Below are 57,671 nucleotides of genomic sequence, written 5' to 3' on the forward strand. Positions count from 1 at the left end.
TAGGGTTCACTATAATAGTGGGAAATTGACAAAAATGGCATCGATAACGACAAGTTGGAATATAAACCCAGAGATGAATATTTCCTGCCTTTTTTATTTCCTTATTCATATCATCATAAAATGAGGTTAAGGGATAATTGTCGATATCACCTGGAAAAATATGACAACCAAAAGGATCTTTAATCACATATTCAAGTAAATAAGGATCTCTATAATAGAATTAATGAGATCAAAAATGAAACCAGTATTATTGATTTCAAACCGATACATTCTTATAAAACACCCGCATTCAGACTTTATTTTGAATTCAAAGATGAGATATTCAACTCACTTCGTCATCATGTAGATGAAGACATAGGCTACCCACCACCACTTCCTGCCTGTTTTAATGCTATTGATAATAAAGATTTTAATAGATTTGTTTATTATTTTTGTGAGGATAGAGAATCAGGAGAAGCACACAATTATTTTGCTAATGGTGGAGTATTCTAATGCGAGATACCTATATTGCTTCTCTTAATGATATTGATGAAAAATATCCTAGACCAAATATATGCAATATTTTAAGTAAAAAAGAAAATACAGATTTACTTGAATATGTGATTAAAGATCCTTTTGGTTGTCATATTTTTCCAGGTGATATCGACAATTATCCCTTAACCTCATTTTATGATGATATGAATAAGGAAATAAAAAAGGCAGGAAATATTCATCTCTGGGTTTATATTCCAACTTGTCGTTATCGATGCCATTTTTGTCAATTTCCCACTATTATAGTGAACCCTAAGTCAGCAAAATCTGACAGTTTATTTAAAGAAATCGTTGACCTTAATATAAAAGAAGCCACTCTTTGGCTAAAGCAAGTACCAAATCTTGCTAATGTAAACATCGGTGAATTTAATATATTTGGCGGTACTCCCTCTCTTCTGCCCGATAGCGAATTAAAAAGATTAATAAATTTTTATAAAAATAATTTTAATTTTTCATCCACTACCATGCGATTTGAAGGAGAGCCTGGTAGTCTTAATAAAGAATACTTATCGTTACTGAAAGAACTAGGTTTTTCTAAATTATCCTTTGGTACACAATCATTTCAGGATCATTTAATTAAAGCATGTGGCAGAAAACATACTGCAAAAGAATGTTTTAAAACTATTGCAGATGCTAATGCATTAGGTTTTGAATTGATTAGCGTTGACCTCATTTATGGTTTATTCGGTCAAACTGTTGATGATGTAAAAAACGATATGGAAATAATAAAAAAACTCAATATTTCGCATGTTGTTTGCACTAAATTACATATGAAAGAGTTTATGGAAACCAGAACCGGCGTATCGGGAGAGAGAGATAGTTTGTGGCAGAAAAAAATAATTACTGTCGCAGATAGATCGATACCCAGTTTAGGAAAACAGTATCAAATGCGTGATTTAATAGATCAATATCTCACCATGGAATATAACGAACACCCGACCATGTATTTTTATAAAAAAAATACTTACCCTGAAAAATGGAAAAGCCTTATTACTGATCTTAATAAACAGTATCCAGAGATAGCGATTGGCTTAGGTGGCAGCTCAAAATCTATCTCCTCTGAAATGATAAATATAACAAACTATAAACAATACAAAGAATCTATTAATAAAAGCCAACTACCTTGCCACTCTATTAGAGGTTTTTCAAACAATCAAAAAAGAATAAATGCTTTTAAAATGGCATTATCTAGCTTGATCCCAGTAGATGATAATGTTTATAAAGCAAAATTTGATGGGGAAAGTTTTTTTACAAACAAAACTATTAATAATGCACTAACAACATTACAGCATAGAAAACTTATTTCTATTGATAATAACAGGGTTTTTTTAACTAAAGAAGCGGCGATATTAGTTGAATCCATTATTAACACCCAATTTTGTTAACATTGCTTAATAAAAAAAATAAACACTATTTATTTGATGCCACATTTTTCGGCATGGCTTACAGACATGATAACGTCATTATCGCGACAGATGTATAAAACCCGTTATTAATAAGTAGCAACCGATACTCCGCGATGGCCACCCTATTATTTGCAATCAGCATCGCACTAGATGGCCAATGACATAATATCAGGCAAGTGCCATAGCCGGCTATCTGCGGCAAAAATGTAAGGAAATCATTAATGGAAAGAAAATATAACTCACCCTTACCCGTTTTCAGTCTTTATTACATTGCAATCGATACCGAGGCTGGTATCACACCCGCGCAATTCGAAACCTTCGTTCGCCAAAAAGGTGTCTATATTCCATGCTATCCTAGCTGGCGTTGGACGCTATTGCGTGGTCTCCGTGGCGAGCGGGTTGGACAATACCTGATGCTGTTTGAAATAGAAAGCACAGAACATCGTAATCGCTATCAATCTAGTAACGGCAATAAAACAGAATTAGCCAATCAATTCTGGCAGCAACAACCACCAAAAATACATGATATTCTTTCCGAATGGCAACGTTATGGTACTTTTAGTGAAATTCCAACTATTTACACTGATTATCAACTACTCGCTGAAAATAAAAAAAGTACCGTCTGTTATGGCCCACGCTATCAGGAACTACCTAACCAAGAGCCTATCGCCAGAATAATAGGGATCCACAACCTAGCACTACGACCTGGGATTAAGGCAGAAACATTTGAAACTTTTATTGCTGAAAACCATCATCGAATAGAGGATTATCCCGGCTGGAAATTTCGCCTGTTAAAAGGTGAACGCGGAAATCGCCTGGATCAATATATCGTAATGATGGAGATTGAAAGTCTTGCAGCACTTAATCTATTTTATCCCAAACCAGATATAGCCACTGATGAAGCTGATCATTTTGCGCGCGCGCATCAGGATACTAAACTTATGTATAAAGAGTGGAAGCAATTTGCATCCTTCTCCGGCTCACCTCAAATTTATACTGATTATTTGTCAGTAGCGGAAAGTTTAGGTTAAATTAATAAACCAGAAGTTCGACTGCAGTGATCAAGCTCCATAATCAAGCTATTCTGCTTATCACTGCTATGCGATATCGCTATAGTTGATGAAGAATAGTAGCTTTAAAATTACTCAATAATAAATTTATTAACACCTTTAAAGTATAAAAATCATTTAAACAGTAGTTTATTTATCGGATAAAAAATTAATGTTTTCATAAGCAATTTAAAAAATATATTTTTACTAGCAAAAGTTTTTTTCAAATACCAATAATATGAGTCGTGGAGAAAAATAATAATTATTTAAATTACCATACTTAATGAGAATCATGTAAACACTAAATTATTTTAAAATAATTTCCACATTTCATTATTAATAAAATTCACCTTACAACATTTTAAAATTATTATATTAAAAGTCACACGAAATAACATCCCTAATAAATAGCAATTAAAATAAAAAGATTAATCCATTATTATATTTGAATATAATATATTTATAAATCATTAGAATAACAAAAGCAATTGAATCATTTATTAAAGTGATAATCAAATTAAAATTGATATTATTTAAAATCTAATAGGCATCGCTCAATGAAACAATAAATATCATGTAATAAATAAAACCAGAACATAACTTTAAAATAAAACTTGATACAGAAAAACTGCTATATTATATATTTTTGGTTTAATATTAGATTCCCTGGTGTTTATTACATCATATTAATCACATATTAAATTTATAAGCCATTGTAAAGATTCTTTTTTTTCAGTCTTGTAATATAATTTTCCTCGAACTTCGATATTGAAAGGGGCAGGAGGGATAGCGAAATTAACTTTATGTTGCTTACCTAATGATATATTTTTATTGGATTTAGGAATAAACGAAATACCTTTTCCATCACCTAATATATGAAAAACATCATCAATACTTGGAACTGAAATTATATTCTTCTTATGCTTATCCATTAATATATTTTTTATTCTCTCAAAACCTTTCGATAACAACATACTTTCTGTTTGTATAATATTATTATTAAGTAGTAATTCCATTTTATCTTTATCTTTATCTTTATCTTTATCTTTATCTTTATCTTTATCTTTATCTTTATCTTTATCTTTATCTTTATCTTTATCTTTATCTTTGTAGTGATTTATAATATTTTCAGCTGCACCTAATTCTAACTTAGAACATAGTGATAGACTTTCAATATTAGCAGGTAAATTCTCCTCTTCTCTTGAACCAATAAAAATATCTGCCTGAATACGACATATAATATCTGATATTAAATGATTAGAATACTTCTTAATATCAACAAGAATTCCCGATTCAATTGAATCTATTTTTGATATTATTGAGGCCAGATCAGGAAAATAAGCATCATCTGTCGCTATATTAATAACAGACTTTTTTTTACTAGAAAAACCTAACATTAATTTTTTTGTTGTAGCACTTACATCCTGATAATGAGGGAATAATTCTTGATATAATTTTTCCCCATTAGAAGTTAATTTTGCTCCTCTTCCTGAGTGTTGAAAAAGTTGAACACCTAACTGCCCCTCTATTTCCTTCATTCCCTTACTAAGGGCAGAAGGAGATATACATAACTCATCTGCCGCTTCTTTAAATGTTCCTTTTTGGGCAATAGTTATAAATTGCTCAACTCTTTTTGAGAAAAACATATTATCTCCTATATGAAAATCTGATAAAAATAAATTTTTTACGAAAAACATATTATCTTCTCTATAAAAAATTAGATAGAAGCAAAATTTTATTAAAAAAACAACTCAAAACATATAAATAATCAGCTCAATAATTTTTATATTTTTAGAATTCTCAATGTAATAATATATAATGTAAACTTTTATTTTATCCTAATATAGCTACATATAACTTCTCCCTATCAATTGTTATTACTTCTTATAAATAATAAAATGTCACATACCTTTTTTTCATTTATTGTTTACTTATCATCAATTTGCAATCATTTATAAGAATAATAATGAAATTTTTAAAATTTAAAAATTTATCATATTTAACCACTTACAATAAACTGTATAAAAATACATATATTTTACATTTTTAAAAAATAGAAATTGTGATATTGTAAAATTAATAATTCTTAGTGCATTTAAATAAAAAAATAAATAACTAGAATATATACATTACAATTAGCAAATTATAATATAAATTTTATTTTACTATTGTACATTACAAGACTTTTAAATTTAATGAAGTTTATAACAAAAGGTTGTGAAATAAATTTCTTGTTATAACATTACCTTCTTTGATTTATGGATTAAACACCAAATACTAAGTATTATATTCATCCTCATATTATAGATTTAATTAAAGATAAAAATTCTATTGTTAATATAGAATATAATTAATTTTATATGAAAAATGAACTATTACTCATCCGGATTATATTTCTACAGATGCTCATCATATTTTAGCATTAATTTTTTTTGTTCTTTATTTTTCGATTAGAGCCATTACCCTTCTTATAACCACCTATATATTTATAAATTGCCACGGCTTTTTAGTTTTATCTTGCTCATCCAAAACCCAACAATACCTCAACATAATCAGGATAAACTTAATCATTAAAAATATTATCACTAAAACAAAATAAGAAAGAACTACCAAATATCTTCTAAAACTATTTTGGTTAATTCTTCACTATACTAATTTTTGTTTACTTAAATTTTAGCTAAGTCTCAAAAATCTTATACATATAAATAAACACAATAATATAACTATTTTATAGTCTACTCCCAACGACCGTAAGTAAAGTGAATACAAAAAATTGTCGATTACTATAAATAACTTTTCTAAATCAATATGTTAAAATTATACAACCATGCTTACTAAATATGTGGTTTATAACTATCCTGTAAAAATTCAATTGATATCATTATGTGAAAATAGATCTATGAAGAAGCACAATTCTATCAAATCTCCTATCATTCAAATGTGACCCTACACTAAAATTAATAACATTTAACTACCAAAAGAATGAAAATTGCATTTTTAGACTTTTACAACGTTATTTATATCCTAACTATTTAGTGTAGGACTTTACGGCAATTTAATAATTATAAAACAATACATCGGTAAATATGATAAAAATCACAATTTATTAATAATAATATAGTCTTTCAACTATTAATATAGGTTAAATTAAGATAATGTTTCTACAATTTGCGTTGCAATTGGCTATTAAGTAAAACAATAATCCAATACTAAGAACCCATCATAAGGAAAATGGATATGCATCTCTTTCCTCATCTATTTAAGCCATTAGACTTAGGTTACACCCAATTAAAAAACAGAGTAATTATGGGCTCTATGCATACTGGGCTAGAAGAGCATCCTCAAGCTAGTGTTAGGTTAGCAAAGTTCTATGCAGACAGGGCAAAAAATAATATTGGATTAATTATTACCGGCGGCATCGCCCCTAATCACTCTGGCAGCCTAACCAAACATGGGGCAACCCTAATTAGTAAGAAACAAATTTTTCACCATAAAAAAATTACTCATGCGGTTCATCAAGCGGGGGGAAAAATTGCCTTACAGATCCTGCACGCTGGCCGCTATAGCTACCATCCAGATCTAGTTGCACCTAGTGCATTACAAGCTAGTATTAATCCCTTTTTGCCTAAATCACTCAGTGATACTGCAATTTTGCAAACAATTGAAGACTATGCCAATTGCGCCGAACTTGCTTTGCAAGCGGGTTATGATGGTATAGAAATTATGGGTTCAGAGGGTTATCTAATTAACCAGTTTATTACCCGATATACTAATCATCGTGATGATTTATGGGGCGGTAGTTATCAAAATCGGATCCGCTTTCCAATTGAAGTCATTAAAGCTGCTCGGCAACAGGTAGGGAATAATTTCATTATTATCTACCGACTATCTATGCTTGATTTAATTCAAAAAGGCTCCAATTGGGGTGAGATTGAGCTTTTAGCAAAAGCAATCGAAAATGCAGGCGCATCGATGATTAGTACAGGTATTGGCTGGCATGAATCAAAGATCCCGACGATTGCAATGATGGTACCAAGAGCAGGCTTTACTTGGGTCACTAAAAAATTGATGGGAAAAATATCAATCCCCTTAATTTGCACTAATCGTATCAATTCACCTGAGGTAGCTGAAAAGATTTTATCTGACGGTTGTGCTGATTTAGTTTCTATGGCTCGGCCATTTCTTGCTGATGCAGAGTTTATGACAAAAGCAGCCGAATTTAGTTAACCCCCGAGCTTGCCATGAATTAGACTTTCCTTTCCAACCAGTATTAAAACCAAAAAATATTGCTGTTATCGGCGCAGGTCCTGCCGGATTATCATTTGCAATAACAGCGGCGGAGCGTGGGCACCATATTACTTTATTTGAACAAGAATGCCAGATCGGTGGCCAACTGAATCTTGCTAAACAAATACCTGGAAAAATAGAGTTCCAAGAAACTATTCGTTACTTTCAACGTCAACTGACACTAAAAAATGTTACTGTTCATTTAACTAAAAAAGCCGCTGCTGAACAATTGGTAAACTTTGATGAGATCATTATCGCTACAGGCGTACTACCGAAAAAAATTCACATTGAAGGTATCGATCACGCCAGTGTCGTGAATTATTATGATGTATTAAAACATCGTATTACCATAGGTCCCCAGGTTGCAATTATCGGGGCTGGAGGGATCGGTTTTGATATAGCACAATATCTTTGTCAAGAAACAGATAATAGTAGCCAAAGCATTGATGCTTTTACCCACCAATGGAACATTGATACCACCATATCTCAACCAGGTGGTAATTATCCTAAGGGTGAGCAGGACATTGATTCTGCTCGTAAAATTTATCTGCTGCAACGAAAATCAACCCGTGTTGGTGAACAGCTAGGAAAAACAACCGGCTGGATCCATCGCTTAAACTTACTACGCCATGGCGTTACTATGATGAATAATGTTAGCTACCAGAAAATTGATGATCAGGGATTGCATATTTATCATAACAAGCAAAAAAAGTGTTTGCCTGTTGATAACATCATCATCTGTGCTGGCCAACAATCACTTCGTACTATAGCCGATGCATTATATAAATTAGGCAAGACACCCCATATTATCGGTGGTGCCGATATTGCTGCAGAACTTGATGCTCGGCGTGCTATTGATCAAGGAATGCGTCTTGCTTATACAATATAAAGAAAAACACCAATAAGCGTGGATATAGCCGCCAAAAAAGTGGCAAAAATACAGAATAGTAAGATAGAACAAATATTGGTTTTTTGACCTTTTTGTGGTTAACAGTCGAAGACATAACCGATGTTCATACTAAAATAGGCGCAATAACTTTCATAGGACTAATAAATAAATCGTCAAATAAATTATCATTCAGAACACCATAAAATTAAAGTCTGAGCTAAAAGAATACGGCAAGTGAATCAATTAGTATTTGCATTACAAAGCTTGCATATACGATATTAGACAGTAAGCTAATATGTTTTTTTACATTGTTATTCCAAAGTATTTTTATGACGGTAAAAAGATACCATCATAGATAAAAACAGATTTATTAGATAAACAATTAACTAACTCTTTTATTAACAAATTAACTAGCAGAACTCATTTTACTAATAGAGAAAGTAGCAATATCCCTTTCTATCATTGTTAATCAATATAAAGGGATACAACATTATAATATTTAAAGATATTCATTTAGTAATTAAATGATTTTTTTGCATTTATTAACAATATGATTAATGAACATCGTTAATGTTAAAATCCCCGCAACAATACTTAGCGATACAGCGGTTGGAATATGAAAAATATCCATTAATAACATTTTTATACCAATGAAAATTAAGATAATAGATAGCCCGTACTTTAGCATAGAGAATTTTTCAGCAATACCTGATAAAACAAAATACATCGCTCGCAAACCTAAAATCGTAAATAGATTTGAAGTCAAGACAATAAAAGGATCCGTGGTTACTGCAAAAATGGCAGGAATGCTATCCACGGCGAAAATAATGTCACTAATCTCAACTAAAATTAATACCATAATCAACGGAGTAGCAAATAAAATACCTTGTTGACGAATAAAAAAACGCTCGCCATGTAAAGTATCTGTCATGCGTAAATGAGAACCGACCCATTTTACTAGTGGTTTTTTATCAATCGATTGATCATTTTCTTTAACAAAAAACATTTTTATACCGGTAAATAATAGAAAAATGCCAAAGAGATACAAAACCCAGTGAAACTGAGAGACTAGCCAACTACCTGTAAAGATCATGATAGTACGCAATACTATCGCACCCAAGACACCATAGATAAGAACTCGGCGCTGTAAATTGACTGGGATTGAAAAATAATTAAATAACATTAACCAAACAAATACATTATCAACAGCTAACGCTTTTTCCAGTAAATAACCGGTTAAAAAAGCCATTGTTTGGCGATTAGCAATCGTTAGGCTAGTTGTCTGTTTAAAATAAAACCATAAACCTAAGGCAAACAATAATGCCAAACTAATCCAAATAAAACTCCATACAACAGCCTGTCTTACTGTTATTTCTCTTCCCGGATGCTTACCCTGTAAAGAAATATCAATAAGTAACATAATCGCAATAACAACAGTAAAGATTGCCCATAATACGGGAGTACCAACAGAATGCATTTTAGCTCCTAGAAACGAAAAACGGCCGATTCCTACAGAAGGCTCAGCCGTTATAATCCATTTTAGTCTTCATAGGTTTCTATTCCACTAATTTAAATTATAAGTAAACCTTGCCCGCTGGCAAGGTCTCACTTACAACACAAAAGCTACTTTAATATCCACCTGTGATGCCCGGTTACCGGGTGCATAACACCGTAATGACGATAGACCGGCTAAAGAAGTTACTCCCCTTTGCTAGCTATTAAAATAAAAGATCTGCTAGCGAAACACAAGATATAGGTAAATGTACTTCATGAATTGTAAAAAAATAAAATATTAAATAGAGAGTCAATTTCAACGAAAAATTTGCTATTTAGTTATTTATGATTTTGTTAAAGTATTACACTAGTCTAATATATTATGCTTATATCTGAATTTAATATTTAGGCTCATACTACAACCCTTTTAACTAGGTTCACATTATCTCTAATAAGGGATAATAGGTAATAACTGCCAATTAGGTTTAAAGATCACAGTATTTAGGAAACACTTGATGGAATTAGTTAAAGAACTTTTTTTTGCACTCTGGCATCAAGATTACAATATGCTAATGAATCCTTCATTAGTATGGGCTATCTACATTATATTATTTATAATATTATTTTTGGAAAATGGAATACTACCTGCCGCTTTTTTACCCGGTGACAGTTTACTCATTCTAGTAGGCGTCCTAATAGCTAAAGACACTATCAATTATCCATTGACAGTTATTATCTTAACCGCAGGTGCCAGTTTGGGTTGCTGGGTAGGCTATCTTCAGGGTAAATGGCTAGGAAATAATAAAATTGTGCAAAGCTGGCTTTCTCATTTACCTGAACATTATCACCAACGTGCTTATGGCCTGTTTCATCGCCATGGCTTGGCAGCGCTGCTTATTGGCCGCTTTCTTGCTTTTATCAGGACCATCCTACCTACCATCGCCGGCCTATCCGGTTTACCTGATAAACGCTTCCAGTTTTTTAATTGGCTTAGTGGATTACTTTGGGTATTGATTTTAACTGCTATTGGTTATGTATTCGGTAAAAGCCCACTCTTCCAATACTACGAACGCCAAATCATGAGTATTTTGATGCTGATCCCGCTTGTTTTGCTTTTTATTGGCCTAATAGGCAGTATAGCCGTAGTACTAAAGAAAAAATTTAAGCGCCCTAATCCCTAAATCCAAGCTAACTTATGCTGTTGCCTACTTTCCTGGTAACAGCATAGCTTTCGGTCAAACCGTTTATCAAATTTTCATACCAGTATAATTATTTTTATATTTCAATATAACAAATTTTAAATTACCTTAAATGAGATATAGATTGATTTTATTGGTTCTTTTACTATTCTCAAAGAATAAGAGTGATAAAAATTAACATTATTTATTGAGAGAGGTTAACGTTATGAAAAATACCGAAAACCTGCGTACAGAATTAAAATCATTAGCGGATTCTTTGGAAGAAGTTTTGCACAATACAGAAAATAAATCCAAAGCAGAAATTGACAAAATTCGCCGTAAAGCAGAAAAAGCGTTAGATGATTCTCGCCGAAAACTGAGTGATGTAAGCGGTAAAATTATTCATCAAACTAAGGAAGTTGCTGGCCGTGCTGATGATTATGTACATGAAAATCCATGGACAGGTGTTGGTGTTGGTGCCGCTGTCGGGCTGGTATTAGGCATTTTACTGGCTAAACGTTAATATGCGAGAAAATCAACATCCAGATGGACCGGCTAAAGGCTTGCTAAGCACCTTACAACGGATAGGTTCTATTCTTATTAATATGGTTGAGACAAGGCTGCAACTTGTTGCCGTCGAACTCGAACAAGAAAAGCAGACCTTTGTCCAACTGATTTTATTAGCCGGTACCACATTACTATTGATCGCATTTGGCCTTATGAGTTTGCTGGTATTAATTTTTCTCATGGTTGATCCAGCCTATCGTATACAAGTCGTTGCGATTACAACCGCTGTTTTACTTATCCTAGCGTTATTAGGTACTTGCTGGACATTAAAAATAGCCCATAGCAAGACTCTATTAGCCGCAACCCGTGAACAATTAAAACAGGATATCATACAGTTAAAACAGAATGAAGATGAAACTGAGTAAACGTAAACAACTGGTATTAAAAAAGCAGCAATTGTTGACTAATATTCAGCAGCAGCGTAATGCGTTATCAGCTACGTCTGAACATTGGTTAACAATTACTGCATCTTATGATCGTACCTGGCAAAAAATGTTAGTTTTCAAACCACTGCTCATTGCTAGTTTCTCATTAATTGCACTCTACAATATCCGTCATCCTAAAAAACTTTATCGACTCAGTCGACGGGCTATCGGTGTTTGGGGGATAGCAAAAACTATACAAACATTTATAGCCAAAAAAGCGTAATCCATTTACGAATTGATAATAACAATTCACTCCTTTTAGACAAAAACTATTCTCGATTAATTCATTCAATTTTTTTGCATAATAGATTGAATTTTCTTAGCTAGTATTTTTAATAATGTAGGCTTTACTATAAATAAAACAGCAATTAACTGCTCTTGCCAAGCAGTCAAACTGCCCACTACAGATTAAAAACTATTACTTTAAATATGATGCTTTAAGAGAGATGAATATGAAAAACATAGAGAATATCACTATCCTAGTGGCGCGTATTCTGATGCCACTGTTATTTATTTTTGCCGGATATGGTAAGCTTGGTAACGGCTATATCGAAACTCAGCAATATATGCATGCGATGGGTGTCCCTTCATTTTTGCTACCATTGACTATTTTATTAGAGTTTGGCGGTGGGATTGCCATACTATTGGGTTTTTTAACCCGAACCATAGCTATTTTTACCGTTGCTTTTAGTCTATTAACCGCTTTTATTTTTCACTTCAACTTTGCCGAAGGCGATAACCAATTGATGTTTTTAAAAGATCTTTCTATTGCTGGCGGCTATATGCTATTAGCCATTCTCGGACCAGGCAAATTCAGTATTGATCACTGGTTAAATAAAAAATGGTAATAGTTAAAGCTTGGGCGATCATTTTACCATCGCCCATAAGTAAAATTTAACCGAATATTTTTACGATAACTGAAAAGAATAGTGATCACTATTAAACAATTGGGGGATCTGGCGTAAGCACCAAAATTTAGCTTCACCAATTTTGCCACGATGCCAGGCCATAATAATATTAGTCTCTTGACTATACTCTGATCCTACGACCCGTAATCGTCCTGCTTTAATATCTTTTTCAACCAACGTATATGGCATGGTTGCAACACCTAAGCCCGCTAATAAAGCACGACGTTTTTCATCGATTGAACTTACTGTTAATCTCTGCTGTTTATCTAACAACTGTACCGTTAAGACTGGCCGTTGTTTAGCGGTATCTGCAATGGCAATCCCACGATATTTGATCCGAGTCATGTCGGAAAGTGGCTCTGGCTCTTGATGAATAGGATGCTCTGGACTGGCAACATAAACATTATTAATCGTACAAAGTAAACGACTATTAATTTCAGGTAAAGAGCGAAAATGCAAATCAGGCGCAATAACAATATCTGCCTTACCCGTTTCTAAACACTCCCATGCACCCGCTAATACTTCAGTCAATAAAGAGAGTTGAGTTTCAGATTTTTGTGCCAATTTATCAACTAAAGGAAAAAGCGTTGAGACGGGGATCAATACTTCACAAACGATAGTAAGATAAGGTTCCCAGCCACGCGCCAATGCTTCAGCATCAACAACAAGTTTATCTGCTGCTTCTAACAATAGCCGCCCTCGTTCCAACAACATCCGACCAACATCAGTAAAACGTGTTCGATGGCCAGAGCGATCAAAAAGCACCACATCAAGCTCTTCTTCTAATTTTTGCATCGTATAACTTAATGCAGAAGGAACTTTACCCAATTCATCAGCTGCGGCTGCAAAACTTCCGCGTCGATCAATGGCATTCATTACGCGTAATGCATCTAATGTTAGTGCCCGCTCTTTACTCATAAAGGATCTCAATCAAGAAATTTGAATGTTTAACTCAGATTAACTAGCTAACAATTTTACGTCTAGTTAATTATTATTTTTGATCATAAATTATCTGAACGGTAAAATTACTATGATAATTCCTAGAATACAAAAACAGTGTGGTCATGCTGATTTTGGTTGGCTACAAGTACAATATACCTTCTCTTTTGGCCACTATTTTGATCCTGATTTTACCCATTACGGCGCTTTGCGAGTATTAAATCGAGAAACTATTGCGCCAAAAGCAGCTTGTCAGGCCAAAAGCTATCCCAATATCGATATCATTAATTTTATTTTACAGGGCGACGCTGAATTCCACGATAGCGAAGGAAATCGCATTCATCAATCTGAAAATGAGTGTTTACTTTTATCTCCGATACCTCATATAAGTTATAGCGAACACAATGTTAGTCACGAAAAACCGTTAATACAATTACAACTATGGATAAATGCCTGCGTTGAATATTTCTGCCACCCGCCACAAAAACGTAAACTCGCTAATAATGATGCGTTGACATTACTTGCTTCACCAAATGGTTCGGAAAATAGCTTAAAAATCCGCCAACAAACTTGGATTAGTCATATTTATTTAAAAACAGAACAAAGTATGACGCTTAGTCTGAAAGGGAAAAATAGTTATCTATATTCCATTACAGGAATAGTAAAATTAGCAAACAACAATCACAAGATAGCTTATATTCACTGTAGTGATGGTGCATTTTTAATGCAGGAACAAAAGGTAAAATTAACTGCCCAAACAGATTTTAGTGGCATATTGATTTATTTAAACTAAACATAAAATTGATAACTTTCAATAAAATATTTAATAAAAAGATCGACAGCCAATAAAAGTGATAGAATAAATACAGTTGTTTTAATAGATATAATTTATTTGGATGTCAGTGATAGCCTTTTTATCAAATTTATAACTAGGATATCATCTTCAATCACAGACAACTTTTCTATTTTATTAATTGAAAGGTATTACTCGTGGCTGTTTTTACAAATCAACGTATCCACCAGATTTTTACTAATATTCAGAGCGAAATTGTATCGCAAGATGAGCTTGCTAAACGTTTTGGTGTTTCAACGCGCACCATACGTTCAGACATCAACGAATTAAATGAATATTTGCAAGACTATGATGCGGGCATCGTTTATGAGCGCGGTAATGGCTATCATTTAAAAATTAATAACGAAGCGCTTTTTGCTACCATCAAAACGGAAAAAATAGCCGATGATAAAAATATTCCGCGAACAGCCAGAGATCGGGTTGATGCGTTATTATTAAAGCTATTAATGCTGCCATTACCAGTTAAGTTAGATGATATCTCTGAAAAATGGTTTATTAGTCGCGGTACCATACAACAGGACATGAGTATCGTTAGAGAATATTTGCATAAACATGACATCCAGATCGAAGGTATCCCCCATCAAGGAATAAGATTAAGTGGCAATGAATGGACGATTCGTACCTGTATTACCGAAATATTATGGCGCCGTTTCTCACAGGAAATAAATAAAGATATCGCTAAATTTAGCCTGACTTATCTTGATAATATTGATTTAACCTATATTGATAAAGTATTGCAAAATAGTCTTAGCCGTTTTGATATTCGACTGACTAACGAAGGCCACCAATATCTCATTTTCAATTGTGCTACCACTATCTTACGTATTACTCGTGGCCGTGAATTAACCACTTTTATCAATAATGAAATGGATCCTGTTATTCAAAATGCGGTCAAAGAAATTTCAAACGGGCTGATTTACTTTCTTGGTGGTGAACTATCAAACGCAGAACAAGCTTACTTATGTACGCAACTTGCAGCACAACGTATTATTGGTAACGAACAGCCCAATCAAAAAACGGGCTTACATACCAAACTACTTGCTCATATTTTGCAATATATAAACGACTCATATAATTACGATTTACGTAATGATGAGAAACTAAAACGTGATTTGACAACCCATCTCGCCACGTTATTAACTCGTTTACAATTTAATATTAATACACCAAATCCTTTACTTGACGATATCAAACAATATTATCCTTTTGCTTATGATGTCACCCTCGATGCCCTACGCAGTGCCAGTACCCTGCTCCCTTACCCAATTAGTGAAGACGAACTTGGTTATCTGGCAGTTCATATTGGGGTAAGTTTGGAATGTAATTATGGTACCAGCCATCATCGGCCAACACAGGTTTTAATCGTTACTGATTCAGGCAACTCAACAGTACGGGTGATAGAAACCAAAATTATGCGTGAATTTCCGCAACTAAAATTTAATCGTGCGCTGTCGTTACAAGAATATGAAACCTTAGAAAACATCGATGAAGATTTTGTTATCACCACCATTCGATTAGCAGAAAAAAATAAACCGGTGGTGAAAATCGCCCCCTTTCCTACTCCCTATCAACTGGAGCAAGTCGGGCGTTTAGCGATGATCAACCAAACCAAACCTTATATTATTGAACGACTCTTTGATGAACGTTATTTCATCATACTTAATGAAAAAATTAGCCAAGAAGCACTTTTTAAGAAAATCTGTAAAAAACTGCAAGCCGATGGTTATGTCACTAGCGATTTTTACCCATCACTGCTCGAACGAGAATCAATTGTCTCTACTCTACTGGGTGAAGGAATTGCCTTACCTCACTCATTAGGTTTATTAGCGAATAAAACGGTGGTGGTTACGATTATTTCACCGCAAGGGATCGAATGGAATGCAGAAACCAAGGAAGTTGCTAATGTCATTTTTCTGTTGGCGATTAGTAAAGCTGACTATGAAGAAGCTATCGCTATTTATGAGTTATTTGTAACTTTCGTCAAAGAAAAAGCCACTAAAAGATTAATTAATAGTAGGAATTTCAATGATTTTCAGGTTATTGCTAAAGATAGTTTGAGTCGTATTAATTAATAATTTCCACTTAATAGTGGAAAAGTGGAAATAATAAATAAAAGTGTGATTTTTAGTGATCATTATCATAAGACAGGTAACTTTTTTATCTTTTTGCTAGTCACTTATTTTTAGTTTACTTTAAACTGGCAAGCCTAATTTCCAGAAATCTATTATTATTCCGTAGGCTATTTCCACTTAACGATCTCACTAAATAAACAAATAATTAATCAACTTTACATTACCTAATCTGCTGATATAAAACAGAAATAATAATATGCCAACGCGTTGAATAACAACATGAATAATAAAAAATTAGCCTTTGATTTAGTTAAACTTCCAGTTTGATTAAAATTAATTCGCTATTTTTGTCTTTATTTTTCCAGATATTTGCCAGTTTAAAGTGGAAATGTTTCCTCTCCAAAACCATACTGGAAAGAACTAAAGTTATTAACAATAGCAAAAGACCAGTTTTATATTAATTTCCAAATGGGATAGCGAAAGTTTATGAGTCAATCCTCAATTGTTTTTAATGTCGCAAAAGATAACCTGGATGTAGAGACTGTCACCAATAAATTAATTTCTATTATTGATGGCTGGCTGAAAGCTGAAGGGGCCCATACAACTGATGTTCAACAACAGATGCTACGTTCTCACGTTAAAGCGATGGTAGAAAGAGCCAAAACAGGTGAGTCTTTACCTGAAGTGGATGTCTCACTATTTGAGGAAATATCCCCTGAATCAATTGCCTTGGCCGAGAAAGTTGTTAATACATTGCCCGGTTTAGCTTACGAAGAGGCTTATCTGCTGTCAGTTCATTTTGAAGTAGCACGTTCTAACTCATAAAGATAATAGGAGAATTAAATATGAAACAGATCCATGTCGTTATTGGTGACCGTTTAGGCAAAGGACAAAAAGTAGCTACCGGTGTTGAAACTGCCGGTGGTAAAGCAACCGTCATTCCCGGTGTTGCTGCTGATATGAAGTTAGGCGACGTAATGAAAGAGCATAATGCAGACTTAGGGATCTCATTTTGTGGTAGTGGCGGTGGCGGTGCCATTACTGCACAGACTAAGTATGGTTATAAAGCACGTTATGGAATGCGTTCTATTGAAGAAGGCGAAACAGCGATTGCAGATGGCTGTATTGTCCTCGGATTTGGTTTTATGGACAAAGAAGAGTTGGGCGAACGTTTAGTTAAAGCATTCAATAAGAAACATGGCAATGCATGATGAAACAGAAAATGGAAATATCTGTACGTGTTAATGGTCAAGGGAATTCCCGCCAAAAAGCACTTGCTGATGCACTAAGTTCAATTCAACGTACCGTACTAAAAAACACTGATAACATTCTGTTACGTATCGAACCGAAAGACATCACCGTTATCAGTGCTAAAGTAAAAACAACAACAGAAAGATTCCTTTTCTTATTCTTACCCCGCAAGCGTGAATATTTCTCTGTTGTGTTAGATGTCTCATTAGATATCACCTTGCTAAATGTTAAAGAAATCACATTTACCGCTGAATAATCGGTATCTTGATTTGGAGAAAATGTCATGGGCGAGACAACGTCTTTTTTAGAAATACTCGGCATGTCCCTAATTATCGGTGGCTTATGTGGTTTTGGCCTCGGTGCAGGTGCTGCGCATATGTTTCACGCACCCACTGTCCAAGGTATGGGGGCTTTCCGTACATTAGGTGAATTAAATTCCTGTGAAGGCGATCCTGCTTCTCACTTTTCATTCGGCTTAGGTTTTTTCTTCAACGCTTGGGCATCATCCGTTGCTGCTGGTGCATTTACCCAAGATGTTGATCACCGAATCATACCCAACTGGGGTACCGCCGTTTTAATGATCAAAAACCGCAATGTCGCAGAAACGATGCATAACCCAAAGAAAATGGCCATTGCCTGTGGCATTATCGGTGCCTTGGTCGTTGCCTTTTTGAACACAACCGCTTCTGCCGTTCCATCTGCACTACAAACTACGGCAATTAATGTCTTAGTTCCAGCAGCAAATTTATTAGTCGAAATCGTCATGCCGGTTATCTTCTGGCTAGCCGCCATGGATGCTGGTCGCCGTTCAGGTTTCTGGGCAACATTGTTTGGCGGTTGTGCACAACTTATTATGGGCAATGCCATTCCAGGTCTGGTACTTGGGATCTTAATTGGTAAAGGGGTCGACGATAGTGGCTGGACAAAAATTACCCGCACTATGATGGCGGCAGTGATTTTATTGTTCGTACTCAGCGCCTTCTTCCGCGGATTTGATGTCAAAATACTCGAATCTTTCCATCTTGGTGCACCAAACTGGCTGCAACATATCCACCAAACCATGAGTGTAGAATAATTATGACAACGGAAATCAATAAAAAAGACTTTTGGTATGCAGAGTGGTCATTTCCTCTGTTTGTTGGACTACTGTCCGCCGGCATCTTTGCCGGAACCCATATGTATGTCGTTTATGGCTTCGGTGCTTTCAATGAAGTTGCCTTCGTGGCGATGCTACGTTCTGGTCTCGATACCGGTGTTTTTGGTGCAGTAGCTGCATTTGGTGCTAGTTTCCTATTTGCTCGTATCATTGAAGGCTCACTGGTAGGGATCCTGGATATTGGTGGCGCGTTGCAAACTGGACTGGGTTTAGGCGTACCAGCGCTATTACTTGCTAGTGGTATGGACTTTTTAGTCACCAATTTCTGGGCATCACTGATGACCGGCTTAGTATTAGGTATCGTTATTGGTTGTATCATTATCTTCTCCCGCAAATTTACCGTTGGACAAACTAATTCGACCTTCGGTGCTGATGTCATGATGGGTGCAGGTAATACCTCTGGTCGGTTTTTAGGCCCATTGATCATCTTAGCCGCCATGGCAGCCTCGATTCCAATTGGTATTGGCTCACTTATTGGTTCACTACTTTTTTATATTTGGAAAAAACCGATTGCCGGTGGAGCAATACTCGGCGCGATGGTTCTGGGCTATTTCTTCCCTATCGCCGCCTAAATTAGCAAGAAAATAAAGAAGGCTATTATGAACGATCTCATTATCAAACAAGGGAAACTTATCAACGGCCAGATCGTTGATATCTTAGTACGTGATAGCAAAATTGTTGCCATTGGCCCAGATGCGGCCAAAGAACAACAAGCAACTAAAACGATTGACCTAAAAGGCCAACTTTACATTAGTGCCGGTTGGATCGATGCCCATACCCATTGCTATCCAGAATCACCTATTTACTTCGATGAACCTGACCTAGCCGGCGCATCTTGCGGGGTTACCACACTAGTAGATGCTGGCAGTGTTGGGGCTGACGATATTGATCACTTTTTTGCCATTACACGTAAAGTCAAAACCAATGTTTATTCACTACTTAATATCGCTAAAACAGGTATTATTGCCCAAAATGAATTAGCCGACATGCAGCAAATTGACGAAGCTAGTTTACAAAAAGCTATCGCTGATCATCCAGAATTTGTTGTCGGAATAAAAGCACGCATGAGTAAAAGCGTGGTTGGTGAAAATGGTATAACCCCGCTTGTCAAAGCAAAAGAAATGCAGAAAAAAAGTGGGCTACCCTTAATGGTACATATTGGTAACAATCCCCCTAATCTTGATGATATTGCAGATTTGTTAACCAAGGGCGACATCATTACCCACTGTTTTAATGGTAAGCCTAATCGCATTCTGGACGATAACGGCAATTTAAAACCATCGATTCAACGAGCTCTTGCTCGTGGGGTGATCCTGGATGTGGGGCACGGTGGTGAAAGTTTCAGTTTTAAAGTCGCGGAACAAGCTATGCGTATTGGTACTTATCCCGATATCATCAGTTCCGATATCTACCATAAAAACCGTATCAATGGCCCAGTTTATAGCCTGGCTTTCGTGATGACCAAATTTCTTTGTATGGGATTCTCAATACAACAAATAATAGATTGTGTCACTAAAAAAGCCGCCGACCTACTGCATTTAAAAGGTAAAGGCTATCTGGATGTCGGTATGGACGCAGACTTCACTATCTTTGATCTCAAAGAAGAGCGTACTGAACTCTCTGATGCAGAAGGTGAAATACGCTTTGGTAGCCATAAGTTTGTGCCTGTTGTTGCCATTGTTGGCCGCAAAGCAATTGTTTCCACAGAAAGTGAGTCTGAATATGCAATCGATTTATGAACAATATCAACTCAAAAATGTAATTAATGCCTCCGGTCGCATGACAATGCTCGGCGTTTCAACGCCTAAAGCTGAAGTTACAGAACGTGTCGGCTATGGACTTAATCATTACTTTGAAATCAAAGATCTGGTAAATAAAACCGGCCAGTATATTGCCAAGCTACTGAAGGTGGAAAATGCGGTGGTTGTTTCTTGCGCCTCAGCCGGCATTGCGCAATCCGTCGCTGCGGTGATAGTAAAAGACAATGCCGATTTACTTTATAATCTTCACACTTCACCTCAACCTGTGGCCCGTGAAATTGTCATTCCGAAAGGACATAACGTTAATTATGGTGCACCAGTTGACACCATGGTTGCACTTGGTGGCGGTGAAATCGTCGAAGCCGGTTATGCTAATGAGTGTAGTGCAGCCCAAATTGCTGCCAAAATTACTGACCAAACCGCAGCTATTCTTTATGTTAAATCGCATCACTGCGTACAAAAAAGTATGCTAACGGTAAAAGAAGCGGCACAGGTTGCTAAAAAACATCAAATCCCTTTAATAGTCGATGCAGCTGCAGAAGAAGATTTAGTGACTTATTATCAAGATGGCGCTGATCTAGTGATCTACAGTGGCGCTAAAGCGATTGAAGGCCCAACTAGCGGACTAGTTATTGGCAAACATCAATACGTTGAATGGGTTAAACAACAAAGTAGCGGCATTGGTCGTGCGATGAAAGTCGGTAAAGAGGGTATTTTAGGTCTAACACTGGCGATTGAACTCTACCTAACTACCAAAAAAGAGACCGGCAAACAGATGGTTGAGAGGATGTCTGATTTTATCGATGATCTTAACAAAATCAAAGGCGTCAAAGCCCAAATCGTTTGGGATGCCGCTGGCCGTGATATTGCTCGGGCAGAAATCAGCTTCGATCAGAAAGCCATTGGTAAAACTACTTATGCCATGATGGCAGAATTGAAACAGGGCGATACCGCTATCTATTTTCGCGAATATAAAGCCAACGAAGGAAAAGTTGAAGCTGATATCCGCAGTGTTACTAACGAACAACTGAAAACAATTGTCTCACGCATACGCCAAGTTGTTACTGGAGTCAAATAATGGGAAAACAATTAACCCCTAATTTCTATCATGATCGTGTTTGTCTGAATGTTCTGGCAGGCTCTCACCAAAATGCTAAAGAGATTTATCAAGCCGCTGAAACTTATGTCGTGGTTAGCGTGCTGTCAAAAAACTATGCTGACTTAAATAGTGCTATTGACGATATGGCTAAATATGCTGATGAAATTGATAATGCACTTTCTGTCGGTTTAGGTGCAGGCGATCCTAATCAATCTAATATGGTTTCGCAGATTGCTAAAGTCATTCAGCCGCAACATGTAAACCAGGTATTTACTGGTGCCGCAACCAGTCGTGCATTATTAGGTCAAGATCAGACTATTGTTAATGCGCTTATTTCGCCAACTGGTGAAGTGGGTAAAGTAAAAATTTCTACCGGGCCGCTAAGCTCAAATTATCCAGACGCCATTGTTCCTGTTGAAACGGCAATTGCAATGTTAAAAGATATGGGCGCAAGTTCTGTGAAATTTTTTAATATGGAAGGGTTAAAATATCGCGAAGAATATCAAGTTGTTGCAGAAGCTTGTGCTAGCTGTGATTTTTATCTTGAACCAACTGGCGGTATCGACTTAAACAATTACACCGAAATTCTCAAAATTGCATTAAATGCTGGTGTAAAGAAAATTATTCCTCATATTTATAGCTCTATCATCGATAAAGCAACCGGTAATACCCGTCCTGAGGATGTTAAAAAATTACTTGAAATGACTAAGCAATGTTTATAGACGCGATTGATAATAAATAATCGGTTTATCAATTTTATTGCACTCTAAATAGTCTAAAAGTAAAACCCCATTGTAATTTTACTCACAATGGGGTTTTTAATGTTTTAGAGTCAGCCGATAAGCCGGGTTCTGTCGTGGACAACCATTCATCTAGGCCAGCACTTGCGCACTGACTCAAGCAGCCTACCCGGGTTCGATGCGGGCCGCATCTAGTGAACCCCTATTTGGCCTTGCTCCGGGTGGAGTTTACCGTGCCACAAACTGTTGCCAGTTGCGCGGTGCGCTCTTACCGCACCCTTTCACCCTTACCTGTGCTTAATAGCCATCGGCGGTTTGCTCTCTGTTGCACTAGTCGTAGGCTTTTGCCTCCCAGACGTTATCTGGCACCCGGCCCTATGGAGCCCGGACTTTCCTCCCCTTTATTAACAATTACCTAGGGTAATCAACAATAAAGCAGCGGTTGTCTGGCTAACTCCAACGCCGAATTATAGGGATTTAACATTAATTTGTATAGTTATTTATCACAACTGGCCAACAGCTAATCTACTTGATTGCACTATCAGCACTAACTTGCTGTTCAAGGCTATATTTATATAGTGCATTCTTCTTTAAACCATAAATTTCTGCCGTAATAGCCGCCGCCTTCTTTAACGGCAATGATTGCTGTAGTAACGCTAACGTTTTTTTCACCTCTGAGGAAATAACTACTTCACCCTCCTGTGGTGCTCTATATCCCTGAACCACCAATACCATTTCGCCACGAGAACGATTTTCATCAACTTTTACCCAATCAAGTAGTTCTCCAACCGGCAAACCATGAATAGATTCCCAGGTTTTTGTTAATTCGCGAGCTAAGACAACATAACGCTCAGCGCCCCAAATAGCGACCATATCTGCTAATGTATCTAACAAACGATGTGGTGATTCATAAAAAATAAGTGTTCTCGACTCCTCCGTTAACGCTTGCAATACCTCTTGTCGACTCTTGCGTTTTGCTGGCAAAAATCCCTCATAATAAAAGCGATCTGAGGCGATACCGGCAGCGGAAAGGGCCGTAATTGCTGCGCATGGCCCTGGCAAAGGAACTACCAGAATACCTGCTTGGCGACAAGATTTTACCAAATGATAACCAGGATCATTAATTAGCGGTGTGCCTGCATCAGAAACTAACGCTATACTTAGTCCCTGTTTTAATTGAGGAATTAATTGATCTGTTTTCTGTTGTTCATTATGATCATGCAAGGAAATCATGCGGGTATTGATAGCAAAGTGCTGCAATAATAAACCCGTACGCCGGGTATCTTCCGCTGCAATAAGATCTACCTGCTTAAGGATCTGCAATGCACGCAGAGTGATATCATCCAAATTACCAATAGGAGTTGGTACAATATATAGTGTTGATACCATCTCTACCTCTATATCTTGATTAGGTTCATTCATTGTTTATTCCGAATAACCAATTAAAATTGAGCAATAATAATTACATCACTGGACAAAGTATGTGTTCTTCAATTTTTGTTAAAAAAGGCTTGATATGTATAGCGATACTATCCTCTCTTTTGTTAGTAGGATGTCATTCCTCACTAGATCAAAGTAAACCGACTGCCGATGCAACCATACAAGCAAGCTCTGAAATCAGCCATTATCAATCAATTATTGATGCGGCTATACACCATCTGCTGAAGCTTCGCGCGCCTATATCGCGCAAGAACCCCTATTAAAAGATAAGGTTAATCACCAGAAAAATATTGATGATTTTTGGCAAATGTTAATCAGTTTGCCTGCTGAACAAATTCAAAAATTAGCTGTTAGGGCAGATGAAAATGTCTTACAAGGTTGGATTGATCTGCTTGATTTATACCATAATAACTACCAAGATCCGGCGGCATTACAAAATGCATTTAATGACTGGAAAATACGCTATCCAGCCAATCCGGGTGTTAAAACTTCCCCAACAGCACTCATACAAATCATTCATCAATCTTCAATCTTCAATCTTCAATCAGTAGCAACCCTAAAATTGGTCTATTCTTGCCTTTAAGTAATAACGGTAAAATATTTGCTGAAGCGATTTTACAAGGTTTCCTTGATGCCCAAAAAGGTTTACCCATCGATCCGACAACCGCAACCAGCTCATCTGAGCAAAATAGCCAAAATAGTGATCCCGTTCAAAGTATTATTGATTCAATTACTAGCAGTAGCAATAATGTGACGCAGGAAAACAATCCACAAACCCCATCGCTTGTTATTGACAATGCACCCATTAATAATCAACAGGTTAAAGTATACGATACCAATACTCAATCGATTGAGTCACTCCTGCAACAAGCTGAACAGGATGGCATTACCTTAGTCGTCGGGCCACTTTTAAAACCGGATGTACTTAAAGCCATTCAAATAAATACTCCATTAAATCTTTTGACATTAAATGAATTAGATAATGATAAAATGCCGCTTAAAAATAATGTCTGTTACTTTTCTCTATCACCTGAAGATGAAGCGGTTAATGCGGATCGCCATATGGCAAAAGAGGGCAAACAAGTACCCTTGATCCTGATCCCCTCTTCTCCTTTTGGGGAACGTATCGCAAATATATTTGCACAAGAGTGGCAAAAATTGAAACAAACCCCAGTACGTAAACAAAGTTTTGGTAATATTGATAGCCTAAAAGCTAGAACTACTCAAAGTACTGGAATACAGATGATAGGCACGCCAATAGTAATTGCCGAACAGCAAAATACCAACGATACGGCAGAGGCGATTGATGCGGTGTATATTGTCGCCACAAGTGATGAATTATCATTGATTAAACCGATGATAGATATCGCAACCGACAGTCGCACACGTCCAACGCTTTATGCCAGTTCTCGTAGTCATCAAACAGATTTAAGTACCGATTATTATCTGGAAATGGAAGGCTTACAATTTAGTGAAATCCCTTTACTTGCCGGCGCTAATTCCACTTTACTAACTCAAGCTAATCAACGACTCTCTGCTGATTACTCGCTAATTCGTCTTTACGCTATGGGAATTGATGCCTGGTTATTAGCCAATCATTTCAATCAATTACAACAACATGATATCGAACTAAATGGAGCCACAGGCAAACTAAGTGTAAATAGTAACAATTGCGTAATTTTTCGTACCCTGCCGTGGTTAAAATTTAAACAAGGGAAAGTTCAATTGATTTAATAAATTGTAAGTTAAAAGTAAAATTTATCAGCCAATAGATAAAAATAGAGTAAAATAGTGACTAAAGTGTCATTTTAACGACACCCTCAGCTTATAGATAAGGATATCCGCTATGCTAAAATCGCCAAATTTATCTTGGATACAAGGACGTCACTTCGAATATAAAGCCAAACAATTCTTACAACAACAAGGACTGCAATTTATTAGCCGCAATGTGAGTTTCCCGGTTGGAGAAATTGATTTAGTTATGAAAGATCAAAACACTTGGGTGTTTGTTGAAGTACGCTTTCGCCGCCATGATAACTTCGGTAATGCATTGATGTCAGTAACTTTAAACAAACGAAAAAAATTACTTGCAGCCGCTAAATTATGGCTGCTTAAACAAAATGAAAACATAGAAACCGCTTTATGTCGTTTTGATATTTGTGCTACTACCGGCAATCAATTTGAATGGTTACCAAATGCCTTTAGTGACTATGATGCCATCCACTAATTATATGTAAGTAGGTCTTAACGTGTTGGAGAAAATTAAAGCCTGTTTTACCGAAAGTATTCAAACACAAATTGCCGCTGCTGAAGCATTACCCGATGCTATTTCTCGTGCAGCGATTATGATCGTTCACGCCTTGCTAAATGGTAATAAAATCTTATGTTGCGGCAGTGGCGGATCAGCAGTTATTGCACAACGCTTTGCAACCAGTATGATCAATCAATTTGAAGCTGAACGTCCGAGTCTGCCCGCTTTATGTCTAAACACAGACAATGCGATTATAACCTCGATCGCTAATGGCCAAAAACCCGAAGAGGTATATGCAAAACAAGTGCGTGCATTAGGCCAATCTGGTGACGTACTTCTTGCAATTGCCACCAAAGGCGATAGTCGCGTTGTGATAAAAGCGGTTGAAGCTTCACTCGCTCGTGATATGACGATTGTGGCCTTAACCGGTCATGATGGCGGAGAATTAGCCGGTTTATTAGGCACACAGGATGTAGAAATTCGAATACCTTCGCAAAGAAGCATCAGAATTCAAGAAGTTCACCTATTAACAGTTAACTGTTTATGTGATCTAATTGATAATACACTTTTTCCGCATCAAGATGACTAAGGAGTAATAATGAGACTATTTCCTCTAATTACCATAATATGCAGTACCCTTTTATTACAAGGATGCATTGGGGCTGCTGTAATAGGCTCAGCGGCGGTCGCTACAAAAAGTGCGACGGATCCAAGAAGTGTCGGTCGCCAGGTCGATGATGGAACATTAGAAGCCCGCGTTAGTGCTGCTATTAACAAAGATCAAGAAATTACCCGCAATGCACGTGTTATTACTACAGCTTATGAAGGTAAGATACTGCTTACCGGCCAAGCGCCCGATCTTGCATTAGCTGAAAGAGCGAAACAGATAGCAACCAAAGTAGAAGGTGTTGAAGCAGTTTATAATGAGATCCGTCAGGCAACGCCGGTTGATCTTGGTACGGCTTCTAAAGATACCTGGATAACCACCAAAATAAAATCACAAATTCTTACCAGTGATTCGGTTAAATCATCAACCGTCAAAGTTATTACCGAAGGTGGAGAGGTATTTTTACTTGGTATTCTAACTCAACAGGAAGGAGCTGCTGCTGCAAAAATCGCCAGTGAGACAGATGGCGTTAAACGCGTAACTACCGCATTTACCTACCTTAATTAATATTTTCTCATTCAATATAAAAAGTGATTATCTTTTTAATTTGTTTCCCGGCAGCCACAAGGCCGGGTAACAAATTTTAGGGTAGCGCTCTTTAGCTGCTATATTTCACGACGCTCAATAACCTTCGCTATCTTTAACGAAAATGAAATATTTTTAGTACTATTTCTTAAAATAGCCCAATCCTAAAAAAACCTACATCAACCAATTAAGCAACTTTCCTCGAGATTTAATCGCTTGTGTTATTACCTGAAGTTAATATATTGACAACAATAATTATTTTACATCTAAAGCATAATCTAATGAAATAATATTTGCTAACTTAATAATATTAAAGCGCTATTTGCTGAAAATATAAATATAACCTGTTATACAACAATCGATTATTGATAACAAAAGGACCTGAAAATTTTATTTCTCTTTTGCAACTAAATAATAGTGAATAAACATGGAGAAAAATATGCAATTATCGTCATTATTTAAAGGAACGCCGACCATTAAAATAGTTGATAATCGAGGTTTAACCGTAAAAGAAATCGATTATCATCGCCATCCCGATAGCCCCAATATCACTAATGAACGTATTACCCGCCATCAATATAACACGCGTGGTTTGTTAATAAAAAGTATTGACCCACGGTTATATGAACAACAAAAAAATGATCCGACGATAAAAGCCAATTTTTACTACCACACATCACTAACGAGTATGGTTTTAGCTACTAACAGTGTTGATGCCGGAACGACTTTTGATCTGCATGATATTGCCGGTCGGCCAACATTTGCCATCTCTGCAACAGGTGTTTTTCGTAGCTGGCAATATGAAGATAGCCAGCAACTCGGAAGACCTATTAGTATTACTGAACAATTACCATCAAAAACAAAGTATGTTACAGAACGTTTTATTTGGGCTGGTAATAGTGATAGCGAAAAGCAAAAGAACCTGCTTGGACAATGTTTATGCCATTATGACACTGCTGGTTTACAGCAAGTCAATAGTATCGCCTTAATAGGAGTGCCATTATCTTTAACTCAACAGCTATTGATAAATAATAAGGAAGCTAACTGGCAAGCAGAGGATGAGACTATCTGGCAAAGTTACTTATCAAATGATAGCTATACTACGCAAAATATTGTTGATACTACCGGAGCATTATTACTTAATATTGATGCTAAAGGTAACCGACGTCGGTTAGAATATGATATTGCTGGTATGCTAAAAAGTAGCTGGTTAACTATAGAAAATGCTACCGAACAGATAATTATAAAATCGTTAACTTATTCCGCCGCGGGACAAAAATTACGCGAAGAACATGGCAATGGCATCGTAACCAGCTACCTTTACGAACCGCAAACCCAACGGTTAATCGCCACAAAAATCGAACATCCAGCAGCACATCAAATGACGGCAAAAATATTACAAGATTTACGTTATCAATATGATCCGGTCGGTAATATGATCAATGTGCGTAATGATGCTGAGGCAATTCGCTTCTGGCATAATCAAAAAGTCATTTCAGAAAATACCTATACCTATGATATGCTTTATCAACTGGTATCCATTACCGGCCGTGAAATGGCTAACCTTCAACCACAAAACTTCACTTTAGCCTCTCCAATCATTCCTCTGCCTGCTGATAATAGTGTCTATACAAATTACATTCGGCATTATGTTTATGATGTGGCGGGTAATTTGACCCAAATTCGCCATAGCGCCCCAGCCAGTAACAACAGTTATACAACCAACATTACCGTCTCAAACCGGAGTAATCGAGCTGTACTTAGCAATCTAACTACCGACCCATTACAAGTCGACGAACTGTTTGATGCCGGTGGTCATCAAACAGAATTACAGCCCGCTCAGGCCGTTAACTGGAATTTTCGCGGAGAATTACTGCAAGTCACACCAATAAAACGCCAACAACAAGCATCTGATCACGAGACTTATCGCTATGATGCAGGTGGACAACGCGTAACCAAAACGACCACATCACAAACTGCGAATAGCATCCACCAACAACAGGTTATTTATCTGTCAGGCTTACAGTTACGTACCAGCCAGATAAATGAAACTTTAACCAAAGATTTACATATTCTGACCTTCGCTGACACCGATCAGGCTCAAGTACAGGTTTTTACATTGGCAAAACGGCAAACCAACAGGTATTGAGAATAATCAATTACGCTACAGCTACCATAATCTGATAGGTAGTAGCTCTATAGAAATTGATGGCCAAGGGAAAGTGATTAGTCTGGAAGAATACTATCCCTATGGCGGTAGCTCAATGTGGACAACCAGCAGTCAGGTTGAAGCAGACTATAAAATCTTTCGTTATTCTGGTAAAGAGCGTGATGCAACCGGCCTCTACTATTATGGTCAGCGCTACTATCAACCCTGGATCGGACGATGGTTAAGCTCTGATCCTGCCGGTACCGTGGATGGCCTCAATCTATATGAATGGTAAAAAATAATCCTATTATGTATAGCGATGAACGGGGTGAATCAAGTCGCAACCGCTTTCGCAACATATTTATCGTATCAACCTATTTAAGCCGAAGAGAGGGAGAACCAATAAGACGTTCATTAGCTAGAGGTATGAAAATCACCCGCGCAGTGGGGTGGATTAGCGATAGCTGGAGCAGTAAGCGTTAGTGGCGGGATCCTCGTTGCAATAGGTATTGGCTCATTTATTATTGGTGCGATTGCCGGCTGGAATTTGAACCAACTTTCCGGAGGCATAGCCAGTTTTTTCAGTAAGCGCTTGCAGGGAAGATCAACGACAGAGAATATGGCGGCTGGGGCAACATTAAGTGCCGTCACTGCTCGCCTCAATGGCGCGAGATTAACCAGCATAGGGATCGCCAGCGCGGTAGGAAGCATTTCTGGTGGCGCAGGAGGATTAATTGGCAATTCTGATCGCGGCATGGGTGGTGCCCATGCAGCAGGCGTTGCTATTGGTATTGTCAATATCATTGGCGGTAAAGAAACCAGCCTGGCAATGGAAGTTTCTGCTGCCACATTTGGCGCCGCCAGTGGATTTATAACTGGCGTTAAGCATAGTGCACGCGTAGGGCAATATACCGCTTACGGCAGCTATACTGGCGGAATAATAGGTCGTCACGCAGATAATATTAGCTCATATGCATTTAATTATGTTGGCGGAGCGATTGTCAGACACGGATCAGAAGCACTATTTGCTGCTTATGTTGGTAATAATTCCATTAGTCGATTCGTTGGCCGCAGTTTAGGAGATAAGATATTTTCATTTTTCTCACGTAAAATTTCAGTTGGCGGTCCAAATGAATGGATGGGAAGCGCAATTGGTGCGACCATTTTGGGGATTGGATCTGCGTTACAATTGACCATTACAAATCCCTATTTTCAGTATGTTACGGGTAAATTTATTCAATTTTTAAACTGGCTTGGAGGCAATGCAATGAATTTAATGAAACGCTTTATTCTACCCGATGCAGCAAAAGCCTTAGCAATAGATGCTGTTCGCAGCACGGCTCGAAGAATGGTTCGAGGCGGTGTATCTTTCTAACTATTTTTTATAGTTAATAAAAAATTGCTAAAGACTGATGTCCTCCCTCTTCCGTGTATTGATTATACTTCTGGTTGATAGACGGCAGGATAGATTTATCAACAAACTTCTATCTGACTGATTTCATTTTCAACCAAACGACTAGTATATTCAGAACTCTTTATTCAGTTAAAAATCAAATGATGATTAAAGTTATTATTTAGCAATCAAATATGAAGCCAGTAACAGGACTGATATTTTCAGAATAAAATACTAAAAAAATAAAAATTTCATTACTATATTCTGATAAGCTATTCAGTCAGCAATGAAGCCATGTTTTTTCAGAAAATTCTTATTACCTAATTGCTGCATTTGCTGAAGTATCCACGCTTGACGAATTAATAAATCATTAGATGGTTTTTTTACTTGATAAGCTAACGGATTTGGTAAAACCGCAGCTAATCGTGTAGCTTCAACTGCATTTAATTGATTTGCCGGCTTTTTAAAATAATATTTTGCTGCTTCTTCTACGCCAAAAATACCCTCACCGAACTCAGCAATATTCAAATAAATCGTCAAAATCCGCTTTTTAGACCACATAACTTCAATTATTGGCGTCATGATAGCTTCAACACCTTTACGAAGCCAGCTTCGTCCATCCCATAACCAAAGATTTTTTACAACTTGTTGAGTTATAGTTGAAGCTCCTCTAATAGGTTTTTTACTAGCCGAATTTTGGTTGATAGCGCTTTCTATTGCCTGAAAATCAAATCCCCAATGATTTGGGAAATTTTGATCTTCTGCGGCAATCGCTGCAATTAACATGTTCGGTGAGATGGCATTAAGCTCAACCCAAGCGGAACGAGAAGTATAAGAAAAATTTAATGATAACGAAGGACAGTAGCCCGCCTGCGTCGGGAGCTAAGACGCTGTAAGTAAATGGCTGTCCTTAGTAACCACCTCCCGTTATAATCCGGTGTATGTATATTCCCCGACCCGCAAAACTTCTCTTCCAGATAGATGACGGCTGGAACCGGTTACTCATGAAATACGGCTCTTCCGTTCCCGAATGGACTAAACTGGTCGTCGAACGGATGCTCGCCTGTGGCACCGGTGCTATGGGTATCCGTCGTTATTGCTGCGACTCCCCTGACTGCCCGCACACCAAATATTTCTGTCAGAGCTGCAAAAGCAAAGGCTGCAGCGCCTGCGGGATGAAAGCCACCGAACAGTGGATAGCCGAGCAGCAACACATTTTGCCAGACTGCGAATGGCAGCACATCACTTTCACTATGCCCGATAAACTCTGGCCGGCATTTAATCACAACTGGCCATTACTGAATCAGTTGTTTGCCTGTGCCGCTCGAACCCTGCTGAAATGGGCAGAAAAACTCAATATCGAAATCGGGTTGTTTGTCGCCCTGCATACTTACGGGCGTCAGCTTAACCAACACCCGCATATCCATTTATCGGTGACCCGCGGCGGATTATGCCGCAAACACGACGTCTGGCGACCGGTTTTCTTCAAAAAGAAAGTAGTAGAGCGGTACTGGCGCCGGGCTGTCATCGCGTTACTTCGAGAGAATTACGGCGGGCTGAATTTACCTGCTGCCGGCTATGTGCATATCCGCGACTACCGGGAATGGTGTCAGTTTCTGGAATCACAGTACCAGCGGCGCTGGAAAATTCACTTTGCGAAAAAAACCAAACATGCCCGACAAAATGTCAATTATCTTGGCCGTTACCTGAAACGCCCGCCGGTTGCAGCCTCAAAACTGCGTCATTATAACGGCGGCACTGTTGTCCATCATTACTATGATCACCGGACGGGAAAGCACCGCACCCAATATCTGAGCCAGGAAGCAATGTTGTTGCGCTACATCAGCCATATCCCGTCACAGCATTTTAAGATGGTGCGGTATTACGGCTTTCTGGCCAACCGGAAACGGGGTATTTTGCTGCCGAAAGTCTATGCGGCACTGGGTATGCAGGTGAAGAAAAAACCGCATAAACCGGGCTTTGCGTCGCTGATGAAACACTTTACGAATGTGGATCCGTATCAATGCATATTATGTGGGAGCCGGATGATTTTTAACAGCGTACAGGTGGGTATCAGAGCAGAAGTATTACTGGAAATGCGCCGTAAGATAGTCAAAAAGGCGCGATGGTTACGGAAAACCGCGTAGGGAAGATCTAACTAAATTCAATTTATTGTATAAAAAAACCTCTGGTTGACGAAAAGCCAGGCGACTACTTGATGGTGAAACTAGAGATCGGTCATCCGTATCAGCAATTAAGGCCAGAAAAAAAGAAATAATTAACATTCAATTTCCTAACCATCTAGCATGACCATCGAAAACGGAACAGGCAAAAATTTGAAAATGAAAATCGTTATTAACCAACAAGAAAATAAGATTAATAATGCTCTTTTTAACCAATGCCATAATAATAATAAGTAAACTAACATAACTAACGGCTTGCCAGTTCAATTACTTTTTTAACTAATTTATTAATTCCTTGCCATGCTTCATTTGGTGATGATGCTAACATATAAGCGGGTGTTGTTATTACTTTATTATCTTCATCAACCACAATATCATCAAAGGAACAAATAATATGTGTTCCTCCCATTTGTTCTATTTGAGCAATAGTTTTTTTTATCATTGCCTATTGTTAACTTTACCGCTTTGTTTAAAATTTTAGGTAACATAACAGGCGCAATACACATCAATCCCATGGGCTTACCTTGTTAATGAATTTCGCGACAAAATGTTAATAAATCTTTATCTATTTCACAATCACTTCCTTTAATAGCAAAATTAGATAAATTTTTTGCCACCCCAAAACCACCAGGAATAATGACTGCACTAAATTTATTTGCATCAGCAGATGATAAAGGCGCAATTTTCCCACGAGAAATACGTGCAGACTCTACCATTATGTTCCTTTTTTCTTGATTTTTTTCTCCATTTATATGATTAATAACATCTAGTTGCTATCTATTAGGTGCAAAAAACATATTTCAACATCATTTTTACTCAAAGATAACATAGTAAGTACTGATTCATGAATTTCGCTGCCATCGAATACACCACATCCGCTTAAAATTACTGCAATAGGTTTCATATTTGACTCCATTTGTAGTAGATTGTTACTAATTCATTTAATGTGATAACATGGAACTTGATCACAAATTTTAATGAATCTTGTAACAAAAACAATTATATTTGTTATGTTGATTGGCTGACAAAAAAATAAAGGTTTCTATTTTACTCACCATCTACATTTATTCATATCATAATTGGTGAGTAAAAAACGATTTTCCTGGTGTTGCCGCAATATTCGCGCACCCCAACTTCGGTTGGGGTTATTTTTTTCAGCGCCGACTAACCATCGTTTCAAAACTTTAACATCTTTTTGCCAATCTACTTTTAATTCATCAAACCATTCCTGAATATTATCCCACCAGGCAGGTAAATCAGGAGATTGGAGCTGTTGAGCTAACTGCTGGAGATGGCGCAAACCAACTGCACCTGCTGCACCTTTAATTTTGTGGGCTTCTACAACAATCCCATTTCGGTCTTTGGCCACAATATTAGAATCCAATAAAGATAGGTATCCTGGCATCACATTTTCAAAGATCTTTATGCTCTCTTCAATCAGTTTTGGTCCAACTAATTCGAAATATTGGTTGAGCATATTGATATCTAATACGTCATCATGATTGGCAAGTTGTTTTAGCGGAATGTTGATGGATTTATTTTTACAATCAGTCAAATATTTTTCAATAATCTTTATTAATGCACTTACCGACAGTGGTTTACTCAATACATCATCCATACCGGCAGCAAGATACTCTTTTTTGTCTTTCAATACATTAGCTGTTAATGCAATTAAAGGTGGAAGTTTATCATTAGCATAGATTTGACGAAACTGACGTGCAATATCGAGACCGGTCATATCAGGTAGTTGGATATCCAATAAAACCAAATCGTAACTACCAATTTTGAACATTTTTAGTGCTTCTTTTCCATTCATAGCAACATCAACGGTATGGCCTAATTTTTCTAATACAGATCGTGCGACGATGATATTTAATTCAATATCTTCCACTAAAAGAATATGCAACTTAGGTAGTAAAACAGCTTCTGGTGTTGGCGTTTCAACCGTTTTTGCTACAATGGGCGCTATAACGGATACAGTGAAGCAAGAACCTACCCCTAATGTACTATCGACCTGTATATCTCCCCCCATGCTTTGCGCTAACCGTTTAGAAACAGCAAGACCAATTCCAGTACCCGTTTCTGGTCGGCCACCAGCACTACCCTTTACCTGATAGTACATGGCAAAAATTTTTTTTTGCTCCTCTTTTGGGATGCCAATACCACTATCAATAACCTGAATAAAAAGTTGCTCATGTCCTTCATACCAAATACGAACTTTTATCTCACCCTGTTGAGTAAATCTGACGGCATTACCAATTAAATTCCATAGTATTTGCCGTAACCGTGTTGCATCAGTAATGATCTTGCTCGGTAAATTTTCTTTTACTTCTAAGATAAATTTTAAATTTTTAGGTTGTACTAAAAGCCCCGATAAATTTTCAAGATCAGAAATAAATTCATTAAAATCAATTTGTTGACTATTTAAACTAACCTTGCGGCGTTCAATCTTATCCATCTCAATAATATCATTGAAAATATTACCTAAAGTAATAGCGCTGACATGAATAGTTTTCAAATAATTTGTTTGTTCATCGGTTAATTCAGTATCGAGTAATATACGACTCAGTCCAACAATCCCATTAAGCGGCGTACGAAGCTCATGGCTGATGGTTGAAATAAACGTTGTCTTATCCCTACTGGCATTTTCTAACGCTTCCTGATAATGCTTACGCTCGGTAATATCGCGAACAAACCCTACTAACCCATGGCGTTTTCCAACCCGATCATAAAACGGGACTTTACGTATTTCAAAGCATGCTTTCCGTCCATCGGGATATACCAACCATTGTTCATAGGTCAATGACACATTATGACGAAATACTTTTTCATCAGTTTCTAGCTCCTTTTCGGCAACTTCCTCACCATAAATTTCACGATAAGTTAGCCCAATAAGCTGCTTTTCACTGCGACCTGTCAATAATTCCATTGCTCGATTACAACAAGAAAAATCATTATTTTCATCACGATAATAAACAAGATCAAGTGATGCATCTAAAAATGATTGTAATAATATAGACTGCTGTTCAAACTCAAGTTGTGTCTGCTCTCGGCGCTTCATCTCTTTTTGCAATTTTTCTAATAATTCTAAATGCGCCTTTTGTATTTTTTCACGCTCTGCAATTTCCAAATTGAGCTGAGCAATATTTCCTTTAAGTTTGTCAGTAAGCTCGGCATCACGCTTACGCATAACTTCTAATTTATCAACCATGCCTGATAAACGACGACGAGACTCTTCAAGTTGTTCGACCACAACAGAAAGAAAATAGACCGCCCAAGGCGTAATAATCAATCCAAAAAAGATAGAGCGAACCAAATCAATATTATGAACATTGCCATATAATAAAATATCAACCGCGATCTGTAATACCATAGCTAATACGACAAGTGCTGTGGCTAATAGTAAGGAAAATCCAATTAAGCCAAGCTTCATCATTAAATCAACATAATATTGAGCAAGTCCTTTAAGCAGCTTCATACACACTCCGATACAAAAAATCAGCTTAAATCATAACTTATATAGATAAAAAACAGAGGGATCTAACATACATTATGAGGGATAATTTACATTTAGATTTTCATGAATAATGAATTAATTTATAAACGAAATTTAATAATTATCAGATAAATAAAAATTTAATAAACAAAAAATATAGATTTAAAAAAGAAAAAAGGGCAGTATTTGATACTCCCCCCTCAATCATGAGATACCTTATTTTATAACACGTAGCGTCGGGCGTCCTTTCGGTGGCATCGGCGGCTCATCATCAGAAGATGAAATCGGCGTTATTTCTTGCGCTTCGTTTGACAACTCAGTATCACTAACCAGTACTAAATTTTCACTTTGAGCAATAGAATTACCTGCACCATCCTCATATTCTGGCTCAGGTTCAAACATCATTCCTGCCCCATTTTCGCGCCCATAGATAGCAATAATAGCGCTCATAGGTACTTCAACATGGCGAGGAACGCCACCAAAACGGGCATTGAAGCTGACAATTTCATTAGTCAGTTCTAAATTACCGACAGCAGAAGGTGTAATATTTAAAATAATCTGTCCTTTATTCGCATATTCCATCGGTACATTTACGCCAAAAATATTAACATCCACAACTAAATGGGGTGTCATATTATTGTCGAGAAGCCATTCATAATGAGCCCTAAGAAGGTAAGGACGACGTGGCGACATTCCTAACAATTCCATAATAAATTAACCTGTGGTAGATAAAAGCATCTCACGCTCAGCTTCAGTTAATGAAGCAAGGAAAGAGTCTCGCTCAAATACACGTTCCATATAAGAACGAATGCCCTCTGTTTCTTTTCCTTTAGGGATGTCGATCTTCCAGTAAGGTAAACGCCATAAAAGGGGAGCTAAATAGCAATCAACTAGACTAAATTCTTCGCTCATAAAAAACGGTCTTTCTTTAAAAATTGGCGAGATAGCTATCAGTTCCTCCCTTAACTGCTTACGGGCAGCATCAGCTTGAGGATCCTTATTTTCAATCTTATACATCAAAGAATACCAATCCTTGTCTATCCGATGTATCATCAAACGACTATTACCACGAGCAACGGGATAAACAGGCATCAATGGTGGATGCGGAAAGCGTTCATCAAGATATTCCATAACAACACGGGAATCATACAATGTTAATTCTCTATCAACCAGCGTTGGTACTGTTTGGTAAGGATTTAGATCAATCAAATCTTGAGGCAAATTACCCGCTTCAACATTCTCAATCTCAACGCTCACGCCCTTTTCTGCCAATACGATCCGCACTTGATGGCTAAATATGTCGGTCGGGCCGGAAAACAGTGTCATTACCGAACGTTTGTTGGCAGCGACAGCCATGAAAACCTCCAAGTTTTATTAAAAAAGAATAAACAGCCATAATATAATTAATCAGGCCATTCTTACATGTTTAAAATGCTGGTGAACCAATTTACTCGGTTAACAGACATTTGACCTTTATTTATTAAACTACAATTAATACATGTTATTTCCACCAAATCAGGTGAGAAATAGATAAGAAAATAATGGCCTATAGTCTATCAGATTTTGTTCAATATGGGGGAAAGTTTGACAAGATTTTATGATAAATGTACAAAATTAAAGCAATTTTTTATTGAAAAAATTAATAACAAAAAAATTAAATTAATAATCGCAAGATAATATAAATTTATAACATGCTAAAAACCCGCCTAAAGGCGGGCTTTTTATTACTAATTTGTTGTAAAAACAAGAAATTAACGTTTAGAGTATTGTGGACAACGACGTGCTTTACGCAGTCCCACTTTCTTACGCTCAACAGAACGCGCATCACGAGTAACAAACCCAGCTTTACGTAGTTCTGAACGTAGTGTCTCGTCATATCCCATCAATGCACGTGTAATACCATGACGGATTGCACCTGCCTGACCAGAAATCCCACCACCTTTAACGGTAATGTATAGATCCAGTTTCTGCAACATATCAACCAATTCTAACGGTTGGCGAACAACCATTCGCGCCGTTTCGCGGCCAAAATATTCTTCTAAGCTGCGTTGATTGATAGTAATATTACCGCTACCTGACTTAATGAAGACACGTGCGGAAGAGCTTTTGCGGCGACCAGTGCCGTAGTATTGATTTTCAGCCATTGCCTATATCCATCCCGATTAAATGTCAAAAACTTGCGGCTGCTGTGCCGCGTGGTTGTGATCACTACCCGCATAAACTTTCATTTTACGGTACATCGCACGACCAATAGGTCCTTTGGGTAGCATACCTTTAACCGCAATTTCAATTACACGCTCAGGGTGACGGGCAATCATTTCTTCGAAGGTCGCTTGTTTGATACCACCGATATAACCAGTATGGCGATAGTAGATTTTGTCTTCACGCTTGTTACCAGTAACAGCAACTTTTTTTGCATTAACAACAATGATGTAATCACCAGTATCGACATGCGGAGTATATTCCGCTTTATGCTTGCCGCGCAAACGACGAGCAATTTCAGTTGCAAGACGGCCTAAAGTTTTTCCATCTGCATCAACAACGTACCAGTCGCGTTTTACGGTTTCTGGTTTAGCTGTAAAAGTTTTCATTAAAGCTTACCCATATATAAGTTACATGTTGGCGAACAGTCATATTTTATAAAAATACTTCAGCATGTTCACGCTAATTTTTGTCCAGTAAATCCTACCCCTTCGAGTAGTCAAACTGACATTAATGCAAGATTTTTGGGAAATAAAAAACTTGCTGTAACGTGGGGTGGCAAGATTATAGAGAAATTTTTGCCAAAAATCGACCCAAAAAATAAATTTCTCGTCAATTTATTGTATTATTACCCGCTAATCAAGCTATATGAGGTAATTTTAGGTATTCCTCACTCTGCATTTCTTGCAATCTTGATAAACAGCGTTGATATTCAAAACGTAACAAATGCCCTTGGTAAAGTTTATCCATTGCTACCTCAGCATTAATAATCAACTTAACTTTTCGTTCATAAAATTCATCAATCAGAGCGAGAAAACGCCTGGCTACATCTTCATGGAGTTCTGACATCAACAAAACATTATACAGTAGTACCGTATGATAATCTTTTGCTAAGACGATATAGTCATTTTGACTACGTGCATCTTCACATAATACCTTAAATTCAATCGATAAAATGCCTTCTGCGGTACAGATTGCCGGCATAGTACGATGATTAATCTCAAGAATAGGAAACCTAACTCCAGATTTGCCAGCTAATTTAATAAATATCTCATCCATACGATTGCAGTTCGCTTCATCAATTGGCGTAAGATAAAGACCCGCTTGCTTCAAGGTACGTAAACGATAATCAATACCTGCATCAACATTGATAATGTCACAATATTTTTTAATTTGTTCGATTGCGGGTAGAAAACGTGTTCGTTGCAATCCATTTCGATAGAGTTCATCTGGATGAATATTAGACGTTGCTATTAAGCAAATGCCTCTGGCAAATAAAGCTTTCAATAACGTTGCCAAAATCATGGCATCAGTAATATCAGAGACAAAAAACTCATCAAAGCATAAAACATCGGTCTGTTTTTTAAATCTATCGGCAATAATTTTCAATGGATCTGGCTGACCTTGTAACTCTATCATTTCATTCTGCACTCGCCACATGAAACGATGAAAATGTAAGCGTAATTTTCTGCCATCCGGTAAACTCTGATAAAAGAGATCCATTAGCCAAGTTTTACCTCGGCCGACACCTCCCCACATATATAATCCCTGCACAGGCTCACGATTTGTATGAGGTTTCTTAGCAAATAATTGGCCAATTTTATTTTTCAATGATAACTGGGATGTTTTATTAAGCAACTGATGATGAATAATATCTAAACGTGCTATCGTCTTACTTTGCACCTCATCAAATTGATAATCACCGGTAGCCAAAAACTGTTGGTAAAGTTTAGTGGGAGTCAACAATGCCATCAACGTGATACTCCTTAAAAATGTCATAATTTAATTGACCAATGAAACCAATCATAAACATTATATCGATAATCTTTACTACTTTAATACCGCAAAATACTATGAAATCATTAGCAATAACTTTTCCCACTTTCACTTATAGCCTTTTAACAGGTATAGTGACTGCTATACTGTGAATCTATTTCTATGAAAATAAATGTTGTTTTGTTAATGAAGGAGTCAACATGACTTGGGAATATGCACTAATCGGTCTAATTGTAGGTTTCATTATTGGTGCACTAGTAGTTCGCTTCGGCAATACCAAGCTACGCAACCAACAAGCTTTACAAGCTGAACTTGAAAAGAAAAACCATGAATTGGAAGAATATCGTAAAGAATTGGTCAGCCATTTTGCGCGTAGTGCAGAGTTACTCGATAACATGGCGCAAGATTATCGTCAACTCTACCAGCATATGGCAAAAAGTTCTCATGAATTGATGCCTGATATGCCAATACAAAACAACCCTTTTAACTATCGTTTGACTGAATCAGAATCAGACAATGATCAAGCTCCCGTTAATTTACCACCTAAAGATTACTCTGAAGGTTCTTCTGGCTTATTTCGCACAATAAAAGAAAAAAGAAGGTAAATTAGGTTTGATATATTAATAAAATTGCATCTTTACCTAATTTTGATGATAGCATATCCACCTGATAGAGTTATTTTGTTGTAAAAAATTAATATCATGTAAATACATGTAAAAAAACGATTACTACTATCTGTTGGCTGAACTTTTTTGCATAATTTAAAGTCTTAAACCTGCTGAGGCCTTTTCTATCCAGGATAGCAAATTACCTTAAATAAATTAGGTATGTAAGAGAATTGAATTCATGATGAAAAAAGAGAAACATTTTTTAACTATATTAGCTATGAGTATCAGTCTTTCACTCATAAATATACCTGCAGTAAGTCATGCTGCATCAATGCCACCAATTGCTTTATCATCTGGTCAAGAATTACCTAGCCTAGCACCAATGCTAGAAAAAGTACTTCCTGCCGTAGTTAGTATTCGTGTATCTGGAACACGTGTTCAAAATCAACAGCTACCCGAAGAATTTAAATTCTTTTTTGGGCCCAACTTTCCCTCACAACAACAAAGTATTCGCCCTTTTGAAGGATTAGGCTCCGGGGTTATTATTGATGCTGAAAAAGGTTATATCCTAACTAATAACCATGTCATCGATAATGCTAATAGCATCCAAATTCAGCTTAATGATGGCAGAGAAATTGACGTTAAGCTTATCGGCCGTGATCCTCAAACAGATATCGCCCTATTACAAATCAAAGATTCAAGTACAGCAAATCTGAAAAAATTGAACTTAGTGGCGATTAAAATAGCTGACTCCAATAAACTGCGAGTTGGTGATTTTGCTGTTGCTGTTGGTAACCCTTTCGGTTTAGGTCAAACAGCAACATCAGGCATTATTTCTGCATTGGGTCGTAGTGGTTTAAATGTAGAAGGTCTGGAAAATTTTATTCAAACTGACGCTTCTATTAATAGAGGTAACTCAGGTGGCGCATTAGTTAATCTCAATGGTGAACTAATTGGTATTAATACCGCTATTTTAGCGCCTGGTGGGGGTAATATTGGTATTGGCTTTGCCATTCCATCCAATATGGCTAAATCTCTTAGTGATCAAATTATCAAACATGGTGAAGTAAAACGTGGATTGCTAGGGATCAAAGGCACTGAAATGACTTCTGATGTAGCGAAAGCATTGAAGATTGATGTGCAAAAAGGGGCATTTGTCAGTGAAGTGATACCAAATTCTGCAGCAGCTAAAGCAGGCATTCAATCTGGTGATATTTTGGTTTCGATTAATAACAAATATATCAATAGCTTCGCTGAATTGAGAGCTAAAATTGGCACTAGTGAAATCGGTAAGCAGATCACCATCGGTCTACTACGTAAAGGCAAGCCAATGGAGGTGAATGTTACCTTAGAAGATAGTGATTCCAGCAGTACGAAAGCCGAAGTTTTAACCACGTCACTAATGGGAGCCACTTTAAGCAATAGTACAATCAAAGGCACTAAAGGTGTCAAGGTCGATAACGTTTCGTCTAATTCACCTGCAGCCATGCTTGGCCTGGCAAAAGGTGATCTTATTATTAGTGCCAACGAACAACGGATAGAAAATATTAATCAACTGCGTAAAATTATTGAAACTAAACCTACCGCTTTAGCATTAAATATTTTACGTGGTGATCAAAATATCTATTTATTACTTCGCGGTAATAATATATTCAATTAATCACCCAGCAAACAGGTACTGTTAACTATCATACCTGTTTGTATTTATGGTATCCTGCTATTTTATTATCTCGTTTATCTTTTATTACAGAATACTTACTATGTTCATCAAGCTTTTTCGTGCCGTCATTGTAGGGCTTGTTATCGCTACTATTTTGCTAATGGCTATTCCATCTATACGCCCAAAAGGACTCACTGACCTCCTTGACGGTAAAAAAGATGAGCAACCAATTAGTTATAGTAAAGCGGTACGTAGAGCAGCACCTGCAGTTGTCTATGTTTATAGCAGCGGGACCGGTAGTTTTTCCCAAAATGGGCGCGAATTAACTGCATTAGGCTCTGGTGTCATTATGAGCAGTAACGGTTATATTATTACCAACAGACATGTCGTTAATAACGCGGATCAAATTCAGATTGCACTGCCTGATGGATTAATTTTTGACGCACTCATCGTTGGCTCAGATAGCTTAACAGACTTGGCTGTTTTAAAAATAGACGCCGAAAATCTTCCTGTGATTCCGATTAACCCACAACGTAAAGCGCACGTTGGCGATATCGTGTTAGCCATCGGTAACCCCTATAATTTAGGACAAACAGTGACACAAGGAATTATTAGCGCCACTGGACGGGTAGGACTTAGCCCTACCCGCCGACAGAATTTTCTACAAACCGATGCGTCTATTAATCATGGAAATTCAGGCGGAGCGCTAATTAATACTGAAGGTGAATTGATGGGAATTAATACACTCTCATTTGATCATTCAGAAAATGGTTTTACGCCTGAGGGATTAGGTTTTGCTATTCCAACAGAATTAGCAACTAAAATTATGGAGAAACTTATTCGTGATGGGCGAGTGATCCGCGGTTTTATCGGTATCACTGCGCGGGACTTACCCCGTATTCGCTCCAACAATAACGATATTAATCAAATTAAAGGGCTACGTATTTTTCAGGTCGCGGCAAATGGCCCGGCAGAAAATGCTGGTATTCAAGTCGGTGACATTATTATTTCTGTTAATGATCAACCGGTTATCTCGGCTGCGGAAACAATGGATCAAGTTGCTGAAATTAGTCCGGGCAGTATCGTCCCTGTCACACTACTGCGCAACGAAAAAACAATGACTGTCCACGTTAAAATTGAAGAGTACAATGAAGGTAAATCATTACTACAATAAGTAAGAATCAGCAGTCTAACAAAGCTACTGATTTTTACCTTAGTAAAATAGCAGGTTATATTTTCTTTGCAGTAATACGTTCTATATTGGCCCCTAAACTACGTAGCTTTTCTTCTATTTTCTCATATCCCCTATCGATATGATAAATCCGATCAACAGTCGTTTTTCCTTTCGCAATACATCCAGCAAGTACTAAACTAGCAGATGCCCGTAAATCGGTAGCCATGACTTGTGCACCCATAAGTTGTTCAACACCATGACAAACAACGGTATTTCCTTCTATTTCCGCATGGGCTCCCATACGAATTAACTCAGGGATATGCATAAAACGATTTTCAAAAATAGTTTCTGTTATTGTACTAACACCTTCAGCCACTAAATTAAGTAAGCTAAATTGTGCCTGCATATCGGTTGGAAAGCCTGGATGCGGTTCTGTTCTGATAGTCACTGCTTTTGGCCGCTTACCATGCATATCCAGCTGGATCCAATCCTCGCCAATTTCAATCTCTGCACCCGCCTCACGTAATTTAGCTAATACTGCATCCAATGTAGCTGGTTTAGTATTGCGACAGATTACTTTACCTCCAGAGATAGCAGCTGCAACCAGAAATGTACCTGTTTCAATCCGATCAGGTAAAATTCGATAAATACCACCACCTAAGCGCGCAACTCCTTCAATAATAATGCTGTCAGTACCTGCACCCGTGATCTTTGCCCCTAATGAATTTAAAAAGTTGGCTGTGTCTTCAACTTCAGGTTCACGAGCTGCGTTTTCAATAACGGTTTTTCCCTCTGCCAGAGTTGCAGCCGTCATAATAGACACGGTGGCGCCGACACTAACTTTATCCATAACAATATTGGCGCCTTGCAAACGACCATCGACCGATGCTTTAACATAACCTTCATCTAAGGTAATTTTGGCACCAAGTTGTTCAAGCCCGGCAATATGCAAATCAACTGGACGCGCACCAATCGCACATCCTCCCGGTAAAGATACTTGGCCTTGACCGAAACGAGTCACTAATGGCGCCAAAGCCCAAATAGATGCACGCATCGTCTTGACTAATTCATAAGGAGCACAAAATTTATTAATACCTCGTGCGTCAACAAAAATAGCGCCATTACGCTCAACTTTTGTACCTAACTGATTAAGTAATTCAATTGTTGTATCAATATCTTTTAGCTTTGGAACATTTTGTAATTCAACGGGTTCTTCTGCTAAAAGCGATGCAAACAATATCGGTAGTGCCGCATTTTTTGCACCAAAAATCGAGACCTCTCCCATCAAACGGGTTGGCCCCTTCAATCGAAACTTGTCCATCTAGAAATTCTCTATGAGTAATATTTATATTATTAATGCAAAAGTATAGTCTTAAAAACCATTAAGCTTACGATCTCTTTTCCATTCCGCGGGGGTATAAGCTTTAATTGATAATGCATGGATCCGATTATCTGCAATATATTCCATTAGTGGTGCATAAATCACTTGCTGCTGCTTAACCCGACTCATACCGTCAAACATTTCACCAACAGCAATTATTTGAAAATGACTACCTTCGCCATTGACAATCACTTCATCAAGTTTCAATTGTTCTATTAATACTTGCTTTATTTCATTTGTATCCATAATTAAACTCAACTCTAACATTAAAAGACAATCCATCTATCCTAATCGATCTATCATCTGCTGCAAATCAAACAAAACGCCCTTGGCATAAAAATGCACAAGAGCGTTTGCTTTATATATAAACTATTTTTAAAATTTATGACCCAATTAGTTCATAAAATCCTCAAGTTTATAAAGCCTAATAAGGGTCTTAAAACGCTCACTAATACCTTCAAATACCCATTTATTCTCTGACTGCTGTTCTGATTTTAACCTAATAAACATAGCGAGTCCGGTAGAATCGATATGAGATAACTGGGAAACATTAATCGCATTAATACCTTTTAGCAACTGATTTCTCTGTTGCCAAAAAGCGGGTAGAGTATCACGATCAAGCTCACCGGTTAAAATCAACATTTGACCTTTCTGCTCCCAAGTCAACATGGGTATCATGATTTTTTATTTTCCAGCGTAATGGGATTTTTTGCACTATTGAGCAACACTTGTGTCAAACCGTCAATACCTTTAGTACGTAAAATATTAGCCCATTCGTTTTGTTTAGTTGTAATTAAACTAACACCTTCAGTAATCATATCATAAGCCTGCCAATAGCCAGTTTTGCTATTTTTACGCCATTGAAAATCAAGACGTACAGGTGGTCGGCCCTGTGGATCGGTAATTGTTACCCGAATAGCAACCACATTCCTATCACCCAGCGGTTGTTCAGGCGCAATTTGATATTGTTGCCCATGATACATTGCCAAAGCTTGCCCATAAGCTTGTTCCAAATAGGCTTCAATCGCCTGAAAATAAGCATCCCGTTGTGACGGGGTTGCACTACTATAATAAGATCCTAAGACTAATGCTCCTGCATACTTAATTTGTACATAAGGCATAAGTTCTTCACGAACAACCCTGCGTAAGTAATCTGGATTTTGCCGGATCATAGGCTGCTCATTTTTTAAGCGAGTAAAAGTTTTAGCAGCGGCTTCTTGCATCAGTTTATATGGGTTGGTTTGATCTATCGCCATCGCAAACGGAGCAACCACTAACAAAGCCACTATTAAGAAACGTTTAAACATAAAATAGGTTCCTTTTCTTATCATATTAGATTGTTCATCATGGTGTCGTGGAAGATTTTTCGTTATTTCCGGAAACTGAGCTTGCTCTATTCGAACGATTAGGATCGCCACTTTTATATAAGAATTGCCCAATTAAATCTTCCAATATTATGGCCGGTTTAGTATCTTCGATGCGTCCACCGTCCTTAAGAAAGGTAATTCCCATATCCGGATCATAAAAACCCACATTGAGTGCTAAAAACTGCTCACCTAATAATCCCGCAGTAAGTATCGACAATGAGCTGTTATCAGGAATATTATCATATTGACTAAAAATCGCTAAGGTAACACGTGGCGTATAAGTTTTCTTATCCAACATAATATCGACTATTCGGCCAACCACCACACCACCTATTTTTACCGGCGAGTTTACTTTCAATCCGCCTACATTGGTAAAAGAGGCAGTAACTTTATAAGTCGGTTGATTACCAAATGATTTAATATCTGCAACTTTTAAACATAAAAAGACAATTGCAGCTAATGCAATCAAAACAAATAGTCCAACTAGAATTTCACTTTTCTTACTTTGCATGAATTAATTCCCAAACATCAGTGCAGTAAGCACAAAATCTAAACCCAACACAGCTAATGAAGAATGAACAACGGTTCTGGTTGTTGCACGACTTATCCCTTCCGATGTTGGGATGGCATCATAACCATTAAATAAAGCTATCCAGCTGACTGTAAAAGCGAATACCACACTTTTAATAAAACAGTTGAGAATATCCTTTTTCCACTCAATAGCAGATTGCATCGATGACCAAAAAAAGCCTTCATCAATTCCTTTCCAATCGACACCGACTAGCGCACCACCTAATATGCCTACGGCGACAAAAATTAATGCCAGTAATGGCATACTGATCAGTCCGGCCCAAAAACGTGGCGCGATAACTCGACGTAATGGATCAACCGCCATCATTTCCAAACTAGAGATCTGCTCTGTTGCTTTCATCAATCCTATTTCTGCCGTTAATGCAGAACCTGCTCTGCCAGCAAATAAAAGTGCGGTCACCACTGGCCCTAGCTCCCTTAATAAAGAAAGAGCGACCATCATGCCAAGACTGGATTCAGCACTAAACATGGTCAAGACTAAATATCCTTGTAAACCAAGTACCATGCCAATGAATAATCCCGATACAGCAATAATTAATAAAGATAAGACTCCTACATTGTAGAGCTGTTTTATTAATAATGGCCATTGTTTTGCAAATTCAGGTTTGCCAAATAAGGCCCGACATAACAAATAGCCAGCACGACCAAATGTCGCCACCATAGCTAGTGAACGATGGCCTAATGCGGCTAATGTATCAATTAGTATCATCCCATCACCCTAATAAATCTGCTGCATAATTTCCTGACGGAAACTTAAATGGTACCGGACCATCTGCTATACCATCAAGAAACTGCCTAACCCGCGCATCCTTATTTTGTTGCAATTCTTTCGCTGTACCTTCAGCAATAACATGTTGCTCTGCAACAATATAAGCTTTATCCGCTATGCTCAACACTTCTGGCACATCGTGAGAAACAATAACACAAGTAATACCTAATGCATGATTAAGTTCATCAATAAGTTTAACCAAAACTCCCATGGTTATCGGATCTTGCCCAACAAAAGGTTCATCAAATAGAATTAATTGTGGATCAAGGGCAATAGCGCGTGCCAATGCTGCTCGTCGCGCCATACCACCTGATAGTTCAGCTGGCATAAGATTGGCCGCACCTCTCAACCCGACTGCTTCTAGTTTCATCATGACCACTGTTCGAATAATTTCTGCTGCTAAAACAGTATGTTCACGTAAAGGGAAAGCAACATTGTCAAAAACATTCATATCAGTAAACAAGGCACCTGACTGAAACAACATACTCATTTTCTTGCGAGCAGCATAAAGTTCCGCGCGTGATAGTGTTGGAATATTAACACCATCAAACCAAATTTCTCCCTTATCTGGCTGTAATTGTCCACCAATCAAACGTAGCAACGTTGTTTTTCCAATACCTGATGGCCCCATGATTGCCGTAATTTTTCCCCTGGGGATCGTCAAGCTCATATCGGTAAAAATCAGCCGTTGACCCCGAATAAAAGACATATCTTTGATTTCTATGATATTATCTACAGACTTCTTCATGACGATAATAGCCTTTCTGTCTAATTATCATTTAAGTATATTTACTCAGTATGGAACATATTACCTAAAAACTAGCATATATTCGCTATCAATATTATTGCCAATTTTACTTTTGTTCATTACATCGTCACAATAAACAAATTTTCAAATGTCATCATAGTGAAAAATGCTATTTTTTCTAATAATACAACGTACGGATAATATATTGATGACCGCAATACAAAGCGAGTGATATGAAAAAACGAGTCTTACTAAACATCTATTAACCCATATAATTAAATTAGTTATATCAAATTGGGGAATAAAAATGTCTGAAATTGATTTTCAAAAAACAGCGAAGAAGGTATTGGAGATTGAACATAGCGGGCTTGCCAATTTGGAGCAATATATCAATGATGATTTTAACCAAGCTTGTGAACTGATTTTCAAATGTACTGGCAAAGTCGTTGTTATGGGGATGGGTAAATCAGGCCATATTGGCCGTAAGATTGCAGCCACATTAGCCAGTACAGGAACACCGGCTTTTTTTGTCCATCCAGGAGAAGCCAGTCATGGTGATTTAGGCATGATTAGTCGTCAAGATATTGTTCTGGCTATTTCTAATTCCGGTGAGTCAAATGAAATATTAGCACTCATTCCTGTGTTAAAACGCCAACACATTGCGTTAATTTGTATGACAAAAAATCCTGATAGTAGCATGGGAAAAGCGGCAGATTTTCACCTTTGTATCAAAGTACCGCAGGAAGCTTGTCCATTAGGTCTAGCGCCAACAACAAGCACAACCGCGATGTTAGTTATGGGAGATGCTATTGCGGTCGCTTTACTTGAAGCGCGGGGTTTTACTGCTGAAGATTTTGCACTTTCTCATCCAGGTGGCACATTGGGCCGCAAACTTTTATTAAGAGTGAGTGACCTAATGCATACTGGGAAAAATATTCCAAATGTCATGAAACAGGCAACATTACAGCAAGCATTAGTGGAAATTACTCGCAAAAAACTAGGTATGGTTGTGATTTGTAATGAAGAAATGCAAATTGAAGGTATTTTTACCGATGGTGACTTACGACGCGTCTTTGCAATGAATATTGACTTAAATAATGCCAAAATTACCGATGTAATGACAGCCGGTGGTATTAGGGTAAAACCCGATATGCTAGCGATTGACGCCTTAAATTTGATGCAACACCACCATATTACTTCCTTACTGGTGGCAAAAGCAGATACACTTATTGGTGTTATTCATCTGCATGATCTTTTGCAAGCTGGCATCATATAATTATTGGAAATAATACATGAATAATGATAATAAAATCACAACCTGTTATGGCCCAATAGACCAACATATCATTGAAAAAGCACGTCTTATAAAATTACTAATTTGTGATGTTGATGGTGTCATGACAGATGGCTTAATTTATATGGGGAATAATGGTGAAGAACTAAAAGCATTCAATGTAAAAGATGGTTATGGTATCCGCTGTTTACTGACCTCTGCAATTGAAGTTGCCATTATTACTGGTCGTAAAGCTAAATTATTGGAAGATCGTGCCAAAACACTCGGTATTAATTATCTTTACCAAGGGCAAAGTGAAAAAAAATTAGCTTATAATGATCTGATAACCCGATTAAAACTCCAACCTCAACAGATTGCTTATATTGGTGATGATTTAATTGACTGGCCTGTCATGTCGCAGATAGGGCTTTCGGTTGCTGTAGCTGACGCGCATCCAATGTTGTTAAGTAAAGCGCATTATGTTACATATCAAGCAGGCGGCAAAGGTGCGGTACGTGAAATTTGTGATCTGATCCTGCTTGCTCAAGATAAGATAGAAAATGCCCACGGTTTATCAATATAGGCAAAAATGAAACAACGATGAGCAAATTTAAGTTTTGGCTTAACATTATATTAACACTAATTGTTTTAGCGCTTATTGGCTGGAACTTAGCTGATTTTAATCAATCAAAAGCACCCGCTATGGTTGATAACAGCCAACCAAATTATCAAACTGGTAATGCCATTACCCATGTCTATGATCCAATGAGTAAATTGGCCTATAAGCTGATAACGGATGAGACGCACCACTTTTCGAGTAATAAAACCAGCTGGTTTATTAATCCAGTATTAACAACTTATGACACAAAAAGTATCCCCACTTGGGCCGTACGCTCCAATAAAGCCAAATTAACCAACGACAACATGCTCTATTTATATGGTAATGTTCAAGTAAATAGCTTAAATCCAACTTCAGATTTACAAAAAATTTTGACGGAAAATGCCATCGTTAACCTAATTACCCAGGATGTTTCATCTGATGATAAAGTCACAGTAATTGGTATCGGTTTACGATCAGTGGGTATGAAAATGCGCGGTAATATGAGAACGCATACCGCTGAGTTAATTGAAGATGTTAAAACCTATTATGAAATCCCCAATAAGCAAACAGCTCCCGAAGGAAACAACTAAATGATATTGGCAAAAAAGATCTTCATTAATGTAGCATTGACTAGTTCAATATTCATATTAAGCTTGCCAGCAATAGCGCTGAAAAGTGATTCTCAACAACCCATTCAGATTGATTCAGTTAAACAGTCACTTGATTTAGAAAAAAATATTACCACATTTACAGAAAATGTTGTCATAAAACAAGGTTCTATAGATGTTCGAGCTGATAAAGTCGTTGTCACCCGTCCGAACGGCGATGCCAAAAAGATGGTTGTCGAAGCCTATGGTACGCCAGCCAATTTCTATCAATTACAAGATGATGGTAAACCGATCAAAGGTCACAGCGACAAAATACGTTATGAAATGGAGAAAGATCTGGTCATCCTAACGGGTAATGCTTACCTTGAACAACTAGATAGCAATATTAAAGGTGACAAAATTACCTATTTAGTCCCAACCCAACAAATGGAAGCATTTAGTGATAAAGGGAAACGAGTAACGACCATACTGTTACCTTCCCAATTACAAGAAAAAGGCCCTGGGGTAAAAAGTACAAATAATAGTAAGAGTAAATAATAAAAAATGGCGAAATTAACTGCGAAACATTTGGCAAAAACATACAAAAACCGCAAGGTTGTTGAAGACGTTAGCCTGGAGGTCAGTTCAGGTGAAATCGTTGGTTTACTGGGGCCAAACGGTGCAGGTAAAACGACAACCTTCTATATGGTAGTTGGTATCGTTCCTCGTGATACTGGAAAAATTGCTATCGACGATGAAGATATTAGTTTGCTGCCGCTTCACGAACGGGCTCGTAGGGGAATAGGTTATTTACCACAAGAAGCCTCAATATTTCGCCGGCTAAACGTTTACGATAATCTGATGGCTGTATTAGAAATTCGTAAAGATTTAACATTCGAAGAAAAACAGCAACGTGCCGAAGAATTGATGGAAGAGTTTAGTATTACTCATTTGCGAAATAACCTCGGTCAATCACTTTCTGGCGGGGAGCGTCGCCGGGTAGAAATAGCCCGGGCATTAGCGGCTGATCCTAAATTTATTCTTTTAGATGAACCTTTTGCTGGTGTTGATCCGATTTCAGTATTAGATATAAAAAAAATAATCCAACACTTGAGAGATTATGGTTTAGGCGTATTAATAACCGATCACAATGTGAGAGAGACATTAGATGTCTGTGAACGTGCTTACATTGTCAGTCAAGGTCATCTTATCGCTCATGGAACTCCTAAAGCGATTTTAGAAAATGAACAAGTCAAACGCGTCTATTTGGGAGAAGGTTTCCGCCTCTAACCGTGACTAATTAAAGTTGGTAAATTTTTTTATTATGTTATTCCCAAGAGGCTAAGCCAATTTTATGAAACAGAGTTTGCAACTCCGACTCAGTCAGCAGTTGGCGATGACACCACAGCTACAACAAGCTATTCGTTTGTTGCAACTTTCAACATTAGAACTTCAACACGAAATTCAGCAAGCTCTTGAAAGCAATCCTTTACTTGAACAAGATGACCTCTACCAGGAAATTGAAACATCAGATATTAATGATAACGAGCCAGCGGCACTAGATAGTTTTGACGCCATCGAACAAAATGATGTGCCAAGCGAATTACCTTTAGATACTAATTGGGAAGAAATTTACCCCTCAGATAACTATCCAACTCTAACCAATAATTTTAGTGACAATGATTTTCCTATCTACCAAGGAGAAACATTGCAAACGTTGCAAGATTATTTATCCTGGCAAGCATCATTAACACCTTTTACTGAAATAGATGCCGCGATTGCCACCGCCATTATTGATGCTGTGGACGATTCCGGCTATTTAAGCACCACTATTGAAGATATTTACGCGGGTTTAGCCCTAGCAGATATTACCCAGGAAGAAGTTGAAATTGTATTAAAACGGATCCAGCACTTCGATCCGATTGGCGTCGCAGCCAAAAATTTAAAAGACTGCTTACTAATTCAGTTATCAGCGTTACCTCGCGAGACTCCTTTTCTAAAAGAAGCTAAACTGATAATTAACGACCATTTAGAATTACTTGGCAATCGTGATTTTCGGCAACTTAGCCGAAAAACCAAATTAAAAGAAACGGCCTTGAAAGAAGTTATCGCTATGATCCAACGATTAGATCCTAAACCTGGGCAAATCATTCAAACTAATGAACCACAATATATTGTCCCCGATGCTCTGGTGCGCAAAATAGATAATGACTGGCAAGTAGCTCTAAATACTGAAAACATTCCACGCTTAAAAATCAATCAACATTATGCTTCTCTAGGTAAATACTCTGATAATGAAGAAGATAACCAATTCATCCGTAACAACTTACAAGATGCAAAATGGTTAATAAAAAGTTTAGAAAGTCGTAATGAAACTTTATTAAAAGTTGCCCAATGTATTGTTGAAAATCAACAACAGTTTTTTGAATATGGTGAAGAGCATATGAAACCTATGGTACTAGCGGATATTGCTTATCAGGTTGATATGCACGAATCGACGATTTCCCGTGTCACATCGCAAAAATATCTACATAGTCCAAGAGGTATTTTTGAACTGAAATACTTTTTTTCTAGCCATGTTAACACTGATACCGGAGGAGAAGCCTCTTCTATCGCTATACGCGCGCTAGTAAAAAAACTCATTGCGGCAGAGAACCCTGCAAAACCCTTGAGTGATAACAAATTAACGAGCATACTAGCAGAACAGGGTATTCAAATTGCTCGTCGTACAGTTGCTAAATATCGAGAGTCTCTATCCATTCCACCCTCGAATCAGCGTAAAAAACTGATTTGAATTAACTGAGAAGGAAGATACTATGGAATTTCAAATTACTGGCCAAAATATTAAAATTACAGAAGCATTACGCCAAACCGTGGAAGAAAAGTGTTCAAAATTTGAACAACATTTTGACCATATCAATGCTATTCATGTAATTTTAAAAGTACAGAAATTTAATCAAATTGCTGAGGCAACGGCGAAAGTAAATGCAGCAGAACTACATGCTTCTGCTCAAGAAGATGATATGTATGCGGCAATTGATGCCATGGTAGAAAAAATGGTGCGCCAGCTTACTAAATACAAAGAAAAATTGAAACAACATTAATCTGTGTTATTAAACAACAAGGGCACTATGACACTAAATGTAGATTATCGATGTTAGTATCGTCCATGCCAGATATTCATTATGGATATCTGGTATAATTGCCCTAAGTGAATAAATCCAATGAACAGTGAAAAAAAATTATCATTAAGCTCGGTATTAACACCATCATGTACACTAAATAATGTACATTGTACGAGTAAAAAACGAGCACTAGAAATTATTAGTGAAGTTGCTGCAATTGCACTGAATGTACCTGAAAGTGTCGTTTTTGACTCATTATTAACCCGTGAAAAAGTCGGCACAACCGGTATCGGTGGAGGTATTGCAATCCCACATGGCAAATTAAATGAAAACAATTCATCCGACGCAGTTGGTGTTTTTCTCCATTTAGATGAACCTATTGCTTTTGATGCCATTGATAATCAGTCAGTCGATTTACTGTTTGCATTATTAGTTCCTTCAGAGCAATGTAAAACACATTTACATACTCTCTCTTTAATTGCCAAACGGTTAGCTGATAAGAACCTATGTCGTCGTTTACGCGCTGCGCAAAGTAATGATGAACTCTATAAAATCATTACTGAATAACTGGTTTCTAAAAATCTAAGCCAAATAATGATTTTTCATTGTGAAGAAACTTAAGGGGTATGACTCATGGTGCTGATGATAGTCAGTGGCCGTTCTGGTTCAGGTAAATCAGTTGCTCTACGGGCACTGGAGGATATGGGTTTTTATTGTGTTGACAATCTGCCCGTTATTTTACTGCCAGAATTAGCAAATTCACTTGCTGAACGACAAACTTCTGCGGCCGTGAGTATCGATGTTCGTAATATGCCAGACAACCCAACAATTTTCGAGAATGCGTTAAAAAATCTACCGGCTAGTTTTTCCCCACAATTACTTTTTCTTGATGCAGATCGTAATACGCTGATCAGAAGATATAGTGATACACGCCGTTTACATCCACTCTCCAATAAAAATTTATCATTAGAAAATGCTATTGATGAAGAAAATGATCTATTAGAGCCACTCCGCTCACGCGCAGATTTAGTTATCGACACCTCTGAAATGTCAGTACATGAACTGGCTGAAATGCTTAGAGCTCGTTTATTAGGTAAACGGGAACGTGAATTGACCATGGTTTTCGAATCCTTTGGCTTTAAACATGGTATTCCGATCGATGCAGATTATGTGTTTGATGTCCGTTTTTTACCTAACCCACATTGGGATCCTAAATTACGTCCTATGACAGGTCTAGATCGTCCTGTTGCTGCCTTTCTTGACCGACACACAGAAGTGCATAACTTTATCTATCAAACCCGTAGTTATCTTGAATTATGGTTACCAATGTTAGAATCTAATAACCGTAGCTATTTGACGATTGCTATCGGTTGTACCGGAGGTAAACACCGTTCAGTTTATGTTGCCGAACAACTGGCTGATTACTTTCGTTCTAGAGGCAAAAATGTTCAGTCGCGTCATCGGACGTTAGAAAAGAGAAAGTCATGACTGTCTATCACCGCATTATTATAAAAAATCAACAGGGTATGCATGCCAGGCCAGCAATGATGCTCTGTGAACTAATCCAACAATTTAAATCTACAGTGCTGTTGCGCAATTGCCATAATATAGAAGCTCAAGCAGATAGTGTTATAGCGATGTTAATGTTAGACTCAGAACAAGGTAGTTATATCGATATTGAAGTAACCGGTCCAGATGAAGAGCAGGCACTAGCAGCAATTATTCAACTTTTTCATCATAAACTTGAAGACGATTAACCAGTCTCTTTCAAAAAGTTTAATTAAATCAACGTTATTAGACAGCCACTTTTCACCGCTATCAACTACCTCAAAATTACGCGATATCTGCTAACACTATTATTCTTTCAATGCCATTTAATATACTGTGGCAAATTGAGTAAAAGTCATTCTGCCACACTAAAATGCTACTGAGTTGGCATCAACCCCATCGATAACTTCTCCGTCATCTGGTAATTTCTGCTCTTGCTGTAAATGCCTATCATTTTAACCGTTCAATCCGGCCAAATCTTCTCATTCAACGACAGCAATTATTAGCAAAATTTACTGACCAGCAACATGCATTTCTGGTAATAATACCGAACCACATTGAATATTACTGCGAGTTTCAATATCGTTGCCTATTGTTACGATATTAGCCCACATCTGTTTTAGATTGCCAGCAATAGTAATTTCACTGACAGGATATTGTATTACGCCGTTTTCAACCCAAAAACCGGCTGCTCCCCGAGAATAATCCCCCGTTACCGAGCTAACTCCCTGCCCCATCAATTCAGTAACAACTAACCCCGTCCCCATTTCTCGCAATAAAGCAGTAAAATCTAACCCCTGGCCGGCTATATGCCAGTTATGAATACCACAAGCATGACCAGTACTCTGTAAGCCAAGCTTACGTGCTGAATAACTGGTCAATAACCAAGTTTGTAATATCCCTTGCTCAATAATATTACGTTGACTAGTGTTCACACCTTCACTATCAAAGGGAGATGACGCTAGTCCGCTAATCAGATGTGGCTTCTCCTTAATGGTTAACCAAGAAGGAAAAATTTGCTTACCAAGGCTGTCTAATAAAAAAGAGGATCTACGATAAATACTTGTACCACTAATCGCACCAACCAGGTGACCAAATAAACCGGTTGCTACCTCAGCAGCAAAAATGACCGGTGTCTTCATAGTTGATAATTTACGCGGTGAAAGCCTGGCGACAGTTCGGCGAGCAGCCTCCTGTCCAACCCATTGAGGTGATTGCAAATCCTCTAATCGAGGGGCAATGGAATAAGCATAATCGCGCTCCATTCCATCATTCTCCTGAGCAATCACACAACTTGACATTGAGTGCCGACTGGAGCAATAGCTCTGTAACATTCCGTGAGTATTACCAAACACTCTAATGCCATAATGACTATTAAAACTTCCACCTTCAGTATTTTTAATTCTTTTATCCGCATTTAAAGCCGACATCTCCGCTTGACCTGCCAATTGGATCGCTTTTTCAGCATCAATATCAAAGGGATAAAAGAGTTTTAAATCAGGTGATTGATAAGCCAAAAGGTCAGCGTCTGCCAAACCAGCAAAAGGATCTTC

58 protein-coding genes, 1 other RNA gene and 3 pseudogenes (2 of these 62 running past the window's edge) are annotated in these 57,671 nt (G+C 37.4%); 40 read left to right on the top strand and 22 right to left on the bottom strand.

The window, feature by feature from the left end; genetic code table 11:
* Window positions 1-187 carry the 5' portion of a radical SAM protein gene (locus tag AACL31_RS17010; protein ID WP_339053436.1) on the bottom strand. The gene continues 1,130 nt to the left of window position 1, outside the view, so the window shows 187 of its 1,317 coding nt (coding positions 1-187); the start codon lies at window positions 185-187; its stop codon lies off the left edge, out of view.
* A gap of 304 nt (window positions 188-491) precedes the next feature.
* On the opposite strand from AACL31_RS17010, the gene AACL31_RS17015 reads away from it, so the two are divergent.
* A complete protein-coding gene (locus AACL31_RS17015) occupies window positions 492-1,916 on the top strand; it encodes a radical SAM protein (RefSeq protein WP_339053437.1) in 1,425 nt (474 codons plus the stop codon).
* Window positions 1,917-2,158: 242 nt separating this feature from the next.
* A complete protein-coding gene (locus tag AACL31_RS17020; protein WP_310511635.1) occupies window positions 2,159-2,968 on the top strand; it encodes a hypothetical protein in 810 nt (269 codons plus the stop codon).
* 704 nt (window positions 2,969-3,672) lie between these two features.
* Here AACL31_RS17020 and AACL31_RS17025 read toward each other — a convergent pair.
* A complete protein-coding gene (locus AACL31_RS17025) occupies window positions 3,673-4,632 on the bottom strand; it encodes a LysR family transcriptional regulator (RefSeq protein WP_339053438.1) in 960 nt (319 codons plus the stop codon).
* Window positions 4,633-6,223: 1,591 nt separating this feature from the next.
* On the opposite strand from AACL31_RS17025, the pseudogene AACL31_RS17030 reads away from it, so the two are divergent.
* Window positions 6,224-8,162: pseudogene (locus AACL31_RS17030) on the top strand (FAD-dependent oxidoreductase).
* A gap of 520 nt (window positions 8,163-8,682) precedes the next feature.
* Here the strand turns inward: AACL31_RS17030 and AACL31_RS17035 are convergent.
* On the bottom strand, window positions 8,683-9,639 hold the full coding sequence (locus tag AACL31_RS17035) for a TerC family protein (protein WP_310512491.1): 957 nt from the start codon (window positions 9,637-9,639) through the stop codon (window positions 8,683-8,685).
* A gap of 532 nt (window positions 9,640-10,171) precedes the next feature.
* Here AACL31_RS17035 and AACL31_RS17040 point away from each other — a divergent pair.
* The 5 genes from AACL31_RS17040 to AACL31_RS17060 all read left to right on the top strand — a co-directional run bounded on the left by AACL31_RS17040 (window position 10,172) and on the right by AACL31_RS17060 (window position 12,674).
* Window positions 10,172-10,837, top strand: a complete 666-nt coding sequence (locus AACL31_RS17040; protein WP_310512490.1) for a DedA family protein — start codon at window positions 10,172-10,174, stop codon at window positions 10,835-10,837.
* 223 nt (window positions 10,838-11,060) lie between these two features.
* Window positions 11,061-11,357 (top strand): YqjD family protein, encoded by a 297-nt coding sequence (locus AACL31_RS17045; protein WP_339053439.1) that lies wholly within the window; start codon window positions 11,061-11,063, stop codon window positions 11,355-11,357.
* Between the two features lies 1 nt (window position 11,358).
* Window positions 11,359-11,766 (top strand): phage holin family protein, encoded by a 408-nt coding sequence (locus tag AACL31_RS17050; protein WP_339053440.1) that lies wholly within the window; start codon window positions 11,359-11,361, stop codon window positions 11,764-11,766.
* The gene (locus AACL31_RS17055) at window positions 11,753-12,049 is read left to right on the top strand and encodes a YqjK-like family protein (protein ID WP_032115696.1); all 297 of its coding nucleotides are present in this window, start codon (window positions 11,753-11,755) and stop codon (window positions 12,047-12,049) included. Before AACL31_RS17050 ends, AACL31_RS17055 begins: the two co-directional genes overlap by 14 nt.
* 229 nt (window positions 12,050-12,278) lie before the next feature.
* Window positions 12,279-12,674: a DoxX family protein gene (locus AACL31_RS17060; protein ID WP_310512488.1), complete on the top strand. Its 396-nt coding sequence runs from the start codon at window positions 12,279-12,281 to the stop codon at window positions 12,672-12,674.
* Window positions 12,675-12,734: 60 nt separating this feature from the next.
* Here the strand turns inward: AACL31_RS17060 and AACL31_RS17065 are convergent, their stop codons facing one another.
* The gene (locus tag AACL31_RS17065) at window positions 12,735-13,652 is read right to left on the bottom strand and encodes a LysR family transcriptional regulator (protein WP_310512487.1); all 918 of its coding nucleotides are present in this window, start codon (window positions 13,650-13,652) and stop codon (window positions 12,735-12,737) included.
* A 112-nt stretch (window positions 13,653-13,764) separates the two neighbouring features.
* On the opposite strand from AACL31_RS17065, the gene AACL31_RS17070 reads away from it, so the two are divergent.
* The 10 genes from AACL31_RS17070 to dagF all read left to right on the top strand — a co-directional run bounded on the left by AACL31_RS17070 (window position 13,765) and on the right by dagF (window position 22,586).
* A complete protein-coding gene (locus AACL31_RS17070) occupies window positions 13,765-14,466 on the top strand; it encodes a pirin family protein (RefSeq protein ID WP_310512486.1) in 702 nt (233 codons plus the stop codon).
* Between the two features lie 197 nt (window positions 14,467-14,663).
* Complete coding sequence (locus AACL31_RS17075) at window positions 14,664-16,598, top strand: BglG family transcription antiterminator (RefSeq protein WP_310512485.1); 1,935 nt, start codon at window positions 14,664-14,666, stop codon at window positions 16,596-16,598.
* Window positions 16,599-17,084: 486 nt separating this feature from the next.
* Window positions 17,085-17,423, top strand: a complete 339-nt coding sequence (locus AACL31_RS17080; RefSeq protein ID WP_032115691.1) for a transcriptional antiterminator — start codon at window positions 17,085-17,087, stop codon at window positions 17,421-17,423.
* Between the two features lie 20 nt (window positions 17,424-17,443).
* Window positions 17,444-17,809, top strand: a complete 366-nt coding sequence (locus AACL31_RS17085; protein WP_310512484.1) for an SFCGS family glycine-rich protein — start codon at window positions 17,444-17,446, stop codon at window positions 17,807-17,809.
* Window positions 17,806-18,105: a DUF4312 family protein gene (locus AACL31_RS17090; RefSeq protein ID WP_409013937.1), complete on the top strand. Its 300-nt coding sequence runs from the start codon at window positions 17,806-17,808 to the stop codon at window positions 18,103-18,105. The genes AACL31_RS17085 and AACL31_RS17090 overlap by 4 nt, the downstream gene beginning before the upstream one ends.
* Window positions 18,106-18,132: 27 nt before the next feature.
* The gene (locus AACL31_RS17095; RefSeq protein WP_310512483.1) at window positions 18,133-18,924 is read left to right on the top strand and encodes a DUF4311 domain-containing protein; all 792 of its coding nucleotides are present in this window, start codon (window positions 18,133-18,135) and stop codon (window positions 18,922-18,924) included.
* 2 nt (window positions 18,925-18,926) lie between these two features.
* Window positions 18,927-19,577: a DUF4310 family protein gene (locus tag AACL31_RS17100; protein WP_310512482.1), complete on the top strand. Its 651-nt coding sequence runs from the start codon at window positions 18,927-18,929 to the stop codon at window positions 19,575-19,577.
* 27 nt (window positions 19,578-19,604) lie between these two features.
* Window positions 19,605-20,744 (top strand): amidohydrolase/deacetylase family metallohydrolase, encoded by a 1,140-nt coding sequence (locus tag AACL31_RS17105; protein ID WP_310512481.1) that lies wholly within the window; start codon window positions 19,605-19,607, stop codon window positions 20,742-20,744.
* On the top strand, window positions 20,728-21,843 hold the full coding sequence (locus AACL31_RS17110) for a DgaE family pyridoxal phosphate-dependent ammonia lyase (RefSeq protein ID WP_310512480.1): 1,116 nt from the start codon (window positions 20,728-20,730) through the stop codon (window positions 21,841-21,843). Before AACL31_RS17105 ends, AACL31_RS17110 begins: the two co-directional genes overlap by 17 nt.
* On the top strand, window positions 21,843-22,586 hold the full coding sequence (dagF, locus tag AACL31_RS17115) for a 2-dehydro-3-deoxy-phosphogluconate aldolase (RefSeq protein WP_310512479.1): 744 nt from the start codon (window positions 21,843-21,845) through the stop codon (window positions 22,584-22,586). Before AACL31_RS17110 ends, dagF begins: the two co-directional genes overlap by 1 nt.
* Window positions 22,587-22,688: 102 nt before the next feature.
* On the opposite strand, the gene rnpB is transcribed toward dagF, so the two are convergent.
* Window positions 22,689-23,062: RNase P RNA component class A (rnpB, locus tag AACL31_RS17120), an RNA gene on the bottom strand.
* Between the two features lie 67 nt (window positions 23,063-23,129).
* A complete protein-coding gene (gene rsmI, locus AACL31_RS17125; RefSeq protein WP_310512478.1) occupies window positions 23,130-24,026 on the bottom strand; it encodes a 16S rRNA (cytidine(1402)-2'-O)-methyltransferase in 897 nt (298 codons plus the stop codon).
* A gap of 259 nt (window positions 24,027-24,285) precedes the next feature.
* Between rsmI and AACL31_RS17130 the strand changes: the two genes are divergently transcribed.
* From AACL31_RS17130 to AACL31_RS17165, 8 genes are all read left to right on the top strand, one after another.
* Window positions 24,286-24,627, top strand: coding sequence for a penicillin-binding protein activator (locus tag AACL31_RS17130; RefSeq protein ID WP_339054028.1), 342 nt, complete (start codon window positions 24,286-24,288; stop codon window positions 24,625-24,627).
* Window positions 24,618-25,778, top strand: coding sequence for a penicillin-binding protein activator (locus AACL31_RS17135; protein WP_310513375.1), 1,161 nt, complete (start codon window positions 24,618-24,620; stop codon window positions 25,776-25,778). Before AACL31_RS17130 ends, AACL31_RS17135 begins: the two co-directional genes overlap by 10 nt.
* Before the next feature lie 112 nt (window positions 25,779-25,890).
* Window positions 25,891-26,271, top strand: a complete 381-nt coding sequence (locus AACL31_RS17140; protein WP_032115682.1) for a YraN family protein — start codon at window positions 25,891-25,893, stop codon at window positions 26,269-26,271.
* Between the two features lie 22 nt (window positions 26,272-26,293).
* A complete protein-coding gene (diaA, locus tag AACL31_RS17145) occupies window positions 26,294-26,884 on the top strand; it encodes a DnaA initiator-associating protein DiaA (RefSeq protein ID WP_026821383.1) in 591 nt (196 codons plus the stop codon).
* A 9-nt stretch (window positions 26,885-26,893) separates the two neighbouring features.
* A complete protein-coding gene (gene dolP / locus AACL31_RS17150; RefSeq protein WP_032115681.1) occupies window positions 26,894-27,469 on the top strand; it encodes a division/outer membrane stress-associated lipid-binding lipoprotein in 576 nt (191 codons plus the stop codon).
* Window positions 27,470-27,926: 457 nt separating this feature from the next.
* Window positions 27,927-29,636, top strand: coding sequence for a hypothetical protein (locus AACL31_RS17155; RefSeq protein WP_310512475.1), 1,710 nt, complete (start codon window positions 27,927-27,929; stop codon window positions 29,634-29,636).
* 115 nt (window positions 29,637-29,751) lie between these two features.
* Entirely contained in the window at window positions 29,752-29,931 is a 180-nt protein-coding gene (locus AACL31_RS17160; protein WP_339053441.1) for an RHS repeat-associated core domain-containing protein, read from the top strand.
* A gap of 252 nt (window positions 29,932-30,183) precedes the next feature.
* Complete coding sequence (locus tag AACL31_RS17165; RefSeq protein WP_310512473.1) at window positions 30,184-31,011, top strand: hypothetical protein; 828 nt, start codon at window positions 30,184-30,186, stop codon at window positions 31,009-31,011.
* Window positions 31,012-31,305: 294 nt separating this feature from the next.
* Here AACL31_RS17165 and mtgA read toward each other — a convergent pair.
* Window positions 31,306-31,881, bottom strand: a pseudogene (mtgA, locus tag AACL31_RS17170) (monofunctional biosynthetic peptidoglycan transglycosylase); the annotation flags it as partial.
* Window positions 31,882-31,970: 89 nt separating this feature from the next.
* On the opposite strand from mtgA, the gene AACL31_RS17175 reads away from it, so the two are divergent.
* Window positions 31,971-33,176, top strand: a complete 1,206-nt coding sequence (locus tag AACL31_RS17175; protein ID WP_339053442.1) for an IS91 family transposase — start codon at window positions 31,971-31,973, stop codon at window positions 33,174-33,176.
* Between the two features lie 283 nt (window positions 33,177-33,459).
* Here the strand turns inward: AACL31_RS17175 and elbB are convergent.
* From elbB to zapE, 7 genes and pseudogenes are all read right to left on the bottom strand, one after another.
* A pseudogene (gene elbB / locus AACL31_RS17180) lies at window positions 33,460-34,116 on the bottom strand (isoprenoid biosynthesis glyoxalase ElbB).
* Between the two features lie 147 nt (window positions 34,117-34,263).
* A complete protein-coding gene (gene arcB, locus AACL31_RS17185) occupies window positions 34,264-36,690 on the bottom strand; it encodes an aerobic respiration two-component sensor histidine kinase ArcB (protein WP_310511850.1) in 2,427 nt (808 codons plus the stop codon).
* Between the two features lie 234 nt (window positions 36,691-36,924).
* On the bottom strand, window positions 36,925-37,416 hold the full coding sequence (gene sspB / locus AACL31_RS17190; protein WP_310509686.1) for a ClpXP protease specificity-enhancing factor: 492 nt from the start codon (window positions 37,414-37,416) through the stop codon (window positions 36,925-36,927).
* A 6-nt stretch (window positions 37,417-37,422) separates the two neighbouring features.
* Entirely contained in the window at window positions 37,423-38,064 is a 642-nt protein-coding gene (gene sspA, locus AACL31_RS17195; protein ID WP_032115676.1) for a stringent starvation protein SspA, read from the bottom strand.
* Between the two features lie 395 nt (window positions 38,065-38,459).
* Window positions 38,460-38,852, bottom strand: a complete 393-nt coding sequence (rpsI, locus tag AACL31_RS17200) for a 30S ribosomal protein S9 (protein ID WP_310511851.1) — start codon at window positions 38,850-38,852, stop codon at window positions 38,460-38,462.
* An 18-nt stretch (window positions 38,853-38,870) separates the two neighbouring features.
* Entirely contained in the window at window positions 38,871-39,299 is a 429-nt protein-coding gene (rplM, locus tag AACL31_RS17205) for a 50S ribosomal protein L13 (protein ID WP_310511852.1), read from the bottom strand.
* A 250-nt stretch (window positions 39,300-39,549) separates the two neighbouring features.
* Window positions 39,550-40,662, bottom strand: coding sequence for a cell division protein ZapE (gene zapE / locus AACL31_RS17210; protein WP_310511853.1), 1,113 nt, complete (start codon window positions 40,660-40,662; stop codon window positions 39,550-39,552).
* 224 nt (window positions 40,663-40,886) lie between these two features.
* On the opposite strand from zapE, the gene zapG reads away from it, so the two are divergent.
* The 3 genes from zapG (at window position 40,887) to degS (ending at window position 44,128) form a co-directional block, all read left to right on the top strand.
* The gene (gene zapG / locus AACL31_RS17215) at window positions 40,887-41,291 is read left to right on the top strand and encodes a Z-ring associated protein ZapG (protein WP_290607030.1); all 405 of its coding nucleotides are present in this window, start codon (window positions 40,887-40,889) and stop codon (window positions 41,289-41,291) included.
* 244 nt (window positions 41,292-41,535) lie between these two features.
* Window positions 41,536-42,954, top strand: coding sequence for a Do family serine endopeptidase (locus AACL31_RS17220; RefSeq protein ID WP_310511891.1), 1,419 nt, complete (start codon window positions 41,536-41,538; stop codon window positions 42,952-42,954).
* A gap of 100 nt (window positions 42,955-43,054) precedes the next feature.
* Window positions 43,055-44,128: an outer membrane-stress sensor serine endopeptidase DegS gene (gene degS / locus AACL31_RS17225; protein ID WP_310511854.1), complete on the top strand. Its 1,074-nt coding sequence runs from the start codon at window positions 43,055-43,057 to the stop codon at window positions 44,126-44,128.
* A 55-nt stretch (window positions 44,129-44,183) separates the two neighbouring features.
* On the opposite strand, the gene murA is transcribed toward degS, so the two are convergent.
* From murA to mlaF, 7 genes are all read right to left on the bottom strand, one after another.
* Window positions 44,184-45,449 carry a UDP-N-acetylglucosamine 1-carboxyvinyltransferase gene (gene murA, locus AACL31_RS17230; protein WP_310511855.1) on the bottom strand — a complete coding sequence of 422 codons (1,266 nt, stop codon included), beginning with the start codon at window positions 45,447-45,449 and terminating at the stop codon, window positions 44,184-44,186.
* 51 nt (window positions 45,450-45,500) lie between these two features.
* Complete coding sequence (ibaG, locus tag AACL31_RS17235) at window positions 45,501-45,755, bottom strand: BolA family iron metabolism protein IbaG (RefSeq protein ID WP_032115713.1); 255 nt, start codon at window positions 45,753-45,755, stop codon at window positions 45,501-45,503.
* Between the two features lie 147 nt (window positions 45,756-45,902).
* Window positions 45,903-46,187, bottom strand: coding sequence for a lipid asymmetry maintenance protein MlaB (mlaB, locus tag AACL31_RS17240; protein ID WP_032115669.1), 285 nt, complete (start codon window positions 46,185-46,187; stop codon window positions 45,903-45,905).
* Window positions 46,184-46,816: a phospholipid-binding protein MlaC gene (mlaC, locus tag AACL31_RS17245; protein ID WP_310511856.1), complete on the bottom strand. Its 633-nt coding sequence runs from the start codon at window positions 46,814-46,816 to the stop codon at window positions 46,184-46,186. Before mlaC ends, mlaB begins: the two co-directional genes overlap by 4 nt.
* A gap of 37 nt (window positions 46,817-46,853) precedes the next feature.
* Complete coding sequence (gene mlaD, locus AACL31_RS17250; protein ID WP_310511857.1) at window positions 46,854-47,387, bottom strand: outer membrane lipid asymmetry maintenance protein MlaD; 534 nt, start codon at window positions 47,385-47,387, stop codon at window positions 46,854-46,856.
* Between the two features lie 3 nt (window positions 47,388-47,390).
* Entirely contained in the window at window positions 47,391-48,173 is a 783-nt protein-coding gene (mlaE, locus tag AACL31_RS17255; RefSeq protein WP_032115712.1) for a lipid asymmetry maintenance ABC transporter permease subunit MlaE, read from the bottom strand.
* A gap of 7 nt (window positions 48,174-48,180) precedes the next feature.
* Entirely contained in the window at window positions 48,181-48,984 is an 804-nt protein-coding gene (gene mlaF / locus AACL31_RS17260) for a phospholipid ABC transporter ATP-binding protein MlaF (RefSeq protein ID WP_310511858.1), read from the bottom strand.
* Window positions 48,985-49,291: 307 nt separating this feature from the next.
* Here mlaF and kdsD point away from each other — a divergent pair, with 307 nt between their 5' ends.
* The 10 genes from kdsD to npr all read left to right on the top strand — a co-directional run bounded on the left by kdsD (window position 49,292) and on the right by npr (window position 56,327).
* Entirely contained in the window at window positions 49,292-50,260 is a 969-nt protein-coding gene (gene kdsD, locus AACL31_RS17265; protein ID WP_409013920.1) for an arabinose-5-phosphate isomerase KdsD, read from the top strand.
* Window positions 50,261-50,276: 16 nt separating this feature from the next.
* Window positions 50,277-50,840, top strand: a complete 564-nt coding sequence (gene kdsC / locus AACL31_RS17270) for a 3-deoxy-manno-octulosonate-8-phosphatase KdsC (protein ID WP_310511859.1) — start codon at window positions 50,277-50,279, stop codon at window positions 50,838-50,840.
* 17 nt (window positions 50,841-50,857) lie between these two features.
* Window positions 50,858-51,448 carry an LPS export ABC transporter periplasmic protein LptC gene (gene lptC / locus AACL31_RS17275; RefSeq protein ID WP_310511860.1) on the top strand — a complete coding sequence of 197 codons (591 nt, stop codon included), beginning with the start codon at window positions 50,858-50,860 and terminating at the stop codon, window positions 51,446-51,448.
* Window positions 51,449-52,003, top strand: coding sequence for a lipopolysaccharide ABC transporter substrate-binding protein LptA (gene lptA / locus AACL31_RS17280; protein WP_310511861.1), 555 nt, complete (start codon window positions 51,449-51,451; stop codon window positions 52,001-52,003).
* Window positions 52,004-52,009: 6 nt separating this feature from the next.
* The gene (gene lptB / locus AACL31_RS17285) at window positions 52,010-52,735 is read left to right on the top strand and encodes an LPS export ABC transporter ATP-binding protein (RefSeq protein WP_032115663.1); all 726 of its coding nucleotides are present in this window, start codon (window positions 52,010-52,012) and stop codon (window positions 52,733-52,735) included.
* Between the two features lie 64 nt (window positions 52,736-52,799).
* A complete protein-coding gene (gene rpoN, locus AACL31_RS17290) occupies window positions 52,800-54,239 on the top strand; it encodes an RNA polymerase factor sigma-54 (RefSeq protein WP_310511862.1) in 1,440 nt (479 codons plus the stop codon).
* 22 nt (window positions 54,240-54,261) lie between these two features.
* The gene (gene hpf / locus AACL31_RS17295; RefSeq protein ID WP_310511864.1) at window positions 54,262-54,549 is read left to right on the top strand and encodes a ribosome hibernation-promoting factor, HPF/YfiA family; all 288 of its coding nucleotides are present in this window, start codon (window positions 54,262-54,264) and stop codon (window positions 54,547-54,549) included.
* A gap of 120 nt (window positions 54,550-54,669) precedes the next feature.
* On the top strand, window positions 54,670-55,137 hold the full coding sequence (gene ptsN, locus AACL31_RS17300; protein ID WP_032115660.1) for a PTS IIA-like nitrogen regulatory protein PtsN: 468 nt from the start codon (window positions 54,670-54,672) through the stop codon (window positions 55,135-55,137).
* A 66-nt stretch (window positions 55,138-55,203) separates the two neighbouring features.
* Window positions 55,204-56,058 carry an RNase adapter RapZ gene (gene rapZ / locus AACL31_RS17305; protein WP_180816359.1) on the top strand — a complete coding sequence of 285 codons (855 nt, stop codon included), beginning with the start codon at window positions 55,204-55,206 and terminating at the stop codon, window positions 56,056-56,058.
* On the top strand, window positions 56,055-56,327 hold the full coding sequence (gene npr, locus AACL31_RS17310) for a PTS phosphocarrier protein NPr (RefSeq protein WP_310511865.1): 273 nt from the start codon (window positions 56,055-56,057) through the stop codon (window positions 56,325-56,327). The genes rapZ and npr overlap by 4 nt, the downstream gene beginning before the upstream one ends.
* A 303-nt stretch (window positions 56,328-56,630) precedes the next feature.
* Here npr and pmbA read toward each other — a convergent pair whose 3' ends face one another.
* Window positions 56,631-57,671, bottom strand: partial view of a metalloprotease PmbA gene (pmbA, locus tag AACL31_RS17315; RefSeq protein ID WP_310511866.1) — the 3' portion only. 300 nt of this gene lie beyond the right edge of the window; the window shows 1,041 of its 1,341 coding nt (coding positions 301-1,341); the start codon falls outside the window, past its right edge; it ends in the stop codon at window positions 56,631-56,633.

It is taken from the genome of Arsenophonus endosymbiont of Crataerina pallida (assembly GCF_964020125.1).
Lineage (GTDB): Bacteria > Pseudomonadota > Gammaproteobacteria > Enterobacterales > Enterobacteriaceae > Arsenophonus > Arsenophonus nilaparvatae.

What these genes read in the sequence shown, in the direction of transcription:
- dolP (WP_032115681.1), top strand. Translation starts at nt 26,894, where the DNA reads ATGAGACTATTTCCTCTAATTACCATAATATGCAGTACCCTTTTATTA.
- sspB (WP_310509686.1), bottom strand. Translation starts at nt 37,416, where the DNA reads ATGGAATTGTTAGGAATGTCGCCACGTCGTCCTTACCTTCTTAGGGCT.
- AACL31_RS17085 (WP_310512484.1), top strand. Translation starts at nt 17,444, where the DNA reads ATGAAACAGATCCATGTCGTTATTGGTGACCGTTTAGGCAAAGGACAA.
- lptA (WP_310511861.1), top strand. Translation starts at nt 51,449, where the DNA reads ATGATATTGGCAAAAAAGATCTTCATTAATGTAGCATTGACTAGTTCA.
- murA (WP_310511855.1), bottom strand. Translation starts at nt 45,449, where the DNA reads ATGGACAAGTTTCGATTGAAGGGGCCAACCCGTTTGATGGGAGAGGTC.
- AACL31_RS17065 (WP_310512487.1), bottom strand. Translation starts at nt 13,652, where the DNA reads ATGAGTAAAGAGCGGGCACTAACATTAGATGCATTACGCGTAATGAAT.
- rapZ (WP_180816359.1), top strand. Translation starts at nt 55,204, where the DNA reads ATGGTGCTGATGATAGTCAGTGGCCGTTCTGGTTCAGGTAAATCAGTT.
- ptsN (WP_032115660.1), top strand. Translation starts at nt 54,670, where the DNA reads ATGAACAGTGAAAAAAAATTATCATTAAGCTCGGTATTAACACCATCA.
- AACL31_RS17175 (WP_339053442.1), top strand. Translation starts at nt 31,971, where the DNA reads ATGTATATTCCCCGACCCGCAAAACTTCTCTTCCAGATAGATGACGGC.
- sspA (WP_032115676.1), bottom strand. Translation starts at nt 38,064, where the DNA reads ATGGCTGTCGCTGCCAACAAACGTTCGGTAATGACACTGTTTTCCGGC.
- mlaF (WP_310511858.1), bottom strand. Translation starts at nt 48,984, where the DNA reads ATGAAGAAGTCTGTAGATAATATCATAGAAATCAAAGATATGTCTTTT.
- AACL31_RS17055 (WP_032115696.1), top strand. Translation starts at nt 11,753, where the DNA reads ATGAAACTGAGTAAACGTAAACAACTGGTATTAAAAAAGCAGCAATTG.
- rplM (WP_310511852.1), bottom strand. Translation starts at nt 39,299, where the DNA reads ATGAAAACTTTTACAGCTAAACCAGAAACCGTAAAACGCGACTGGTAC.
- kdsC (WP_310511859.1), top strand. Translation starts at nt 50,277, where the DNA reads ATGAATAATGATAATAAAATCACAACCTGTTATGGCCCAATAGACCAA.
- AACL31_RS17160 (WP_339053441.1), top strand. Translation starts at nt 29,752, where the DNA reads ATGTGGACAACCAGCAGTCAGGTTGAAGCAGACTATAAAATCTTTCGT.
- mlaC (WP_310511856.1), bottom strand. Translation starts at nt 46,816, where the DNA reads ATGTTTAAACGTTTCTTAATAGTGGCTTTGTTAGTGGTTGCTCCGTTT.
- lptB (WP_032115663.1), top strand. Translation starts at nt 52,010, where the DNA reads ATGGCGAAATTAACTGCGAAACATTTGGCAAAAACATACAAAAACCGC.
- hpf (WP_310511864.1), top strand. Translation starts at nt 54,262, where the DNA reads ATGGAATTTCAAATTACTGGCCAAAATATTAAAATTACAGAAGCATTA.
- AACL31_RS17015 (WP_339053437.1), top strand. Translation starts at nt 492, where the DNA reads ATGCGAGATACCTATATTGCTTCTCTTAATGATATTGATGAAAAATAT.
- AACL31_RS17220 (WP_310511891.1), top strand. Translation starts at nt 41,536, where the DNA reads ATGAAAAAAGAGAAACATTTTTTAACTATATTAGCTATGAGTATCAGT.
- AACL31_RS17095 (WP_310512483.1), top strand. Translation starts at nt 18,133, where the DNA reads ATGGGCGAGACAACGTCTTTTTTAGAAATACTCGGCATGTCCCTAATT.
- AACL31_RS17140 (WP_032115682.1), top strand. Translation starts at nt 25,891, where the DNA reads ATGCTAAAATCGCCAAATTTATCTTGGATACAAGGACGTCACTTCGAA.
- AACL31_RS17025 (WP_339053438.1), bottom strand. Translation starts at nt 4,632, where the DNA reads ATGTTTTTCTCAAAAAGAGTTGAGCAATTTATAACTATTGCCCAAAAA.
- AACL31_RS17050 (WP_339053440.1), top strand. Translation starts at nt 11,359, where the DNA reads ATGCGAGAAAATCAACATCCAGATGGACCGGCTAAAGGCTTGCTAAGC.
- lptC (WP_310511860.1), top strand. Translation starts at nt 50,858, where the DNA reads ATGAGCAAATTTAAGTTTTGGCTTAACATTATATTAACACTAATTGTT.
- AACL31_RS17020 (WP_310511635.1), top strand. Translation starts at nt 2,159, where the DNA reads ATGGAAAGAAAATATAACTCACCCTTACCCGTTTTCAGTCTTTATTAC.
- rsmI (WP_310512478.1), bottom strand. Translation starts at nt 24,026, where the DNA reads ATGAATGAACCTAATCAAGATATAGAGGTAGAGATGGTATCAACACTA.
- rpoN (WP_310511862.1), top strand. Translation starts at nt 52,800, where the DNA reads ATGAAACAGAGTTTGCAACTCCGACTCAGTCAGCAGTTGGCGATGACA.
- arcB (WP_310511850.1), bottom strand. Translation starts at nt 36,690, where the DNA reads ATGAAGCTGCTTAAAGGACTTGCTCAATATTATGTTGATTTAATGATG.
- dagF (WP_310512479.1), top strand. Translation starts at nt 21,843, where the DNA reads ATGGGAAAACAATTAACCCCTAATTTCTATCATGATCGTGTTTGTCTG.
- AACL31_RS17080 (WP_032115691.1), top strand. Translation starts at nt 17,085, where the DNA reads ATGAGTCAATCCTCAATTGTTTTTAATGTCGCAAAAGATAACCTGGAT.
- ibaG (WP_032115713.1), bottom strand. Translation starts at nt 45,755, where the DNA reads ATGGATACAAATGAAATAAAGCAAGTATTAATAGAACAATTGAAACTT.
- degS (WP_310511854.1), top strand. Translation starts at nt 43,055, where the DNA reads ATGTTCATCAAGCTTTTTCGTGCCGTCATTGTAGGGCTTGTTATCGCT.
- mlaD (WP_310511857.1), bottom strand. Translation starts at nt 47,387, where the DNA reads ATGCAAAGTAAGAAAAGTGAAATTCTAGTTGGACTATTTGTTTTGATT.
- AACL31_RS17035 (WP_310512491.1), bottom strand. Translation starts at nt 9,639, where the DNA reads ATGCATTCTGTTGGTACTCCCGTATTATGGGCAATCTTTACTGTTGTT.
- AACL31_RS17060 (WP_310512488.1), top strand. Translation starts at nt 12,279, where the DNA reads ATGAAAAACATAGAGAATATCACTATCCTAGTGGCGCGTATTCTGATG.
- AACL31_RS17110 (WP_310512480.1), top strand. Translation starts at nt 20,728, where the DNA reads ATGCAATCGATTTATGAACAATATCAACTCAAAAATGTAATTAATGCC.
- zapG (WP_290607030.1), top strand. Translation starts at nt 40,887, where the DNA reads ATGACTTGGGAATATGCACTAATCGGTCTAATTGTAGGTTTCATTATT.
- AACL31_RS17105 (WP_310512481.1), top strand. Translation starts at nt 19,605, where the DNA reads ATGAACGATCTCATTATCAAACAAGGGAAACTTATCAACGGCCAGATC.
- rpsI (WP_310511851.1), bottom strand. Translation starts at nt 38,852, where the DNA reads ATGGCTGAAAATCAATACTACGGCACTGGTCGCCGCAAAAGCTCTTCC.
- npr (WP_310511865.1), top strand. Translation starts at nt 56,055, where the DNA reads ATGACTGTCTATCACCGCATTATTATAAAAAATCAACAGGGTATGCAT.
- AACL31_RS17100 (WP_310512482.1), top strand. Translation starts at nt 18,927, where the DNA reads ATGACAACGGAAATCAATAAAAAAGACTTTTGGTATGCAGAGTGGTCA.
- kdsD (WP_409013920.1), top strand. Translation starts at nt 49,292, where the DNA reads ATGTCTGAAATTGATTTTCAAAAAACAGCGAAGAAGGTATTGGAGATT.
- AACL31_RS17070 (WP_310512486.1), top strand. Translation starts at nt 13,765, where the DNA reads ATGATAATTCCTAGAATACAAAAACAGTGTGGTCATGCTGATTTTGGT.
- AACL31_RS17090 (WP_409013937.1), top strand. Translation starts at nt 17,806, where the DNA reads ATGATGAAACAGAAAATGGAAATATCTGTACGTGTTAATGGTCAAGGG.
- AACL31_RS17040 (WP_310512490.1), top strand. Translation starts at nt 10,172, where the DNA reads ATGGAATTAGTTAAAGAACTTTTTTTTGCACTCTGGCATCAAGATTAC.
- AACL31_RS17155 (WP_310512475.1), top strand. Translation starts at nt 27,927, where the DNA reads ATGCAATTATCGTCATTATTTAAAGGAACGCCGACCATTAAAATAGTT.
- mlaB (WP_032115669.1), bottom strand. Translation starts at nt 46,187, where the DNA reads ATGATACCCATGTTGACTTGGGAGCAGAAAGGTCAAATGTTGATTTTA.
- zapE (WP_310511853.1), bottom strand. Translation starts at nt 40,662, where the DNA reads ATGGCATTGTTGACTCCCACTAAACTTTACCAACAGTTTTTGGCTACC.
- AACL31_RS17045 (WP_339053439.1), top strand. Translation starts at nt 11,061, where the DNA reads ATGAAAAATACCGAAAACCTGCGTACAGAATTAAAATCATTAGCGGAT.